We start from the raw sequence: 56237 nt of genomic DNA on the forward strand, positions 1-56237 counted from the left end.
CCTGTACATGGGCGCCCGGGCACGCTACGCCAAGATGTAGCGCGTTCGGGGCCTCTCGCGTGTCGGCCCTACTCCGTGGAGACCGGCGTCAGCACGTCCTTGACCAGCGGATCCTCCGTGGTGTGCAGGTACTCCTCCAGCCGCGGATCCGAGAAGATCTCGATCAGCTTCTTGCTCTCCGCGCTGTCCTTGAACTGGGTGCCGATCACCAGGCGGGAGGCGAATGTCTTCGGCGCCGCAGGGAACAGGATGCCCTTGTCGCGGCCGATCTTGCCGGCGTCGAACTGGGAGACATAGCCGATCGCGGCATCGACTGAGTCGAGCATCCGCGGCATCGCCAGCAGGTCGGCTTCCTTCAGCTCGAAACCGCGCGGGTTGCCGGTGACGTCGCGGATCTTTGCTGTTCGCGGCTCCACCGCGGGATCCAGCTCCAGCAGTCCCTCGCGCTGCAGCAGCCACAGCGCCTGGCCTTGGTTGGCGGCGTCGTTGGGCAGCAGCAGCACGGCTCCGCGCGGCAGGTCTTCCACCGAGCCGTAGCGGGTTGAGTAGAGGCCGAAACCCCACTGGTACAGCTCCACCGTGGGCGTCAGTTCCAACCCGTTGGCGTCGGCGGACTGCTGCATGTACCACTGGTGTTCGAAGATGGTGGCGTGGAACTGCCCATCGGCCACCGCGCGGTTGGACTGGACCGGATCCTGCAGGCCCACTGCCTCGATCTCCACGCCGTAGTCGGGGGCGATTTCCTCGGCGACGAACTTCAGGATCTTCTCCTCCCCCGCCATCGCCGGTTCGAAGTGGACTTTCAGCGGCGAGGTGACCTCGCTGCCGGATGCCGCGACGGCCGGCCCTGACTGCTGCTGCACCAGCAGCAGCCCCAGGACCAGTGCGACGACGGCGGCAAGGGCGGCAATGCTCCACGGCAGGGCGGTGGTCTGTTTGCGCAGGGTGAAGCCGTGGTCGTGGCCGGACCCGGCGAAAGGGGTGCTCATGATGTGATGCTCCTGTTGGTCGGTGGCTAGGGGCGCAGCAGCGCGCGGGAGATCCGGTCGCCGGCAAACTGCACCAGCTGCACCGTGATGATCAGGACAACGATGGTGGCCGCCATGACGTGGGTGTCGAACCGTTGGTAGCCGTAGGTGACGGCCAGGTAGCCGATGCCGCCGGCGCCGATGGTCCCGGCGATGGCCGAGTATTCGATCATCGAAATGGTGTTGAGCGTGACCGCTGACGTAAGACCTGGCAGGGCTTCGCGCAGCTGCGTCTGCCGGATGATCTGCCCGGTGGAACTGCCCGTGACCAGCCCGACGGCCATGTTCTCGCGCGGCAGGTCGTTGAGTGCGTTCTGCACCAGCCGGGCGAAGAACGGAATGCCGGCCAGTGTCATCGGGACCACGGCTGCCGCAATGCCGATGGTCGTTCCGGTGACCCACTTAGTCAGCGGGATGATGGCGGCCATCAGCACCAGGAACGGGAGCGAGCGGCCCATGTTGACGAGCCAGCTGAGCGTTCCGTGCAGGCGGGGCCGGGGGAACAGGCCGCGGCCGTCCGTGTTGTACAGCAGCACGCCGGTGGCGCCGCCGACCAGGATCACCATGACCATCACGATGCCGACCATCGCCCAGGTTTCGCCGTAGGCCGGCAGCAGCAGCGCGGGCAGGTCCGCCCAGGGCGTGTCCAGCCCGACGGCGGCGGTTTCTGCGGGCCTCATGCGTGCACCTCGATTTTCTCGTTCCTTGCATGATCCTTTGCGTCCGACGGCGGCGTTTCCGCCGCGTCCACGGCACGGTGGCGTGCCTCTGCGGTAAGGCCCAGGCCGGCCAAGTAGGCGCGGACCTCGGCCTCCGGGCGGCCGGCGACACCGATGTCGGCGCGGCCCAGCACCGCTTCACCATGGGCTTCCACCGTGCCGCCGAGCAGCGCCACGCGCACGCCCAAGCCGGTGGACAGGCGGGTCATCCACTCCGGGTCCACCGGCCCGTGCCGGTACGAGACTGACAGCGCGTAGTCGAAGCCGGCCGGCAGCGGGAGGGCGCGGATTGGCAGCAGTTGGCGGCCGGCGGCGGAGGCCGGATCGGCCACCAGGGCGCCGATCGGCCCGTATTCCGCGACGCGGCCGCCGGAGAGCACGGCCACCTGGTCGGCGACGTGGCGCACCACGTCCATCTCATGGGTGATCAGGATGACCGACAACCCCAGTTCGGTGCGCACGTCGTCCAGCAGGTCCAGGATCTGCTGGGTGGACTCCGGATCCAGGCCCGACGTCGATTCGTCGGAGAGCAAAATCCGGGGACGAAGTGCCAGCGCCCGGGCGATGCCGACCCGTTGCTTTTGGCCGCCGGACAGCTGGCCGGGGTAGGCGTTGGCCTTGTGCAGCAGGCCCACCCGGTCCAGCAGTTCGGCCACGCGGTCCTCCATCTGAGCGTGCACCACGCCGAGGTTTCGCAGCGGCAGCGCCACGTTCTCCGCCACCGTCATCCGGCGCAGCAGGGCCGAGTGTTGGAAGATCGTGCCGATGGCGCGGCGTTCGCCGCGCAATGCCTGTCCGGACAGTGCTGACAGGTCGCGGCCGTCCACCAGCACCTGGCCGGAGGTCGGTTTTTCCAACAGGGAGATGCAGTGGGAGAGGGTCGTCTTGCCGGCGCCGGAAGGGCCGACGACGGCGGTGATCGACCCCTGCTCGATGGTCAGGTCGATGCCCTTGAGCACCTCGACCGTCCCGTGGCGCGTGTCGTAGCTCTTGTGCAGATTGCGGATTTCTATCATTGCGGGCCGCCCGCGGCATACCTTTTCATGCTGCTCCTGAAGGTCAGGGAGCCCCGGGCGCAGCCGATCACGGCGCGCAGGCATGGCGCGGCCGGTTCCGGGCCGGCCCGGGTTCTCCATCGGTTCTGGCGTTAGCACCGTGCGGCAGTTGCCGGGGTTGCTGCGGCGTCATCGAGCCAGATCTCTCGGCCGCTCTGGATGGTTCTTGCCGACAGCGGTGCCCGCCCCCTGAAGGGGCGGCGCACCGGCGTCGTTGTTTAGCTGGTTCTGCTGCTGCCGACGCTTAGTCGACCAGCGCGTTCTGCAGGCGGAAGCCGGCGGCGCGGTGGTTCTCCGGCAGCTTGTCGCCGCGGCCGAAGAGCTTGTTGCGCAGGGTCCCCGGCGCGTATTCCGTGGGGTAGGCGCCCAGCTTCTGCAGTTCCGGCACGACGTATTCCACGATGTCCTCGAAGGTGCCCGGGGTGATGGCGTAGGCCAGGTTGAACCCGTCCACGTCGGTCTCGTCGACCCACTCCGCGAGCTTGGCGGCCACCTCCGCGCCGGAACCGACGGTGATCGGGCCGAAGCCGCCGACGCCCACCCATTCGGCCAGCTGGCGGATGGTCCACGGCTTGCCGCTGTCGCCGGACGCCTTCTGGAAGGTCTCCACCGAGGACTGGATGGCATTGGACTTCACGTTTTCGCCGATCACGTCGTCCGGGCCGTAGGTGGAGAGGTCAACGCCCATCCAGCCGGAGATCAGGGCCAGAGCGCCGTTGATGTCCGCGTAGGACTTGTAGTCCTCGAATTTGGCCTGCGCGGTGGCGGTGTCCGGTCCGGTTACCACGGTCTGCATCGCGTAGATGCGTACGTCGTAGCGGTCGCGGCCCGCCGCTTCCACGGCGTCGCGGATCTTCTTCACCGACGCCGCGAGCATCTCCTTGGTCGGGCAGGTCACGAACACCGCCTCGGCGTTCCCGGCGGCGAACTCGGTGCCGCGCTTGGAGGCCCCGGCCTGGAAGATGACCGGGGTGCGCTGCGGGCTCGGCTCCGTGATCGCGATGCCGGGGACCTTGAAGTAGTTGCCCTCGTGCCGGATCTCGTGGACCTTGGCCGGGTCTGTGAAGACGCCGGTCTCGACGTCCTTGACCACGGCGTCGTCCTCCCACGAGCCCTCGAGCAGCTTGTAGATGACCTCGAGGTATTCGTCCGCGTGGTTGTAGCGCTCGTCGTGCTCCAGTTGGTCTTCCTGGCCCATGTTGCGCGCCGCCGAGGGCAGGTAACCGGTGACCACGTTCCAGCCGACTCGTCCGTTGGTCAGGTGGTCCAGCGTGGCCAGACGGCGGGCGAACGGGTACGGGTGCTCGTAGGCGGTGCCGGCGGTGACGCCGAAGCCGAGGTTTTCGGTCACTGCGGCCATCGCCGAGACCAGCATGAACGGATCATTCACCGGAACCTGTGTGCCGGCGCGCAGCGTGGTCTCGTTGGAGGACCCGAAGACGTCGTAGGTGCCGAGCACGTCGGCAATGAACAGGCCGTCGAACAGGCCCTTTTCCAGCACCTTCGCCAGGTGGGTCCAGTAGCCGATGGTGTTGTAGTTGGCGGACTTGTCCTGCGGGTGGCGCCACAGTCCGGGCGACTGGTGGCCCACGCAGTTCATGTCGAAGGCGTTGAAACGAATCTGGCGCCGGGGGTTGGGGTTCGGGTTGTTCAGGGTCATGTCAGGCTCCTTTTCTGATGAGAAGAGCCCGCGCCGGCCCTCCGTTGGGCATGCGGCTGCCAACGGAAGACCAACGAGAGATCGAGCTTCTCCATCGGTCCTGGCGGTAGCACCTTCCTCAAAGGAGGGGGTTGCTGCGGCGTCAACAAGCCAGGTCTCTCGGCCGCTCTGGATGGGTACCCCTCCATTGGACACCCGGGGACGTCCCGGAGGGAAATGTGTGCCGTCACGCGAGGTAACTCAGGACACAGGCTGCCTCCGCTGGGCGCGGACCACGGCTCCGGCCGCAAAGCACAGCAGGATCAGGACGACGACGGCGACCGCCAGCGGGACGCTGTTGCCAACCAGGGTCGGGAGGTTCTGCAGGATCAGCGCCAGGATTCCGAGCAGCCCGATCAGTCCGAGTGCAGGGGCGACGGTGCGTTTCCAGTCCCGAAGGGGCGCACCGTTCCGGCGGAAAAAGACCAGGACGGCTGCGCTGGTCAGCGTCATCAGCACCACGATTCCCAGCGACGCGAAGCCGGCGAACCAGGTGTAGAACTGCATGATCGGATCCCAGCCGGCCACGACGGCGGCCAGCAGGAACAGGGCCACCACCGTGTTGGCCGCCGCGGAGGCCAGATGCGGGGAGTGGTGCCGGGCGTGGGTGCTGGCCAGCTTGGCCGGGAAGATGCCCTGCCCGGCGACTTGGAAAAAGTAGCGGGAACCGATGTTGTGCAAGGACAGGATGCAGGCGAAGAGGCTGGTCGCCAGCAGCAGTTGGATGATGTGGCTGCCGGCCGTGCCCAGATAGAGCGTTGTGGTCTCCGAGAGCATGGTGCCCGGCGCGTCCGTGGCCTTTTGGACGATTCCGTCGTCGCCCCAGACGCTGATCAGCAGCCAGCTGGAGAGGGCGTAGAAGGCGCCCACCACAATGAGGGCCACATAGGTGGCGCGCGGGATGGTCTTGTCCGGGTCGCGTGCTTCGTCGCGGAAGACTGCGGTGGCCTCGAAGCCGATGAAACTCAGGATGGCGAACAGCAACGCGATGCCGGGCGCTCCGGACAGGACGGTGGACGGGGTGGCGAACCCGGTGGACAGGCCGCCGGCACCCCCTCCGTCAAAGATGATGAAGGCGTCCAGGACCAGCACGATCAGCACCTCGGCCACGAGCAGCACGGCCAACACCTTGCCGGAGAGTTCGATGTTGCGGTGTCCCAGCCAGGCGACGGCCGCCAGCGCGGCCGCGGCCCACACCCACCAGGGCAGTTCGGGGCCGCCGTAGGCGCGGACCACCTCGTCGACCGCCGGGGCGAAGAGGCCGTAGACGCCCGCTTCCAGGGCGAGGTAGGAGAGCAGGGCCACGAAGGCCGCCCCCAGGCCCGCCCTGCGGCCGAGGCCTTTGTCGACGTAGCTGTAGAACGCGCCGGCGGTTGGCACATGCGGTGTCATGGTGGTGAAGCCGACGGCAAACAACAGCAGAATTGCCATGGCCAGCAGGTAGATGAAGGGGAGGCCGGCGCCGTTGCCGCTGACAATGGCCAGCGGGACGGTTCCGCCGATGACGCCCAGCGGCGACGCGGCGGCCAGCACGATGAGCACGATGCTGGCGACACCCAGCCGGCCGGAGAGCCGCGGAGCGCCGGCCGCGCCGGCCGCGGCTTCGGGTGCCGCGAGGGTTGGATTACTGGTGGATACGGACATGGTGTGCGTTCTTCCTAGACGGCCGCGGAACGGGCGGCGGGGCTGACTGGCGGGCGGTCGGCGTCGGCAATGGCCTCGCCGATGGTCCACACGAAGGGGGGTTCCGTGGCGTTGACTTCCCAGTCGCCGACGATTCGGGATTTGTAGATGAACGGGTTGTGCGTCGCCACGGTGCGGGCGTTGCGCCAGTGCCGGTCCAGCGCCTTGTCGGTGCTGGTCGAGGAAGCACCGAGCGCGTCGAAGAGGGCGCCCGCGGCGTCCGGGACCAGGGTGCTGAGCACTATCTGCGCCCGGCCCGATTCCAGTTCGACGGCGATGTTGGCCGACTTTTCGGCGTCGGCATCCAGGCGCCGAGCCTCGAAAGCCCTGTCCAGGCTGCGGGCCACACTCAGGGTCGTCGCCGTCGCGGCGTAGGATGTGGCGCTGATTTCGCCGACGACTTGCAGGACTTGCGCGTCGTGCCGGACCAGCGGGGCGTTTCCGTGGCCGAACACCCGCTTACGGTCCCGCACGTTGTCTGCGGCTTCGGCGGTGACGGCCCGGGCGATACCGGCCAGGGTGACCAACAGGATGTGCTGGTAGAGCGCCGTCTGGTACGGGAAGCGGTCGGCGAAGGCTGACACGTTGGCCGGATCCACAACCGCGTCGGTAAACACGGTGGTGCCGCTGCCCGTTAGCCGCTGGCCGAAACCGTCCCAGTCGTCGAAGGTTTCCACGCCCGGCGTCTTGGTGGAGATGATCACCGAGGCATCGGAGCCGTCCGGGCGCTTGGCGGTGACATCGATCCAGTCCGCGAAGATGGTGCCGGTGGTGTAGAACTTGCGGCCGTTCAGCAGCAGCGTGCTGCCGGACTCGGACAGCACGGTGGCGGTTCCCCCGACACCCGGTTCGGTCCAGGCGTTGCCGGCCAGCTCGCCGGAGGCGAAGCGCCGCAGCCAGGCGCTGCGGTCCGAGGTGCGGCCGTGGTGGTACAGGTTCTCCTCAACCAAGGCAATGTGCGAACGCAGCGCCTGCGGAATATTGCTGTCTGCGGCGCCCAGCTCGATCAAGAGTTGGGTGAACTCTTCCCAGTCCAGCCCGTCGCCTCCGAACTCGGCCGGAATCCGGGCGGCGCCGAAGCCGGCGTCCTTCAGCCAGCCGATCTGTTCAAACGGCAGCTCGCGGGTGAGCTCGCGGCTCAGCGCCCCGGCTGCGATGCGCGCGAAGATCGGACGGTACTTGGCGGCTGCGGCGTGGAAGGCCGTGGCGATGTCGTCAATGGTTTCAGTCATGCTGGTTCTCCTGGAGGTTCTGCCGCGAGGGCGGGGTGATGGGGCCCGCGGTCGGCGGGCAGTCGTGATGGGGCCCGCGGTCGGCGGGCAGTCGTGATGGGGCCCGCGGCCGGCGGGCAGCCGGATGGGGCCCGCGGGCGGCGGGCAGTCATGATGGGGCCCGCGGGCGGCGGGGAATATTGCCTGCGCTAGGCGCGGGTCAGGTGTAGAGCGAAATCGGCTGGACGTCCCCGAGCAGGTAGTTGGCGCCGACCTCTACCTTCTTGTAGTCGACCGGGTCGTGCAGCGTGTGAGTGCGGATGTTCCGCCAGAAAATGTCCAGCCCGACCTCGGTTTTCGCGGAGGACGAGCCGGTGGTCTCGAAGATACGGTTCGCCACGTCCACGCCCACCTCGGTGGACACGACCTTGAGCCGCGCGATCTCGATCGCGATGTCCGCCCGGGCTTCCGCGGTCAGCTGCGCGCCGGCGGCGATGACCGCGTCGAACCGTGCATTCGTCCGGTGGGCCAGGGCTTCCACCGCGGCAACCCGCGAAGCCAGCTCGCCGTAGACCCGCTGGGTGAGCGGATCCTGGGCGTAGGTCTCCTGCGTGCTGAGGAACCAGGAGTTCCGGCGCGCCAGCGTGATCCGGCGTCCGCGGTCCAGCGCCCCCTGCGCGATGCCCAGGTAGAGGTTGCCGAAGGCCAGCTGGATGTACGGGGTGACCAGTGTGGAGAAAGGCTCATCCCCTACCTCGCCGATGATGTCCGCGGCGGTGACCTGCACGCCGTCGTACTTCACCGAACCACTGGCCGAGAGGCGTTGGCCCAGCGCGTCCCAGTCCCCGAGGTAGTCGATGCCCGTTCTGTCATGCTCCAGCGCTAGGGCCAGGAACGTGCCCTGCGCCGGCCCGGCCGTGATCACGGCGTTGACCAGGATGGCGTCACCGACGGAAGCGCCGGTGGAGAAGTGCTTGATGCCATTCAGCCGGTAGCCGTCGCCGTCGGGAACCAGTTCCAGATTCGGGTCCACGGGGTTCACGGAGTCGCCCCAGGACCAGCGGCCGAGCGCGGAGCGGCGGAGCAGGCGTTCCTGGACCTGCGCATCGCCGTAGAAGACGACGGCGCCCAGGTTGGCGTAGTGGTAGCCGAGAATCTGCGCGATCGACGCGTCGGTGCGGGCCAGGATGCGCACGGCGTGCAGCGCGCTTTCCCAGTGCCCGCCCTCGCCGCCCCATTCGGCCGGGATGATCAGGTTGAGCAGCCCGGAGTTGCGCAGCAGCTCCACCTCGGCGTACGGGTCGGCGTTGCGGCGGTCGCGCTCCAGCACGTCCGGCGCCAGTGCGGCGGCAACGCCTTCGGCTATCTGCTGCCAGTGGGCCAGTTCTTCGGCGGTAGCCCGCCCGGCCCACGGGGATCGGCCGGTCTGGGGGTTGATTTCGGTCACGACGGCGGTCATGTTGGCTCCTCAAGGCGGGGCTCCCGCCTGCCTGCGGCGCAGCAACCATCACGGTTGGCGGCGCAGCCTGGCGGGGGCCGTACTTGCCGGGCACGGTGTTGTGCGCGGCCGGATCCTCATCTGGGGCACCCCGCTACGGGAGAGGGTTGCCGCCCAACCAGCCAGAGCTTGTCGTTGGGACTCTTGATCTCGGAGTTGAGTATGCAGGGGCCGATCCGGCGCCGGGAAGCACGTGACAGGCCGTGACGTCCCGGGGCGTAATGTTACGGGCGCCGGGGCTAGAGGCCGAAGTGCGGGGCCTCGATCGCCGGGCAGGTGTCCATGACTACGTCCAGGCCGGCCGCCTTGGCCCGGTCCGCGGCGGCTTCGTCGACGACGCCCAGCTGGAGCCACACCGCCTTGGCACCGACTTCGATCGCCTGGTCCACGACCGGTCCGACCTTCTGCGAATTCACGAAGCAATCCACCACGTCGATCTCGCCCTGGATGTCCGCGAGCTTTTGGTAACCGGTCAAGCCGAGGACGTCGTCGCCTTTCAGGTTGACGGGAACGACTTCCATGTCCAGTTGGTCCATCAGGTACCGGGAAATGCGCATGGCCACCCGGTACGGGTTCGTGGACAAGCCGACGACGGCCCAGCGGCCCGGGGTTTCCAGCAGCCGCCGGACGACTTTAGGGTCATTCTGGTGTGCCATGGCTCGACCCTACCCGCGACTCTTCTGCACCGGAACCGCCCGCGCACTGCCGCCTCACCGAGAGGCAGATACCCAATCTCGGGCGGCTCCAATGCCATGCGGCAGCTCTGGGGGCCCTCCGTGCGCTCAGTGACTAGCGAGCCAGCTGCCCGGGGGCAGAAGTTCCAGCCGCACCGGACGTTCCGGAGGCGGTGCCGGCCTGCTCGGAGATCCAACGCCCCACCAGTTCGAGCAGTTCAGCGTCCACGGGCTCGCGGATCTGGCGCTTGTAGTCGGAGAGGGTCGGAGCGTTCGGGTCCCGGCGCAGCAAATGCGACAGGTCGTCGATCTTCCGGGTCGTGGCCGGGCCGGGAACGGTGGCCGCGATGATGTCCAGGTCGGCCGGGTCCACCTGCACGTCCTTGGCGCCCGTGATGGCCAGCACCGGCATTTGTAGGCGCCCCAGGTACGGAACGGGGTCAAAGTCGAGGAACTCCCGATGCCAGAGGGCGTTGATTTTACGGCCCTGCATGCGCACCACGTCCTGGGTGGTGGTCCGAAGTTTTTCCACCGACTTCGCCTGCATCTTGACCAGATCCTGGCGGAAGAGCTTCAGCAGCAAGCGCGGAAATGCGGGCAGCGCGTCGCTGATCTGGGCTGTCTGCCATCTGCCTGTCTCAAAGCCTGTCTGTGCCGAGGCTGAAAGCAGCACCGCGCCATCCACCTGCGTGCCGGGATCTGCCGCCACGGCCGCTGCGTGGTAGCTGCCTTCGCTGTGGCCGACCAGGAACACCGGCAGGCCCCCTGCCTTTTGCGTGACCATCCATCGCAGGGCGGCAGCGGCGTCGTCGGTGTTCTGACGGAAACCGGCCGCCCAAAAGCTTCCCTTCGAGGCGCCCGTGCCGCGCTTGTCGTAGCGCAGTGAAGCGATCCCGTGGCCGGCCAGCGCGTTTGCCAGGTCACGGCTGATGCCCAACGGCATCCGTTTATGGTCGGCATTGCGGTCGATCGGTCCGGAACCGGGCAGGATCAGCGCCACGGCACGAATCTTGCCGGCCGGCTTGGCCCATGTTCCGGCCAGCTGCACGGTCCCGGAGGAGAAGCGGACCTCTTCTTCCGTGACCGATTGCCCGGCGGGCAGGCCGGCGGCGGCACGGATCCGGGCCGCAACATCCTCCGCATCGGGAAGCGACGCAACTACCCGGGCGTACTTTTGCCCGTTCAGGTCAAGCTGCACTGCCGGGGTACCGCGGCGGGCGACGGCGATGGTCCTGCCGCGGCCGCGCCATGTTCCCACCAGAGTCCGTCCCGGGATCGCAAGCCCGGGCGCCCGCAGGCCGTGGACGCCGTCGAAGGCGTCCGCGAGCACCCGGACGGAGGTCACCGCAGACAGCGGGAAACGTTGGTCGCCGAGCAGCCCCGCAACTTTCTCAAACCGGTCCAACTCCAGCAGGACGTCCTTGTTCCCCACCACTATCGCCGCCACTGCGCCTCCCTTCGGGTCGTTTATTGCTCGCGTCTTGGTCGTTCGAGCCCGGTTCCCGTGCCGGACAGTACGATTATTATCAGTTGTAAGAACAATGTCAACCGTGAGAATGTAGAGCCATGTCCTCCTCGCCGAGCGCCGACCTGATCCTGCACCCGGTGCGCCTGCGGATTGTCCAGACGCTGCTGGGCAACCGCGAGCTGACCACGGCGGAGATCTCCGCCGAACTCCCCGACATTCCCACGGCAACGCTTTACCGGCACATCGGCACGCTCTCCAAGGCCGGCGTGCTGGCGGTGGCCCAGGAAAGGCCGGTCCGCGGCACCACCGAACGCACCTTCCGGCTGGACGTTGCCAAGAGTTCGGTGGCCGAAGACGATTTGGCCTCCATGACAGCCGAGGACCACCGTCGCGGCTTCATGGCCTTCGCGGCCGGACTGCTGGCGGCCTTCGACCAGTACACCGCCAGGGAGAATCCGGATTTCCTGCGCGACGGCGCCGGCTACCGGCAGACCGCTCTCTGGATGACGGACGAAGAGTTCGAGGAATTCACCTCCGCCATCAGGGCGGCCGCGCAGAAGGTGGCGGCCAACGGCCCGGAAGAGGGGCGGCACCGCCGCTTGTTCTCCACGGTCCTCATCCCGGCGGATCCGCCCGCCTGACTGCCAGGCCCGCTTGTCCGCCACGCGGGCACCGGGAGCAGCGGCCGACATCGGCGGCTCATGGGCGGGAGGAGGAGGCGGCCGACGTCGGCGGCTCATGGGCGGGAGGAGGAGGCGGCGTCGTCGGCGGCTCATGGGCGGGAGGAGGCATTGCCGTCGTTATGACCCGGGAGGGCGCTGACGCGGGCCCGAAGGGGTATACCCCCGGTCGCCGGCATCGCAGTGGATACCCGTACGCTTCCATGAGCGGCATGTACGGGCGGGCCCGGGTGCGCCCGTACGCGGGGCTACCCCCAGCTGCATCAAGATAGATTCAGTCCATGTCCCGATGAATACAGGAGGAACAGTGCGCACATCCCTTTGGATTCTCGCCACAGTCGCCGGGGTCGTCCTTGTGTTGTCTCTAATCCTCGCAGTCCAGGGCAGCGTGGGGTCATGGTTTACAGCGGTTGGCATGATCTGTCTCTTGTTCGTGATTGGTCGTGGGGCTCGCAAGAAGGGGGAGTAAAGCCTTCAATCAGGGGGGCAGAAGAGGGGTGTACATGGGCCGCCGTTACGCGTCCCAGCAGAGGCAGAAGGGGTGTCCGGCGGGGTCGGCATACACCTGGAACCCCGAGGCGGCCGCCGGGTCGTTGGCCGGCTTGAGCAGCTTGGCGCCCAATGACGTCGCCTGTTCATGCGCGGCCGCGAGATCGTCGATGTAGAGGTCCAGGTGGATCTGCTGCGGCGTCCCGTCCGGCCAGTCAGGCGGAATGTGGTTGGGTGCAAGCTGGAATCCCAGCCGAGGCTCGCCGTTCACCATCACCGTGTGCCAGTCGTCTTCGGCCTCGACCGTCCCGTCCAGGAGGCTGGCCCAGAAGGTGCTCTCCGCCGCGAGGTCGGCGGCGTCGAACACGATGATCTGTCTGCTGATTTTCATGCGGTCATCCTGCCATTGCCCCGAAGGTGCGTCCATGGATAGCGGGGAAGTGGTTGTTTCCCGGTAGGTTCCCCCACGAGCGGCTCGCCGCGTTTGTTACGGCAGACTTTCGTCGCGTCTTTGTTACGGATCATTGTTACGGGCAGTTTGCCGGGAGTGCCGCAGGTGCCGTTTAGTTGGTGGTGACCATCCCGAGCGGCCGAGAGACCTGGATCGACGACGCCGCAGCAACCCTGGTCACCGGAAGCCCACCCAGACTGCCGGTGATAACGAGGTGACAAGCCACGGGTACGGCCGGCGGAAGCCGGGCCGCACGGCTTGATCCGTAGGGTGCTACTGCCAGGATCGATGGAGTGATCCCATGACTGCAGTACTGTCGTCGTCCCGCCACGCGGCTCCCGCTTCCGCTGCACCCGCGGCCCGTTCCGACTCCGCCCTGGCCGTTTCCTTCCGCGGCCTGAACCGGACGTTCGGCACGGGAGCCCAGGCCCACACCGTGCTGCGCGACGTAAACTTCGATGTCCGTCCCGGCGAGGTGCTGGCCATCCTGGGCCCGTCCGGCTGTGGCAAGTCCACCTTGCTGCGCGCCACCGCCGGCCTCGACTCGCCCAGCGCCGGCACCGTGGAGATCGACGGCACGCCGGTCCAGGGCATCGACTCCCGCTGCGCCGTCGCGTTCCAGGAACCGCGGCTGCTGCCGTGGCACACCCTGCAGGCCAACGTGGCCATCGGCCTGCCCAAGAGCTCCAGTGCCAAGCAGGGCAAGACCAAGGTCGCCCGGCTGCTGGAACTGGTCGGCCTGGCCACCTTCGCCAAGCACCGGCCGCGCGAGGTCTCCGGCGGCATGGCCCAGCGGGCATCCCTGGCCCGGGCGTTGGCCCGCAACCCCGGCGTGCTGCTGCTGGACGAACCGTTTGGCGCGCTGGACGCGCTGACCCGGATCAAGATGCAGGATTTGCTGCTCGATATCCACGCGGCGGAACCCACCACCGTGCTGCTGGTGACCCACGACGTGGATGAAGCCCTGCAACTGGCGGACAGAATCATCGTGCTCGGCAAGGAAGAAGGCTGCGAGGACGACGGCGCCACGATCGTGCGCACCGTCGATGTTCCCGGCGACCGTCCGCGGGACCGCGGTTCGGTCGAGCTGGCCCGAATGCGCCGCTCGCTGCTCGAAAGCCTCGGCGTCGACGGCCATTAGGGCCGCCGTCACCACTCATCAAGTCAAGCAATTCCCGGGCCGTTCGCGCCCAAAATCATCCGTCGCGGAATCTCTCCTGTTCCGCACACCGTTCAAAGGAACCACCATGTCGCTTGCCAGCCGTTTTTCCCGCCGCCCGCTCCTGGGCGCCGCCGCCGTTGCCGCCACCGCCTCGCTGGCCCTTACCGGCTGCGTTGCCGGTGAGGATTCCGAAGCCACCGCCGCCCAGGGCACCGGCGACGGCGTGCTCAACATCGACTTCGCCACCTACAACCCGCTGAGCCTGGTCATCAAGGAAAAGGGCTGGCTGGAGGCCACCTTGGCCGACGACGGTGTCGAGGTGAACTGGGTGCAGTCGGCCGGTTCCAACAAGGCCAACGAGGCGCTGCGCTCCGGGGCGGTCGACGTCGGATCCACCGCCGGTTCCGCGGCGCTGCTTGCCCGCGCCAACGGCTCGCCGATCAAGACCATCAGCCTCTTCTCGCAGCCGGAATGGGCGGCCCTCGTGGCGCTGCCCGACTCCGGCATCGAGTCCGTCCAGGACCTCAAGGGCAAGTCGGTGGCCGCCACCAAGGGCACCGACCCCTACTTCTTCCTGCTGCAGTCCCTGGAAGAGGCCGGCCTCTCCGCCGACGACGTGACCGTGCAGAACCTGCAGCACGCCGACGGCCTGACCGCCCTGCAGCAGGGCTCCGTCGACGCCTGGTCTGGCCTGGATCCGATCATGGCCGGAGCCGAGCAGGACGGCGCCGAACTGTTCTACCGGAACCTGGACTTCAATACGTACGGTTTCCTGAACGCCACGGAGTCCTTCCTGGAGGAGGAACCAGAGCTTGCGCAGGCCGTGGTGAACGCCTACGAGAAGGCCCGCGCCTGGGCCGCCGAGAACCCCGCGGAAACCGCGCAGATCCTGGCCGATGTTGCCGCCCTGGACCTCGAGGTCGCCACCAAGGTGATCAGCGAGCGCAGCAACCTGGACGTGGAGGCCGCCCCGGGCGAGAAGCAGCGCGCGGTGCTGGAGAAGGTCGGTCCGGCGTTCGTCGAGACCGGCGACGTGAAGAGCCAAGCCGACATCGACGAGGCCCTCGCCACCCTGCTCGACGACTCGCTGGTGAAGAAGGCCGACCCGTCGGCCATCAAGGAATCCTAATGACTCACCTCGGCAATCCCGGCGCATCCGGCAACAGCGTTTACGCCACCAATCAGGAAGGCCTCGCGGCCACCGGCGTCCTCAAAACGGCGGGTGCGCCCGGGCCGGATCAGAACGGCCCCTCACCCCAGTCCCCGGCCAACGGATGGTCCCCGACCGGGGTGCTCGGCAACGGCTGGGCCCGCCTGCTCCTTGGCCTGCTGCTGCCCGCCGCCCTGCTCGCAGCCTGGCAGTGGAGCACATCCGCCGGCCTGTTCAGCTCGGTCCAACTGCCGGCACCGGGTGCGGTCATCGACGCCGCGGTCGACCTGATCCAGCGCGGCGAACTGGCCCAGCACGTGGCCATCTCCACCCAGCGCGTGCTGCTCGGCTTCGCCTTCGGTGCCGCCCTCGGCCTGGTCTTCGGCGCGCTGATCGGGCTGTCCAAGGTGGCCGATGTGCTGCTCTCCCCCACCATCGGGGCGCTGCGTGCGGTGCCGTCGCTGGCGTGGGTGCCGCTGCTGATCCTGTGGATGAAGATCGGCGAGGACTCCAAGGTCACGCTGATCCTGATCGGCGCGTTCTTCCCGGTGTTCACGACGGTCTCGCTGGCGCTGCGCCACGTGGACAGGAACCTGGTGGAGGCCGGCCGCGCCTTTGGACTCAAGGGCGTGAAGCTGCTGACCACCGTGCAGCTGCCGGCCGTGGTGCCCGCCGTGTTCTCCGGACTGCGGCTGGCCCTGGCACAGGCGTGGCTGTTCCTGGTGGCGGCGGAACTGATCGCCTCCTCCATGGGCCTGGGCTTCCTGTTGACGGATTCGCAAAACAACGGCCGCACCGACCGGCTGCTGCTGGCCATCGTCCTGTTGGCCATCATCGGCAAGATCACCGACGCGCTCCTGGGAGTTGCGGAGAAATGGGCAGTCAAGAGATGGGCATAGAAGTAGCCGAAACCGCCGGCGGTCGCCGCACCGCCGGAAGCACCGCCGTCGTGCTTGAAGAGGACCTGGCGCCCTACCGCGACCAGGTGACTGACTGGCCGGAGCCGCAGACCGAGGCCGAGCGAATTGCGTTCTGGGAGCGCGCGGCGGCCCGGCTTCAGTGGGCGGAGCCGTGGCACACCGCGCACTCCGCCACGCCGGTGGACACCGCCGCGCGGCGGGGACCGGAGCTGCGCTGGTTCGACGGCGGCAGGCTGAACGCCGCGGTCAACTGCGCCGACCGGCACGTCGAAGCCGGCCGGGGCGACAAGGTGGCGCTGCACTTCGAAGGCGAGCCCGGCGACCGCCGGACGGTGACCTACCGCGAGCTGCAGGAGCTGGTCTCGCAGGCCGCCAATGCGCTGCTGGCGCTGGGCGTCGGCAAGGGCGACCGGGTGGTCATCTACCTGCCGGTGCTGGTGGAGACCGTCGTGATCACGCTGGCCTGCGCGCGGATCGGGGCGGTGCATTCGTTGGTTTTTGGCGGCTTCTCCGCGGAGGCCCTGAAGTTCCGGGTGGAGGATACCCGCGCCAAGCTGCTGGTCACCACCGACGGCCAGTACCGCCGCGGCACCGCCGTCCCGGTCAAGGCCAACGCGGACGCGGCCGTCACCGGCGAGAACGCGATCGAACACGTGCTGGTGATCAACCGCACCGGCCACGCGGACATCAACTGGGTGGAAGGCCGCGACGTGTGGTGGCACGACGTCGTCGAGACCCAGCCGCGCGTCCACGAGGCCGAGGCGTTCGACGCCGAGACGCCGCTGTTCATCATGTACACCTCGGGCACCACCGGCCAGCCCAAGGGCCTGGTCCACACCACCGGCGGCTACCTGACCCAGGCTTCGTTCAGCCACTCCTACCTGTTCAGCAACCCGGACCCGGACGCGCGCGCGGACGACGTGCACTGGTGCACCGCGGACCTGGCCTGGGTAACCGCGCACACCTACGAGATCTACGGGCCGCTGAGCAACGGCGTCACGCAGGTGATCTACGAGGGCGTGCCGAACGCCCCGCACCCCGGCCGGCACTTCGAGGTGATCGAGCGCTACGGCGTGACCAGCTACTACACCGCGCCCACGCTGGTCCGGTCGCTGATGGGCTGGTTCCCCGACGGCATCCCGGCCGGGTACGACCTCAGCTCCATCCGCCTGGCCGGCACGGTGGGCGAGGCCGTGAACCCGGAGGCCTGGCGCTGGCTGCGCACCCAGGTGGGGCGGGATTCGCTGGTCGCCGGGGACCCGGCGTCGGGAGTGCCGATGGTGGATACGTGGTGGCAGTCGGAGACCGGGGCCACCGTGCTCTCGCCGCGCCAGACCGATACGTCCTTCAAGCCCGGCTGCGCCACCCGCGCCTTGCCGGGGCTGGCCACGGACATCGTGGACGACGGCGGCGCCCGGGTGGGTGCCGGGGAGCAGGGCAACATTGTGGTCACCAGCACCGGGCCGGCGATGGCCCGGACGGTGTGGGGCAATCCGGAGCGCTACTTCACGTCCTACTGGGAGAAGTACGCGGCGCAGGGCTGGTTCCTGGCCGGCGACGGCGCCCGCTTCGACGCCGACGGCGACACCTGGATCCTGGGCCGCACCGACGACGTCATCAACATCTCGGGGCACCGGCTGTCCACCATCGAGATCGAGTCCGCGCTGGTCTCGCACCCGGCGGTGGTGGAGGCCGGCGTCTGCCCGACCTACGACGCCAAGACCGGACACGCCGCCACCGCCTTTGTGGTGCCGCGCGACAAGTCGCTGATCGGGGCGGCGGCCGGGGACGGGAAGTTGGAGCAGTCGGCGGAGGTTGCGGCCGGTGACTTGATTGCCGGGCAGGCCGAGGGACAGACGGCGGCGGCCGTGGAGGCCGCGGCAAAGCGGGCCGCCGCGGTTGCGGCCTTGCGGGAGCACGTGGCCACGCAGATCGGGCCGATCGCCAAGCCGCGCGATGTGGTGTTTGTGCCCGACGTGCCCAAGACCCGCAGTGGCAAGATCATGCGCCGGCTGCTGACCCAGTTGTTCGAGGGGACGGAGCTGGGCGACACGACCAGCCTGCAGAACGAGCCCTGCATCGCGCAGATCCAGGCAATCTGCGACGCACGGTAAAGTTTTCCGCCTTCACTGGTCAGGGCTGTCCATGTCTTGGCTGACCGCTGAGCGTTTTCCCTAGTCAGCGCCAGAGGCCGCTCCAAAAGGTGGACAGTTGCTGCAGAACTTGGACAGCCGGCCTGCCGCCTGCATGACTCCGGGGGTAACCTCTGGCGCTCAGGCAACACGCCGCAACATCGTCATGACCTCGGCGACAACGTTCTGGGGCGTAAAGACGAGATCCTCGTACACGTACCGCAAGGTTGGAAACCCGCTGAGCATGCCGGCGTTGTTCCTTTTGCGGTCCTTCTTGAAAGTCGCCCGGTTCCAGTGGAAGTCGAACCCATCGAGCTCAATGATGATTCGGCCTTCCACCACCATGTCCACTCGTCCAAGCCCCTGAATCGGCACCTGGGTTTCCACCCGAAGCCCGACCGTGCGGAACAGGTCGCGGGCGATAATCTCGAGCGGCGAATCGGCGTCGTCACCGATGCTCAAAACGACTGCCCGACGCATGCCGTTGCGTTTGCCAGGAAGCAGCTCCACCAGTTCGGCTTTGGTGACGACACCCCTGCGCACGGCCGATTCCGCTACGACCAACGCCTCCAGCCGCGGCCGGCATCGGATGGCGTGCAGGACGCAGTCCAGGATGCTCACGTAGCACCCAGGCCGCTGCCTCCCCAGCAATTCGCCTCGGTGCTTGACAGTGGACGGCGGCTGCCGGCTATGGAGCGTCCACAGGTGCAGTTGATCCGGGTCTTTAATCGTCCAAAGCCCTAGCTCTCGAGCCGCTGAAATGCAGGTAATTAGTCCGTTGGCCAGCACGGCTACGCGTACGTTCGCATCAGCCTTCTCCGTACCGACGATTCCTTGGCGGAGCACAGTGATCGCGCCGTTCTTCACGGCTGCCTGAATCTGGTCCCGGCTGAAACCGCAGCGGGCCAGTTCGCTGGCCGGGAGTGTTCCACCGCGCCGTTCAACGTAACCAGCTATCGCCTCGTCCATATCCACGAGCATGGAGGCTGCGGCCGCGGACAGCTAGATCGCCGCACTCCCTGTGGAAAACGTGCTGAGTGGCCCTGGGCAGACCTTGATCAAGTGAGGTGGGTGTGCCTTTACAGAAGGGGCGCACCAGGACGTGTCCGTCAGTAGCGGCCACCGAATTGGTAGATCTGCGTACGGACCTTGTCCCGGTGCTCCTCCATCAAGGCTTCCTTCGCGGCCCCGGCTTGCCAGGCTGAACGGAGCCAGCGGACCGCCGCGGCCAGGCCATGGAAAGTGGCGGTCGCGAAATTCCCGTTGGGGCTGAAGACGCCAGTCCGTGTAGCCGCGTGCACCGGCTGCGACAGGCTCAAGGGCGCGCCTGCATTGCTCGGGCGAGCGGTGGCAGTGGCCGGACGGCCCGTCGCAGTCGTGGGACGGACCAAGGCGGCCGCGGACTGGCTGGAGCGGTAGGTCCGGTCATCGACGTCGAGGATGTGGTGCGGGGTATGGGTTGAAGTAGTCATGGATTCAGATTCCGCGCATCGGCCATCGCCGGCCACGATTCGGTCCAGCCCGAATCCTCGACCGGCGTGACCGGCGACCTTACGCTGTTTCCATGCACATTACGCTCAGCAGCGAGGACCTCACCAAGGTCCGGTTCGAGGCGGCGCCGCTGGGCGAAACCGTCGCCAGTTTGCGCGCCCTGCAGGTGGGCACACCCATCCACCGCCCATGGATCGAGGCCACCAAGCGGCGCATCGCCGAGTCGGCCGATCCACAAGCCCGCGGGCACCTGCGCCTGCTGACTGCGCTGGTTCCACCGAAGGGCTTCCTGGCCGACTCCATCACGCCCACCCCCAAGCACCAGGCCACCTTCGCCGAAGGACTAGCCGCCGTCGCCGAGGTTGCGCCGGAGCTGTGGCAGCGCGACGTCACCCACCTGCTGGCCCAGGATCCGGCCGACTACGCGCGCGGGGAACTGCAGCGGCTGGCGGAGGATATCGACGCGGGCATCCCGCGCATCACCACAGCCCTCGAATGGTACTGGGGCACCGCCGTCGAGCCGGTATGGCCGCGCCTGCGGTCCGTGCTGCTGGCCGATATCGACAGCCGGCTCGCCCAGCTGGCGCGCGACGGCATCCTGGAAGTGTTCAAGAGCCTGCACCCCAGCGTCCGTCCCACTCCCACCGGCCTGGAAATCATGCGCGGCTGTGAGGCCGACGACGTGCCCGAACCCGGCGGCGGGCTGCTGCTGGTGCCCAACGCGTTCGTCTGGCCCAACACCCTGGTGCTCAACGTGCGGCCGTTCGTGCCCACGCTGACCTACGCGCCGCGCGGCGTCGGCCGGCTCTGGGAAGCCAGCCGCGAGGCGACGCACAGCCCGGTGGCACGGCTGCTCGGCAAGACCCGGGCGCAGATCCTCGCCCAACTCGATGTCCCGATGACGACGACGCAGCTCGCCCGCTGCCTGGACCTCGCCGCAGGGACGGTCAACGAGCACCTCAAGGTCATGTCCGAGAGCGGCTTGGCGGCCACCATGCGATCGGGCCGCGAAGTGTTCTATCGGCGGGCCGAAACAGGCGAAGCGCTGCTGGCCCGGCTGTAGAGACCCGGCCACGCCCCTAGGGCTGTCCACGTTTTGCGGGAAGCTTTTGCGTTTGTCCTAGTCAGCGCCAGACCCCGCTCCAAGACATGGACAGTTCCTGCTGAACGTGGACAACTGGTCACGTTCAGAAGCGTCCCGCTCCTTAGGCGGGGTGGGTCAGGGTTCCTTGGCGGGGCGGGTCAGGGTTCCTTGGCGGGTGGGGCCATTCGTCGCGGGCGACGGTGCGCTTCCGTCGAGGGGTAGCCCCGGCCGGCGCCGGTGCGGCGCGCCCCGCGTGGACCCGCCTACCGCTCCCGCAGGGCGCGGACCAGCGAGTCGAACCGCTCGTTGGCCGCCAGGTCCTCGATCAGGATGGCTTCCCCGTCCGGCCCCGCGAGCGGGATTCGCCAATTCGGGTACTCGTCCGCGGTGCCCGGCTGGTTCTGGGTCCGCCGCTCCCCCACGGCGTCGGTGAGGGCAACCCCCAGCAACACCGAAGGGGTCTGGGCGATAAACGCGTGAAGGGCCTCAACGGTGCGTTGTTCGGAGGTGGCGCCGGCGTCGTCGTCGTGCTCCGCAGCCGGCACCCGCGAGCGCACCAGGGAAAGCACCGCCTCCTGGGCCGCCTGGTCCAAAGCCCGTTCCTCCTCGACCGGACGGTTCAGCAGGCCCAGGGATTCGCGCAGGTCCACGTGCTCGCCGGCAAGGTAGCCGGCGGTGGGCGGCAGGTCGTGCGTGGTGACGCTCGTGAGGCAGGAGCGGCGGTACCCCTCCGGCGGGCGGGGGCTGGCGCCGTCGTACTCGAACCACAGGATGGAGGTGCCCAGAATGCCGCGCTCTGCCAGGTAGTCCTGCACCCCCGGCTCGAAGACCCCGAGGTCCTCGCCGATGACGACGACGCCGGCCCGTTCCGCTTCCAAGGCGAGGATGCCGATCAAGGCCTCGTGGTCGTAATACACGTAGGCGCCTTCGCCGGGAGGGCTGCCGACGGGGATCCACCACAGCCGGAACAGGCCGAGGATGTGGTCCACCCGGATGCCGCCGGCGTGCCGCAGGATGGTGCGCAGCATGTCCCGGTAGGCGGCATAGCCGGATTCGGCCAAGCGGCGGGGATGCCACGGCGGCTGGGACCAGTTCTGGCCCTGCTGGTTGAACATGTCCGGCGGCGCGCCCACCGAGATGCCGGGGGCCAGGACGTCGTGCAACATCCACGCGTCGGCGCCGGTCGGATGGACGCCGACCGCTAGGTCATGCATGATCCCGATGCTCATTCCGGCTTCGATGGCGCGCCGCTGCGCCGCCTCGAGTTGCTCGTCGCACAGCCACTGCAGCCACTGGTGGAACTCGATGCGGTCCTTCAGCTCGCTGCGCTGCGACTCGATGAACGCAGGGTCCGACCACTCGGGACCGCCTGGCGGAAGGGTTTCTGCGAGCGCGCACCACAGGGCAAACCGCTCCAGCCCCTCCCCCTCGTGGTTCCGGAATTCCTCGAATCGCTGCTGTCGTTCGGCGGATCGGGGCACCGCAAAGACCGCTTCCAGCGCCTGCAGTTTGGCCGCAAAAACAGGGTCACGGTCCAGAATGCCGGTGTCCAGGTTCGCCTCGTGGAAGTTGTTGGTCAGCGGGATGTCCTTGGATTCCGGCACGTCCTCAATCCGCAGGTACAGCGGATTGACGAACCGGCGCGTTGCGGGCAGGTAGGGCGAGGGCTCCACCGGCGGCACGGGTTGTGCCGCGTGCAGCGGGTTGATCAGGACGAAGCCGGCGCCCTTGGCCGCAGCGGTTTCAGAGAGGCGGGCAAGGTCCGCGAGATCACCGATGCCCCACGACGACCGCGAGCGCACCGAGTACAGCTGTGCCATCAGGCCCCAGGTCCGGGGAAGCTTGTCGGCGGTGGTGAGCCGCCGCGGGGTGACCACCAGCGCGCACTGTGCCAAGCTGCCGGATGGTTCCGCGGCCGCGCCGGTTCGGGTCGCCGTCGCTTCCGACAGTTCCGCGACCTCCAGCGTGTGCCAGCCCAGCGGGAGGTCGGCCGGCACAACCGCCGCGAAACGTCCGCCCGGATCACCTTCGGCGCCAGACCTGCCGGACACCACCTCGACGTCGCGCGAAGACCCGTCCTCCAACAGGACCTTGGCCCGCGGGCGGAGGCCCGCGCCGACATTGACTGGAACCTCGGTGGCGGTGCCTTGGCGAAGGACGACGGCGGGCGGCAGCGTGCGCTGCAACGGCTCGAGCTCGGCGGCACGGAGGGATGCGGCGACATCGTCGTCGGTCGCGCAGGGGACGTCCAGCGCGGTGAGGACGGCAACCAGGGTTGCCGGTCCGACTTCTTTCTCGCCGCCGTCCCAACCGCGGAAGGTAATGCCGACACCGTGTTCCTGTGCGAGGCGCTGCAACGCCGAGAGCTCAGCCATAGACCCAATCTACGGGAACTACGCGGACCTTTGCCGGGAGGTCGGCGCAACCGGCAGGCTCGCAGCAGGCGCGGTTCCCGTCCCACTCGCGGCCGGGCACCGCCGTCGTGCTGGGCATTCGCAAGCCGGGGCAACCGCGAGGCGGTGCATCCGCAAGGCGGGGCGCCCAAGGCCGGACGCAACGCGGCTCCACATTTTTTGGTCCCGCGGCAGTTGGTTGCGAGAATGGACGCGACCATCCCGAGCGGTTGAGAGATCTGGCTCTTTGACACCGCAGCAACCATCCGGCCTACCGGAAAGGTGCTACCGCCAGAAGCGATGGAGAGAGCGCAAGCAATCTTTGATCCGGACGGCGCCCCCGCCGCCAAGGACCGTCATTGCCCGGGAATCCTAGTTTTGAAGGAGCAACCGCCTGATGGCTGAACGCACATTCGGTTTCCGCACCCGCGCCCTGCACGCCGGCGGCACGCCCGATGCCGAGCACGGCGCCCGGGCCGTCCCGATCTACCAGAGCACCTCGTTCGTGTTCAAGGACACGGACGACGCCGCCAACCTCTTCGCGCTGCAGAAGTACGGCAACATCTACTCCCGCATCGGCAATCCCACGGTCGCCGCGTTCGAGGAGCGCATCGCCTCGCTCGAGGGCGGCATCGGCGCGGTCGCCACGTCCTCGGGCATGGCCGCCGAGTTCATCACCTTCGCGGCCCTCGCCGGGGCGGGCGACCACATCGTGGCCTCGTCCAAGCTGTACGGCGGCACCATCACCCAGCTGGATGTGACGCTGCGCCGGTTCGGCGTGGAGACCACGTTCGTCGACTCCAACGACCCGGCCGACTTCGCCGCGGCCATCGGGGAGAACACCAAGGCCGTCTACACCGAGATCGTGGCCAACCCCTCCGGCGACATCGCCGACCTGGCGGGACTGGCCGCCGTGGCGCACGACGCCGGGATCCCCCTGGTCGTGGACGCCACCTTGAGCACGCCCTACCTGATCCGCCCGATCGAGCACGGCGCGGACATCGTGATCCACTCCGCCACCAAGTTCCTCGGCGGCCACGGCACCACCCTGGGCGGCGTCGTCGTCGAATCCGGCCGTTTCAACTGGGGCAACGGCAAGTTCCCGCAGATGACCGAACCGGTGCCCAGCTACGGCAACGTGTCCTGGTGGGGCAACTTCGGCGAGTACGGCTTCCTCACCAAGCTCCGGTCCGAGCAGCTGCGCGACATCGGCCCGTCGCTGTCTGCGCAGTCCGCGTTCCAGCTGCTGCAGGGCGTGGAGACGCTGGCCCAGCGGATGGACGAGCACCTGGCCAACGCCCGCACGGTGGCCGAGTGGCTGGACGCCGACGAGCGCGTCTCCTGGGTCAGCTACGCCGGCCTGCCCGCGCACCCGCATTACGAGCGGGGCCGGAAGTACCTGCCGAAGGGCGTGGGCTCCGTGTTCAGCTTCGGCGTCAAGGGCGGCCGCACCGCAGGCCAGAAGTTCATCGAGTCGCTGCAGCTGGCCAGCCACCTCGCCAACATCGGTGACGCCCGCACCCTGGTGCTGCACCCGGGATCGACCACCCACCAGCAGCTCACCGCCGACCAACTGGTGGCTGCCGGCGTGCCCGAGGACCTGATCCGCATCTCCGTAGGCCTGGAAGACGTGGACGATATCCTCTGGGACTTGGACCAGGCGCTGGCCGCCTCGCAGCAAGCAGGCGCCGAGCACGGCCCCAGCCGTGACCATGAGGACGAGGCGTTCAACACCTCCGAGTTCGCCTCGCCCAGCTATGCCGGCGAGTCCTGCGCGATCCCGGCAGCGCGTGCCGCCCGGACAGAGCCCGGAACGCGCGTGGTCGAGTCCGTGGAAGAACTGATCGAAGCCGAAGAAGGAGCCGCCAAGTGACCGCGACACCAGAACGCACCTGGATCGGCCCGTCCGCCGCGGAGCGGCTGAACATCCTGCGCAACACCAAGTCCATCGCCATCGTCGGCGCTTCCGACAAGCCGAGCCGGGCCAGCTACTTCGTTTCGACATATCTGCTCTCCAGCTCGCCGTACAAGGTCTACTTCGTGAATCCGGTGGCCAAGGAAATCCTCGGCCAGCCGGTCTACAAGTCGCTGGCGGACCTGCCCGAAGTACCGGACCTGGTGGACGTGTTCCGCAAACACGACGACCTGCCCACGGTGCTGGAGGAAACGCTGGCCGTCGGCGCCAAGACCATTTGGCTCCAGCTGGGTTCCTGGCACGAGGAGGTCGCGGCCAAGGCCGAGGCCGCCGGCTTGAACGTGGTGATGGACCGCTGCGTGAAGATCGAGCACGCCCGCTTCCACGGCGGCCTGCACCTGGCTGGCTTCGACACCGGCGTGATCTCCTCCAAGCGGCAGCTGACCGCCTAGGCGGGCCACCCTGAGCGGCTTCGCCGAACGACTAAGCTACGGTGCACTAACGACGGCGGAGGGCCGGGATTGCCGCCCGCGCCGCCCGCGCCTGACCCGCCGGCTGCGACCGACCCGCCGCCCGCGCCTGACCCGCCGACCGCGAAAAGCCCGCCCCTTGTCCCCGGGCCTCCCACGTGGAGGGCCGGGGCACGCGGCGGGTTTTTTCCTGCCCGCAAGTAGCTAGAAGAAGCCTTCAAGGATTTCCCCAAGGTCCTCATCGGATGCTGTGGCCAGCCACACATTACTCGACCAGGGGGAGTCACCGTGTTTACTGCACCAACCGATCCACAACCAAGGAGGGGCACCGAACGTGCCCAAAGGGGGAAGCCATCCTTCCCCCAAAAAGTTACGGCCGGGCTCGCCGCGCTCGTGTTGGGCGCGGGCGTATTGCCCTCCGCCCTCGCCCCCGCGGCGTTGGCAGCGCCGGTAGGCCAGGGCCTGACCCTCAATGCCGGGGACATGAGGTTCATCCTGAAGCAGATCAAGATCGCGGAGAACCACGCCACCAAGGAAGACGCCGACGGCAATCCCGTGCCGGGCCAGCCGCTCCTCGGCCCCGGCCCCAACCAGATAGCGAATCCACTGCTGCCCTACGGGCTGCGGACCGTGGACGGGTCCGACAACAACCTGGTGCCCAACCAGGGGCACTTCGGCGCCGCCAGCCTGCCCTTCCCGCGCTTGTCAGAACCGGAATGGCGGACCACCGCCGGGGGCCAGTCGTACAAGTCGGTCAACGTTCCGATGCTCCGGGACGCGGACCCGCGCTTCGTCAGCAACGTGATCGTGGACCAGACCTCCACCAATCCGGCCGCGATCGCTGCGGCCGGCAAGGCGCACCGGACGGTGAACGACGGCCCGACGGCGGTTCCCTGCGACGCCGAGGGCCGGCCCCTGAACTGCATGCCCGAAGGCGAGACACTCGACATCCCGAATGTCACCACCGACTTTGGGCTCTCGCCGCCATACAACGGCTTCTTTGCCCTGTTCGGGCAGTTTTTCGACCACGGCATCGACTTCACCAAGAAGACCAGCAACGTCGTCATGATGCCCCTTGCAAAGGACGATCCGCTGTATGTCGAGGGCTCGCCCACGAACTTCATGCTGCTCAACCGGGCGGAGAACCAGCCCGGCCCCGACGGCAAGCTCGGCACCGACGACGATATCCAGGACGCCACGAACACGGACTCTCCGTGGGTTGACCAGAGCCAGACCTACGGTTCGAACCCGTCACATCACGTCTTCCTCCGGGAGTATGAGCTCAACGAGGAGGGCGACCCCGTCTCGACCGGCGAACTGGCCGAAGGCGCCCCCGGCGGCATGGCCACCTGGGCGGACATCAAGGCCCAGGCCGAGTCGATGCTCGGCCTGAAGCTCTCCGACGCCGACGTCGTTAATATCCCGATGCTGGCCACCGACCAGTACGGGCGCTTCCTGCGCGGTCCCAACGGGCTGCCGCAGTACATCACGCAGGACAAGCAGTTCGTGGAAGGGAACCTGGAAAGCCTTGTTGCGCCGCCGGAGAATGTCCAGCGGATCGGCATCGCGTTCCTGGACGATATCTCCCACTTCGCGGCACCGTTCGACTCGCGCGGCACGGCCCTGGCACCCGACGGGGACGACGGCATCACCCCCACCAGCGGCCGGCAGGACCCGGGCACCTACGACGACGAAATGCTCAACGCGCACTTCGTTGCCGGCGACGGCCGCGTGAACGAGAACATCGGACTCACCGCCGTCCACCAGGTCTTCCACTCGGAGCACAACCGGCTGGTCACCTACATGGAAGAACTGCTGACGTCCCTGAACCTGGACCTGAACGAGTGGAAGCTCCCCAACGGCGAATGGAACGGGGAGCGCCTCTTCCAGGCCGCACGGTTCGTCACGGAGATGGAATACCAGCACATCGTCTTCGAGGACTTCGCGCGCAAGATCCAACCGGGCATCAATCCGTTCAACGTCTTCACCCAGGCGGACACGGCAATTGACCCGGCGATTGAGGCGGAGTTCGCCCACGCGACCTACCGGTTCGGGCACTCCATGCTGACGGACGCGGTGGACCGGAAGACCAACAGCGGCGCCGACATCGGCCTGCCGCTGCTGGACGCGTTCCTGAATCCACCGGCCTACTACGCCAACGGGGACAGCACGATGACTCCCGAGCAGGCCGCAGGCGCGATCGCGATGGGCATGACCGACCAGGTGGGTGCAGAACTCGACGAGTTCGTCACCGACACGCTGCGCAACAGCGTGCTGGGCCTGCCCCTGGACCTGGCCGCGCTGAACATCGCCCGCGGCCGGGAGACCGGCGTTCCGTCGCTGAACAATTTCCGCAAGGACCTCTACGCGAAGACGAGCGAGTCGTCCCTGAAGCCTTACAGCAGCTGGGTGGACTTCGGGCAGGCGCTGAAGCATCCGGATTCGGTGGTCAACTTCATGGCCGCTTACGGCACGCACCCCAGCATCACCGAGGCGACGACCATCGAAGCCAAGCGCGCGGCGGCGCAGAAGCTCTTCGACATGAGCCCCGATCCGGCGGCGGAAACTCCGGCCGATGCCTACGACTTCGTCAACAGCAGCGGCGAGTGGGCGAACGACGGCGCCGCCTCCAAGACCGGCCTCGACACGGTCGACCTGTGGGTGGGGGGCCTGGCTGAAGCCCAGAATCTCTTCGGCGGGCTGCTCGGCTCCACCTTTAACTACATCTTCGAACGCCAGATGACGGACCTGCAGGACGGGGACCGGCTCTACTACCTGTCCCGCACCTCAGGACTGAACCTGCGGGCCCAGCTCGAAGGCAACTCGATGGCCGAGCTGGTGATGCGCAATACCGACGCCGCTTCACTCAAGGCGGATGTCTTCGGCGTCGCCGACTGCGAGTTCGAGATGGGCAACATCGTCGGCACCACGGGCAACAATGTGGCCGATGATCTCACCTCCGCCTGTGACGAGTCGGCACTGCTGCTCCGGATGGCGGACGGCACCATCCGCTACCGCGTCTCCAACAGCGTGGACCGTCCTGGCCTGAACGCCCAGGCGACCTACAACGGCAAGGACGACGCCGGCGGCGCCGACGGGACGGACCGGATCTGGGGCGGCGTCGACAACGACACCGTCTGGGGCAACGGCGGCGATGACATCATCGAAGGCAACGACGGCGCGGACACCCTCCTGGGCGGCGCCGGCAACGACCGGATCACCGACTCCCACGGGGACGACGTGCTCAAGGGCGGGCCGGGCAACGACGCGATCGACGCCGGCCCCGGACTGGACATCATCATGTCGGGCGACGGGGACGACTTCTCCAACGGCGGGCTCAACGGCAACCAGACCTTCGCCGGCGAGGGCAATGACCTGGTGATAGCCGGCGACGGACCGGACACCGTGTTCGGCGGCGGCGGCGATGACTGGCAGGAAGGCGGCAACGCCAACGACCTGCTCCAAGGCGACAGCGGCGCACCGTTCTTCGACGACATCAACAACCCCGGCCACGACGTCCTCATCGGCGACAGCGGCGAGGACGACTACGACGCCGAGGGCGGTGACGACATCATGGTCGCCGGCCCCGGGATCGAGCGCAATCACGGGGTCTACGGCTTCGACTGGGTGACCCACGCACGGTCCGTGGAAGCGGCCGATTCCGATATGCGCATGGTCATCGTGGAGGGCCCCAAAGCCCTCAAAGACCGGTTCCTGCTGGTCGAGGCCCTCTCCGGTTGGGACAAGGACGACGTCTTGCGCGGCGATGACGTCGTCCCGTCAGAGCCGGACGATGAGGTCGCCGTGCCAGGCCTCAGCAATGCACTCGACGCCGAGGGCATTAGGCGGATCGCCGGCCTGGCCGATCTGCTGCCCGACGGTGCTACCGATTTCGGCGCCGGCAACATCATCATCGGCGGCTCCGGCAGCGACCAGATCTGGGGCAACGGCGCGGATGACATCATCGATGGGGACAAGTGGCTGAACGTGCGGCTGAGCGTTCGCGACGCGCAGGGCGCTGAACTGCGGTCTGTCACCACCCTGAAGAGCATTCAGGCCGACATCATGGCCGGCCGGATCGACCCGGGCGACGTTGTCATCGTGCGGGAAATCCTCAACAGTGCGGCTCCCGCCGACATCGACACCGCCAACTTCTCCGGCGCACTCGATGAATATGACATCACCACCGTCGACGGAGTCACAACTGTGGCCCATGTCCGCGGCACCGGGGACGACGGCACCGACACCATCACCAATGTCGAGCGCCTCCGGTTCACCGACCAGACCATTGAGCTGACGGATACCGAAGCCCCCACCGTGACGGACCGCGCTCCCGCTGCCGGGGCAACCGACGTGGCAGTCGGGGTCGACATCACGGCGACCTTTAGCGAGGACGTCCAGGGGATCTCCGGGACAACGGCCACGTTGACGGCCGCGGAAGCAACGGCACCGACCGCCGCCACCGTGACCTACGATCCGGTGACCCGAACGGCGACGCTCGACCCGGTGGCGGACCTGGCGATCGACACGGTCTATACCGTTGCGCTCACCAACGGCATCCGGGACGCGGCGGGCAACCCCCTCGCTGCCACCAGCTGGACGTTCACCACTGCCGGAGCGGCTCCATCGGTGACCGGGCGCAGCCCGGAGGCGAACGCCACGAACGTGGCCACCAACAGCAACATCACTGCCACCTTCAGCGAACCGGTCACCGGAGTCGACGGCACCACCTTCCGGGTCACCAACGCGGCCGGCACGGCAGTGACGGCAACCATCAGCTACGACGATGCGACCCGGACGGTTACCCTCGACCCCGCCAACCTGCTGGCCAACCGCACCTACACCGTGCAGCTGACCAGCGGCATCCGGGATCTGCAGGGCAATGCCCTGCCGGCCACTACGTGGAACTTCACCACCGAGGCCGCACCGGTCATCACCGAACGGACGCCGGCGGTGAACGCCACCGACGTGGCCACCAACGGCAACATCACCGCTACGTTCAGCAAACCGGTCACCGGAGTCGACGGCACCACCTTCCGGGTCACCAACGCGGCCGGCACGGCAGTGACCGCAACCGTCAGCTACGACGCTGCAACCCGGACGGTTACCCTCGACCCCGCCAACCTGCTGACCAGCCGCACCTACACCGTGCAGCTGACCAGCGGCATCCGGGACCTTTCGGGTAACCCGATCACGGCCACCACGTGGAATTTCACCACCGAGGCCGGGCCGTCCATCACCGGACGGACCCCGGCCGTGGACGCCACCGACGTGGCCACCAACGGCAACATCACCGCTACGTTCAGCAAACCGGTCACCGGAGTCACCGGCACCACCTTCCGGGTCACCAATGCGGCCGGCACGGCAGTGACCGCAACCGTCAGCTACGACGCTGCAACCCGGACGGCCACCGTCAACCCGAACGCCAACCTGCTGACCAGCCGCACCTACACCGTGCGGCTGACCAACGGCATCACGGACTCAACGGGTAACCCGATCACGGCCACCACCTGGAACTTCACCACCGAAGCCGCGCCGGCCGTCGCCGGACGGACCCCGGCGGTGAACGCCGCCAGTACGGCCACCAACCGTAATCTGGCAGTGACGTTCAGCGAACCGGTCCGGGGCGTCAGCGCCAGCACGGTGACGTTGAGGACTGCCGCGGGCACGCTCGTACCGGCGACGGTCAGCTACGACGCTGCGAAGCGCACGGCCACGCTGAAGCCCAAGGCGATCCTGCCCAGCAGCACCCGGTTCACGGTGAGCCTCAGCAACGGCATCACGGATGTCAACGGCAACCGCCTGGCGGCCTCCAGCTGGAGCTTCACGACGGAAGGCCGGCCCACGGTGTCCAAGCGGACACCCGCAGCCGGTGCCAAGTCGATCAGCCGGAGCGGCAACGTCTCCGTGACGTTCAGCAAGGCAGTCTCCGGCGTCAGCGGCTCCAGCTTCAAGCTGGTCGACAGCAAGGGCAAAACGGTCTCAGCCAAGGTCAGCTACAACTCGCGGACCCGGACGGCAACGCTGAATCCGTCGAGCAACCTGAAGGCTAATGCCAGCTACACAATTCGGCTGAGCAGCAGCATCAAGGATGCCTCGGGCAACCGGCTGTCGGCCACCAGCTGGTCCTTCCGGACCGGACGGTAAATAACCGCCTGCATCAGGAAGAGTCCAGGCTTCGGAGAAATCCGGGGCCTGGACTCTTGCGTGCCGGGAGCCGGGGGCTCACGCTAGCCACCGCGTGACCGTCCGGCGGGATGGCAGAAGCCGCGCCACAGCTTGTTGGGGGGATAAGCTGTGGCGCGGCTTCCTCATCTACGTAATCGCGGCCGGGTACGGAAAAGTTACGGGTTCGGCCAAACTTTCTGAAAAAGTTTTCGGCCGCCGCCGGCCGCGGGCACCATCAGTGCGCCGAGACGATCTCCACGGTGCTGGAGAGCCTCCGGTTTTTCAGCACCGGCAGGAACTCTCGCACCTCGTCGATCCGGCGCCTGGTCACGTCAACGGTGACCACGCCGCGGAGTTCGTCGTCCAGGAAGCCCTTCGGAATGCCCATCGGGTCCAGGATGGCCGAATGCCCCACGGTGTTGGTGCTCGACGTCCCGGCCGCGGCCACCCAGCAGGTGTTCTCGATGGCACGGGCGCGCAGCAGCGTTTCCCAGTGTTCGATCTTGTGGTCTCCCTTGAACCAGGCGGCCGGCACGCACAGCAAATCGGCGCCCTCCGATGCCAGAGCGCGGGCGAGCTCGGGGAAGCGCAGGTCATAGCAGGTGAGCACCCCGATGTTCAGGTCGCCCAGCTGCACGATCTTCAGGCCGCCGTCGCCGGGCTTGATCCGCTTGGACTCCTGGTAGGAGAACGCGTCGTAGAGGTGGAGCTTGCGGTAGGTGTCGACGATCCGGCCCGTGGCATCGACGATCACCAGCGTGTTGTACGGCCGTTCCTCGCCGCTGGATTCGTAGCCGCCGGCGATGATGGCGATGCCGACTTCAGCGGCGATGAAGGACAGCTGCTGCACGAACTTGGTCCAGTTGGCGTCGACGGCCGCGGCCAGGTCGCCCTCGACGTGGCGGACGGTGAACATCGATTCCTCGGGAAACACGACCAGCTCGGCGCCGTCGGCCTTGGCCTCTTCCGCGAGTGAGCGCACCGTCTGGAGGTTCTCCGTCACGTCCCCGCTGGGGTTGAGCTGTCCGACGCTGATCTTCATAATGCGCTCCCGTCTTGATGGCGGTGTGTGTCCTTCCAGCCTACCTAAGACCAACTTGCCCGGCGCTTCCGCGGGCGCAGTGGATTCACCGCCCGACGGCGGCGGGGCGGCTCAGTGATTAACCGGGTCGATCCCGGGGGCGGCTTTAGTGGTTACCGCCGCCAATCCTTGGGCCGACTTGCGGAGTGCCCCGGCAATCCCGGCCGGCTTCAGCGGCTACCGGCGCAGCGCCGGATGGCTTCCACGGAGCGGTCGGCGTCTTCTTCGGTAGTGGACCAGTTGCTGACGCTGATCCGCATGGCGGCCTGGCCGTGCCATGTGGTCCCCGAGAGCCAGAGTGTTCCGTCCTCCTGCACCCGGCGCACCACCTCGCGGGTGAAGTCGTCCGGGTCCGAGCCGCCCTGCGGCGTGAACCGGACCAGCACCTGGTTGAGCACCACGTCATTGAGGATCTGCACGCCGTCCGCCTCGGCCAGCCGCCCGGCCATCCGGGATGCCAGCGAACAGCAGCGCCCCACGAGGTCCGCCACCCCCTCGCGGCCGAGCGTCCGCAGCGCGGCGTAGGCCGGGAAGCCGCGGGCACGCCGGGAGAACTCCGGCACCCACGCGACCTCGTCCCGTTCGGCCCCGTACTCCAGATAGGCGGCATGCGGCGGGGACATCGTGCGCTGGTGCACCTCGGCGTCGCGGACAAAGGCCAGGCCGGAGTCGTACGGGACGTTGAGCCACTTGTGCGCGTCGGTGGCCCAGGAGTCGGCCAGCTCCACGCCGTCCACCAGGTGCCGGTGATCCGGGCTGGCAGCGGCCCACAGCCCGAACGCGCCGTCGACATGAATCCAGGCGCCATCCCGCCGTCGTACTCGTTCCACCGCCGGACGGATGGGATCGAAGGAACCGGTGTTCACGTTGCCGGCCTGCAGGTTGACGATCAGCGGCATGTCGACGGGAATCCGGTCCAGCACGGCGTCGAGCGAGTCCAGCGTGATGCGGCCCTGCGCGTCGGTGTCCACCGAGTAGATCCGCCGGCGCCCCAGGCCCAGGTACTGCAGCGCGGTCAGCACGGTGCTGTGGGCTTCTTCCCCCACAACGACGGCGATCTCCGGCGCGCCGAACAGGCCGTCGCTGACCACGTCCCAGCCCGCGCGTTCCAGCACTGCCGTCCGTGCCGCGGCCAGGCAGGTGAAGTGTGCCATCTGGCAGCCGGTGACCAGCCCAAAGCCGGAGTCTTCGGGCAGGCTGAACAAGTCCAGCAGCCAGGCGCCCACGGCCTCTTCCACCACGGAGGCGGCCGGACCGGCCACATACAGTCCGGCGTTCTGGTCCCAGGTGGAGGTGAGCCAGTCGGCGGCGAGCGCGGCCGGCTGGGCCCCGCCGATCACGAAGCCGAAGTAACGCGGACCTGCCATGGCCACGGCAGCCCGCCCACCGACGTGGGCCAGGTGCTCAATGACCGCCTGCGGGTCTTCGCCCTGCCGCGGTAGTTCTCCCGCCAGCTCGCGGCGCAGGGCCGCCACGTCCAGCCCGGATTTTACCGGGCGCCCGGGCAGGGATTGCAGGTATTTTGTGGCCAGCTCGGCCGTCCGGCGGAGAAGTTCGTCGTCCCCCATGACGAGCATGTTACGCCGGGACCCTGCCCTGCGACAGGTGGAGGGGCCGGCACGCTCTTGCTGCTGCCAGGTCCGGCAGCGCCGCGGGGCGGTTCGGGGTCCCGGGGATGGCCGCCGACAAGAGTTTTCAGCTGCCGAGCGCTTCAAAACCCGCCAGGTAACCCAGGGTGTGGCTGGTGAGCAGGACGGCTGCGAGGACCCCCAGGACGCCGGCCACCATCAGCCAGTCCGCGCCGGTCAATGGGACCCTCCGCCAGATAGTCCGCGGGCTCAGGCCCAGGCCCCGCGATTCCAGCGCCTGGGCCATCCGTTCGCCCTTGCGCACGGAGACGACCAGCAGGGCAAACGCCGCATTCCCGTGGGCGTGGAGGCCGCGCGGCAAGGAACCGTCCGGACGGAGCCGGGCCCGGACGGCGTGGGCCTGCCGAATGGTCAGCCATTCCCGCGGCATTTCCTGCAGCATGCGGTACCCGGCCAGGATGGCGTAGGTGATCCGGGGCCCGAGCCGGGCGTGCTGGTGCAGGCTGCCCATCAGCGCGACGCCGTCGGTCGAGGCAATAAAACCGATGGCCAGGATCCCGATGACCAGGGTGCGCAGGGCCAGGGAACCGCCGACGGCGAGGCCCTCGACCGTAATCCGCAGCGGCCCGGACTCCCATAACACCTCGCCGGGCCGGCTCAGCGCGTTGACCATGAAGATCCCCAGCCCGAAGGCGACGAAGGGTACGTGCGCCAGCGCCAGGGTCCTGGGCCTGAGGCGTGTGGAGGCGGCGACCGCGGCCAGGGCGACCAGGTACAGGACGGCGGGCGTCACCGGATCGAAGATGAAGACCAGGGTCAGCGACACCACAAACAGGAGCGCGAGCTTGATGGTTGGATTGCGCCGCGCCAGGACGCCGCCGGCGACGGCGGAAACCGGGCCGGGGGCGAAGGCGGCGCTCATGCCCGGCTGCCGATCTGCGGATTTACCGTACCGGCGCGGGATACGGCGGCGTCGAGCCGGTCGAGGACCCGCCGGATCTCGTGGGCCGAGGCGAACTCGGCCAGCAGCCATTCGATCAGCGGCGGCAGCCGCAGGCCGGCGCGCTGCAGCACCGCAGGGTCGCGCAGGATGTCGAAGACCGGGCCGTCGGCAATCACCGTGCGGTCCGCGATCACGACTGCCCGGTCGGCCAGCGTCGCGACGGTCCGCAGGTCGTGGCTAGAGAAGAGGATGCCGCGGCCAGCGGCGGCGGCCTCCTTGAAGGCTGCCATCGTGGTGATCGTGTCCCGCCGGTCGAGGCCGAACGTGGGTTCATCCGCCAGGAGCGCAGGCCGCTCATGGGCCAGCATGGCCGCCACGCTCAGGCGGCGCTTTTCGCCGCCCGACAGCCGGAAGGGGCTCTGGTCGGCCACATGGGTGAGCCGGTGCTGCGCCAGGAGGCGGCCGAAGCGTTCGGCGGGAGCGTCGGGAAGGCCGTGCCGGACTTCGTCCCGGACGGTATGCGCCACGAACTGGTGCTCGGGATTCTGGAACACCATCCCCGGGCGTTCCCCGCGGACGGTTCCCTCCGCCGGCGGCAGTAGCCGGGCGAGGGTGAGCAGCAACGAGGTTTTGCCGGCCCCGTTGGCTCCCAGCAGGGCTGCGATTTCGCCGCGCTTCAGCCGGAGGGTCACATCATGGAGAATGGCCGCTTCCGGCCGGACGTCCCCCGCGTTCCGGCGCCTCTTCCGTAGGGGCGCCGTCCGCGAGACGGAGAGGTTCTCCGCGGCCAGCGCCGTCTCGCCGGCCTCGGGCGCCGCGGCATCCCCGTTGTGGTCAGGCGCCGACAGCTGCCGCAAGTCCGAGCAGACGTCTGGCGCGCCGAGACCGCCGGTCCGGCCGGTGACGGCCAGCAGTTCCGTCTCAAGCGGAAGCCAGCATCCGGCCGCGTTCAGCCGGACTGCATGGGCCCCCAGCACTTCGGCCGTCACGCCGTCGGCCAGGACCTGGCCGGCATCGCCCAGGACGACCGCCCGGCGCGGCAGGCCGGCTATGCCTGCTACCCCGGCGTAGTCGTCCAGCCGGTGTTCGACCAGCACCACTGCCGGTCCGTAGGCGGCCGTGGCAGCGGAGACGGCGTCCCGCACGGCGGCCAGGCCTGCCGGATCGAGCATGGAGGTGGGTTCGTCGAGCAGCAGCAGGTCAGGTTCGGCGATGAGACTCGCGGCCAGCGCCACCCGCTGGCCTTCTCCGCCGGACAGCTGGGCCGTTGGGCGGCCGCGGAGACCGGTGGCGCCGACCGAGGCCAGCGCGGTGTCGATCCGTGCCGATATCTCCTCCGGAGGCACCGCACGGTTCTCCAGCGGCAGCGCCAATTCCTGTTCGACGTCCGGAAGACAGACCCCGGAGGAGGGATCCTGGGCCAGCACGCCGACGTGTCGGGAAAGCTCGGCGACCGAGGAATCGGTCGTGGCCACGCCGTTCACCGACACCGTGCCGGTGAGGGTGGCGACCACCGAGTGGGGAACCACCCCAGTGACCGCTTGCAGCAGGGTGGACTTGCCCGACCCGGAGGCCCCAAACACAATCAGGTGTTCGCCGGGCTTGAGCCGCAGCATGACGTTGCGCAGCACGGCTGCGTCCCGCCGGGGGAAGCCTACGGATACGTCATTGAGCTCCAGGACCGGGTCAGCGGTGCGCATCGGTTGTGCCCAGCCGGGCGCGGCCGATCGCGAAGTTGTCCACCACGCCGGTCTTCGCCAGCCCGTCGACGATGATCTTGCCCAGCAGCCCGCCCAAGATCACACCGGAGATCAGGTGGATGACCAGGCGGGTCCAGAACAGGTCCTGTCCGTACCAGCCGGACCGGAAGGCCGAATAGAAGAAGACGAGGCCGGCGCCGAGCAGCCCGGACAGGGCGTAGGTAAGCCAGCCGTAGGAACGGTAGCGGGTGACAGCGAACGGGATCTCGCTGCCAATGCCCTGGATGGCGGCCGCGATAAAGAGCAGCGGACCGACGGCGGAGCCCAGGAACACCACCTCTATCACCGAGGCCAAGACTTCGGCCAGCACGCCGGCGAAGGGACGTTGGACGATGGCGATGGCGATCGGAGCCACCAGCAGCCAGCTTCCGGCCAGGAAGTGCTGCGACAGGTCTCCGGCCGGCCCCATCAGCAGGGACAGGGCGGTCCAGGCCTGGACGAAGACCCAGTAGAGGAAACCGAAGACGACGCCCAGGACAACCAGGAGGACGAGGTCCTTCAGGGTCCAGGCACCGCGCGGGAGGGCATGCTGCTGCGAAGACGATGATGACATGGCTGGTCCTTCCGCTTCAGGAGGCGCTGGGGCTGTTGATGGACAGCGTCGCGTGCGTGGTGACGTGCTGGACGGAACGGCCCACCAGGATCCAGCCCGCGGCAATGGCCTGCAGCACCTGGGCAACATCGCCGTCCATCCGGGTGACAAAATGCTCCGCCTGCACCGCAACACCGGTGGATTTTGCGTAGTCGATGGCGGCGTAGATATCGCGCATGTGGTCGGCTGAGGCACCGCCGGTACCGCCGTCTGCCAGGGGATACAGCGCCCAGTCGGCGGCGGCCTCGATTCCGGTGGGCTCCAGCTCCGGGATCTCCGAGTACAGGGCGGCGCCTCCCTCGGGTATTTTGCAGCTGACGCCGCCGGGGCAGCCCCGGGACAGGAGCACGGAGGCCGAGACGTGCGCCCCGGTGCGTCCAGCCGCGGCAATCACCTGGCTCAGGTAGCGCAGGACATCCTGCTCGGCGCCGGTCAGGTAGGTGCTCACCTTGCCGGTGTGCACCTCAAGGCCGGTGGAGTCGGCCTGGTCCAGTGCCGTCAGGATGACGTCGGCGTAGTTGTCGGCCATGACCGCCAGGGTCAATCTCGCGCCCACGCCGAACTCGCGGGGAGTGGCGGTGAACTTATTGCTGCGGACGGCAGCAGTGGGGGTGTTCGTCGCGGTGACGATCGAATCTGATGTTCGCATTTTCGCGCCCTTCGGTTGTTAAACGGGGCACGGGTAGTAAAGAGTCAACGTCCCTGCGCTGGCATGATCCAGATCAGGTTCGACGGTCGAAACTTGAGAAGTTTCCTCTCAGCCCGGCTCACCGGACTCCCGTGTTGCCCACGAGTCTAACCCATGGCGCGCACCGCCCGCGAAAGGTTTAAGCAGGGGGTGGTAACGCAGCGGGGCGCGGACTCGCTGCCCGCGCCCCGCCGTCGTCAGTCCTGCTATTCGCTGATCAGGTCCCGGACCACGATGGTCTGGTCGCGGTCGGGGCCCACGCCGATGGCGGAGAACCTGGTGCCGGAGAGCTTTTCGAGCGCCAGCACGTAGTTGCGGGCGTTCTCCGGCAGGTCTTCCAGCGTCCTGGCGCCGGTGATGTCCTCGGTCCAGCCCTCGAAGTACTCGAAGATCGGCTTGGCGTGGTGGAACTCGGTCTGCGTCATCGGCATTTCGTCGTGCCGGACGCCGTCCACGTCGTAAGCCACGCAGACCGGGATCTGCTCGATGCCGGTGAGCACATCGAGCTTGGTCACGAAGTAGTCCGTGAAGCCGTTGACCCGGGCGGCGTGGCGGGCCAGCACGGCGTCGTACCAGCCGCAGCGCCGCGGCCGGCCGGTGTTCACGCCGAACTCCCCGCCCTTCTTCTGCAGGTACTCGCCCATGTCGTCGAACAGTTCGGTGGGGAACGGCCCGGCGCCCACCCGGGTGGTGTACGCCTTGATGATGCCCACGGCACGGTTGATCCGGGTGGGGCCGATGCCCGAGCCCACGGACGCGCCGCCGGCCGTCGGGTTGGAGGAGGTCACGAACGGGTAGGTGCCGTGGTCCACGTCCAGGAAGGTGGCCTGGCCGCCCTCCATCAGCACGACCTTGCCCTCATCCAGCGCCTTGTTCAGCACGTAGGTGGAGTCGATGACCATCGGGCGCAGCCGCTCGGCGAAGGACAGGAAGTACTCCACGACCTCCTCCACGTGCACGTCCCGGCGGTTGTACACCTTGACCAGCAGTTCGTTCTTCTGCCGCAGCGAGCCTTCGACCTTCTGCCGCAGGATCGATTCGTCGAACACGTCCTGCACGCGGATGCCCAGCCGTGCCACCTTGTCCATGTAGGCGGGGCCGATGCCGCGGCCGGTGGTGCCGATCGCGCGCTTGCCCAGGAAGCGTTCGGTCACCTTGTCCATGGTCTGATGGAACGGGGCCACCAGGTGGGCGTTGGCGGAGACGCGCAGCCGCGAAGTGTCCGCGCCGCGGGCCTCGAGCCCGTCGATCTCCTCGAAGAGGGCCTCAAGGTTGACCACGCAGCCGTTGCCGATGATCGGAGTGGCGTTGGGGGACAGGATGCCGGCCGGCAACAACTTCAGCTCGTACTTCTCCCCGCCGACGACGACGGTGTGCCCGGCGTTGTTGCCGCCGTTCGGCTTGACCACGTAATCCACGCGGCCGCCGAGCAGGTCGGTAGCCTTGCCTTTTCCTTCGTCGCCCCACTGGGCTCCGACGATCACAATTGCTGGCATGGGATCCTCCCCCATTCGATGCGGCGGAAGCCCCGGACAGACTGCACATCAAGGAGCCGCTGCCGCGCATGAGAACGCCCCTCACTCCGGGTGGAGTATTTGGGGCTCTTACCCGCCAAGTTTAGCCGATGGGCCTCAATCGACCGGAATCCGGCCGTCTAATCGTCGAGTGGAGAGAAGATGCAGCGAAACCGGGCGTAAGCGTGCATCTTCTCTCCACTCGAAAAAGCGAGGGCTCTCGTGCCCGGACGCGGCAGCGGTTCAAAGGATGCGCAACGCCCCACAGCACGACGACGGAGCGCGGCTTGCTCTGGCTTGCACCGCCTGGGCCGGGTAGCCTGCGGGACATGGCCCCCTCTCAACCGATGGCCCGGATCGGCATTTCCGGCTGGCGATACCCGCGCTGGCGCGGCACGTTCTACCCGAAGGGCCTGCCCCAGCGCCGCGAGCTGGAGTATGCCTCCGGCCACCTGAATTCAGTCGAGATCAACGGCACGTTTTATTCGCTGCAGCGCCCCTCCAGCTTCCGGCAGTGGCACGCCGAGACGCCTCCGGACTTCGTGTTCGCGGTCAAGGGCGGGCGGTACGTCACCCACATGAAGGGCCTGAAGGACGTCCGCGACGCTTTGGCGAATTTCTACGCTTCGGGGGTCCTGGGCCTGGGCGAAAAGCTCGGACCGTTCTTGTGGCAGTTGCCCGAGCGGGCCAACTACGACGCCGAGGTGATGGAAAAGTTTCTGGTCCAGCTGCCGCGCAGCACGCACGCCGCCGCCGCCTTGGCCGCCGGGCGCACTGACCTGATGAAGGACAGGACCTGGATCCCCGACGACGGCGCCGACCGGCCGCTGCGCCACGCCCTCGAGATCCGCAGCACCACGTTTATCAACGAGGAGTTCTACGACCAGTTGCGCCGGCACAACACTGCCCTGGTGCTGGCCGACAGCGCCGGAAAGTGGCCGATGCTGGACGAGATTACGGCCGACTTCGCCTACGTCCGGCTGCACGGTAAGGACGAACTCTACGTCAGTGGCTACCGGGACGAAGACCTGGACCGGCTGGCATCGACGGTCGCCGGATGGCTGGACGGCTCGGGCTGCCCCGACGGCGCGGGCCGGGATGCTTACGTGTACTTCGACAACGACGTCAAGGTCCACGCACCGTTCAACGCGATCGGGCTGGCGCAGAGGCTAGACCTGCCCACGGCCGGCCCGTGACCCGGGGGAAGGCCAACGCGTGCCCACCCGCGGCAGATGGGACGCTGCCGGGTTCCGCCCATGAACCCGCGGCCCACCGCCGCCAAACCTGGAGCGTGCCGCCCTATGAGCTACAGCGCGCCGCCGGAGGCCTCGAGGTAGCAGGTGCCGCAAAGCGATTCGTACCAGACGTCTTCGCCGTCGATGGCGACCTGTTCGCCGTCGAACACAATCTCCCCGCCCACGCGGCGCGTGTTGAAGACCGCCTTGCGGCCGCAGCGGCAAATGGTCTTCAGCTCCTCGAGGGAGTGCGAGATTTCCAGCAGCCGGCGGGCACCCGGGAAGGCCTGGGTGCGGAAGTCGGTGCGGATGCCGTACGCCAGCACCGGCACGTTGTCCATCACCGCGATGCGGAACAGGTCGTCGATCTGTTCGGGCTCCAGGAACTGCGCCTCGTCCACCAGCAGGCACGCCACCGGCTGCACGTCCACGTGCTCCAGCAGGGCTTCGGGATCCTCGCCGGCGGCCACTCGGCCGAAGTGTTCGCGCACGGATTCACCCGGGCGGATTAAGAAGTCCACGTCCCGGGCCATGCCCAGCCGGGAGACGATCTTGCTGTCCCCCTTGGTGTCCATCTGCGGCTTGGCCAGCAACACGCGCTGCCCGCGCTCCTCATAGTTGAAGGCTACTTGGAGCAGTCCGGTCGATTTGCCGGAGTTCATCGCCCCGTAGCGGAAGTAGAGCTTGGCCAACGCAGTCCTTTCAAGCGGTCCCAGCAGTCGATTCTACTGAGCCGGAAGCCGGGTGGACGGGAGCAGGGTCGGCGCGCGGCTCCCGCGCGGCGCAAGATCGGGATCAGGGCGGCTCCCGCGCAGCGCACGAACGGGATCAGGGCGGCCTCTTCGCAGCGCACGACCGCGATCAGCATGGCGTCCGCGCAGCGCCTTGGCGGCAATCACGGCGCGGATTCCGCAAACTGCTTGAAGCTGGCCAGCTGGCCGGAATCGGCCTCCGCGATCGCCCGCCGGATCTGTTCCGCCATGCCGGCCAGCTCCTCGCTGACGACGACGTCGGCAGTCAGCGTCAGCCGGGTCGCGCCGCCGTCGCCGTCGAGTACGTAGCGGTAGTCAGCCCGCACATCCCCCTGCGACGAGGTAATGGTGATGCTGCGGCCGACGTCGAGCTCGGTCACCGTGCTGCTGCGGTCGTGGCCCTGGGAACGGAAGCTGATGGCCTGGCCGACCGCCAGCGGCCCCTCGGCGTGCATCTCGTTCACGCCGGGCATCCATGCGGGCGTCGCGGCCCAATCCGTCAACAGCGCCCACGCCCGCGCCGGCGGCACATAGACCTGCTCGGTGGCCGTGAATGCCGTGTTCGCACCCATACCTGCATCATGCCTGCCCGGATGCCGCGGCGAAAGACCGCGCGGCCGATCGAAGGCAAGGTCGCGCGCTTGATAGGCAACCTAGAGGTTGCCTATCATGGAAGGGTGGACACTGTTTTCCAGGCCCTAAGTCATCCGACTCGGCGGATCTTGCTGGACGAACTGGCCGCGCACAACGACCAGACGCTGTTCGAGCTGACCGTGCGCCTGATCAACAACCACCATCTCGCCATCACCCGTCAGGCTGTCACCAAGCACCTCGCGATTCTGCGTGAGGCCGGCTTGGTGACCGCCAGCAACCGTGGACGCACCACCATCCACCATCTGGATACTGCCCCGCTCAGCACTGCGAGAGAATGGCTCGCCAATCTCCCGCCCTCTTCGAAGGAAACACCATGATCATCACCACCGCCAGCATTTTTGTGGACGACCAGCAGAAGGCCCTCGAGTTCTACACCGAAAAGCTGGGGTTCCAGCTCAAGAACGATGTTCCCGTCGGCGATGACCGCTGGCTGACCGTTGTCTCGCCATCGGCCCCGGACGGCGTGGAACTGCTCCTGGAACCGTCCGGCCATCCGGCGGTGAAGCCGTTCAAAGAAGCCCTGGTCGCCGACGGCATCCCCTTCAACAGCTTCGGGGTCGACGACGTGCAGGCCGAGTACGAGCGCCTGACCGCGCTGGGAGTGCAGTTCGTTCAGGAGCCGGCCGACATGGGGCCGGTTGTCACGGCCGTGTTTGACGACACCTGCGGCAACCTCATCCAAATTGCCAGCACGAAGCAGGCGTAGCCTGGGCCTCGCTCCATCGAGCGCGCGGCCTCGCTCCGTTACTCGCGCCCCGTCAGTCCAGGACGCGGCGCCGGACGGACGCTGACAGCTCTTCGGCTCGTCGCACCATGTCGTCGGCCTTCTGCGTGTGTTCTTTCAGCGACTCCTGGATGGAATCCTCCCGGATGGAGGCCAGGTTGGCCTCGACCGTGATCCGTGCCGTGGCGGCGGCGGCCCGCGCCGCTTCCGCGGCCACGGCAATGTCGCTCAGGACGTTGGGATTGCACACCCCCACCAACTCTGTGCCCAGACGCACGACGGCGGAGGCCAGGTCCAGCTGGGCCCTCGCCGGGAGCGTCGCCTCCACGAGCGCCTCCCGGATGGCCGCGCTGCGGCGGCTGTGTTCGTCGTCTGTTGTGGCCGGGAGTTTGTAGCAGTCGACGACCCTGCGGAACTTCTCCTCGTCGGAGACCGCCGCGTGCACTGCCGCCCGGGTCAGATCGCCCGCCTCGGCCAGTATGGCGTCCAGGTCCGGTTCCGGGCCGGAGCCGGCGGAGGCACCGGCGTCGTCGTGCCCCGAGCCCGCGGAAGTACCGCCGTCGTTATGCCCCGAGCCCGCGGAGGCACCGCCGTCGTTGTCCTTCGCCGCGCTCCGCTCGGTAAACCGTGTCACCATGCCGATCAGCGCCGCTGCCTGCGCCGCATGGATCGCGCCGACCGCGCCGGCGCCCGGCGTGGGCTGGTTGGAACCGAGCCGTCCCAGATACTCGTCGATGGTCTCGGATCCGCTCACGATCCTGACCCCGCCGTTGCTGCTGCAGTTATTCCGAAAGCTTTCATTCCCATTCACGCATCATGTCGAAGGTTCGTCCGCCTGGGAAGGGCCAAGCGCTTTAGCGTCAGGCGCCCGGCGCCCCGAGCCCGGTCTTGGCAGGCGCCCGGCCGCGGGGCGATAGAGTCAGCGCATGAACCCGGCCGAGGCGAGAAGTGTCCCGGTAGTCCGCCTGTTCCCGGACTACTCCGATACCGTGCTCTGGCTCGGCGGTCCGGTGGACTACGCGGGCTCCGGGCTGAGTCCTCGCCTGATCCATGACCTTCGGCGCTGGGAGCAGGGTTACTATGACGCCCTCGTCGACTTGGAGTGGAGAACGCCGGAACTGGCCGCGCAGTTCACCAGGGACGGGATTCGGTTGGCGCAACATGTGGCCCGGGAACTGGGCGAAGCCTTTGAAGTGGAGTTCGAGTCCTACGAGGAAGGTTCGAGGGTACGCCGGTTCCGTGGCAGCGGGCCCGGCTCTCCTGCCGCGGCCGCTGCCTTTCGCCAGCGGGTCGCTGCCCTGCGCGAAAACCGGGAACGGCTGGCGCGCCTACGGGCCGAGGACGACGCCAACGGCGCGGCGGGCGGCTGGTCCGCCTACGCCCCGAAATCCGGAGCGGTCTTCCGCCCGAGTAAGACCGGCAAAAGCGACGGCCGCCCGGACGAATAGTCCAAGCGGCCGTGCGGTTCAGGCGCCTTCGATGGCCGCCCTGGCGTTCGGGTCCGAGTCGGCCAGGAACTTGCCGATCCGGTCCACTTCTTCCGCCTCGCCGATGGCACCGGCGGCGCGGCCCAGGGCGTAGAGCGCGCGCAGAAATCCGCGGTTGGGTTCATGCTCCCAGGGGATGGGGCCGGCTCCACGCCAGCCCGCCCGGCGCAGGGCGTCCAAGCCGCGGTGGTAGCCGACGCGCGCGTAGGCGTACGAGTCGATGGTCCGGCCTTCGGAGTAGGCCTCGTCGGCAAGGATCGCCCAGATGAGCGAGGAGGTGGGGAACTTCGCGGCCAGGTCCAAGGCTTCGTCGCCGGCGTCGAGCCGGGCGAGGACGTCGGTCTCCTCCGGCAGGTAGGTCGGCTCCGGGCCCAGCAGGTTGGTGCGGAAGGGCTCGGTCATTACCCCACCGACTTTCCGGCCGAGCCCAGGCGCTCGGCGGCCTCAACGACCCGGGCGGCCATCGACTTCTCGGCCGCGGCACCCCAGACGCGCGGGTCGTAGGCCTTCTTGTTGCCGACGTCGCCGTCCACCTTCAGCACGCCGTCGTAGTTGCTGAACATGTGGCCGGCGACCGGACGGGTGAAGGCGTACTGGGTATCGGTATCCACGTTCATCTTGATGACGCCGTAAGCCACGGCGTCGGCGATTTCCTGCTCGGAGGATCCGGAGCCGCCGTGGAAAACCAGGTCGAACGGATTGGTCTTGCCGATCTTGGCACCGACCTCGGCCTGGATCTGCTTGAGCAGCTCGGGGCGCAACTTCACTCCGCCGGGCTTGTACACGCCGTGCACGTTGCCGAAGGTCAGCGCGGTGATGTAGCGGCCCTTCTCCCCGGCGCCAAGCGCCTCGATGGTCTTCAGGCCGTCGTCGACCGTGGTGTAGAGATTTTCGTTGATCTCATTTTCGACGCCGTCTTCCTCGCCGCCGACGGTGCCGATTTCCACTTCCAAGATGATCTTCGCCGCGGCAGTGCGGGCCAGCAGGTCCTCGGCGATGCGCAGGTTCTCCTCCAGCGTCTCGGCCGACCCGTCCCACATATGCGACTGGAAGATGGGGTCCTCGCCGCGCTTCACGGCAGCCTCGGACTCGGCCAGCAGCGGCAGCACAAAGCCTTCCAGCTTGTCCTTCGGGCAGTGGTCGGTGTGCAGCGCCACGTTGACCGGGTACTTCTTGGCCACCTCGCGGGCGAACGCGGCGAAGCCCAGCGAACCGGCGACCATGTCCTTGACCCCGGCGCCGGACCAGTAGGCGGCGCCGCCGGTGGAGACCTGGATGATGCCGTCGGAACCGGCGTCGGCAAAGCCCTGCAAGGCGGCGTTGAGGGTCTGCGAGGAGGTCACGTTGATGGCCGGGTAGGCGAAGCCGCCCGCCTTGGCGCGGTCAATCATGTCGGCATAGATCTCAGGGGTTGCAACGGGCATGCTGACTCCTTGGCTAGCGATACGGATTCGAAGGCGTTGCCTCTGAGCCCATCCTATCGACTCGTGTCCGGGCAGCGGCTGCGGCGGCGACTGTGAAGCGGGGTTACACCCGTTGCCTGGTTGAGCCGCCGGGCCGCTCCGGGCCCTCCACGTGGCGCCGCCGACCGTGGCAAGCTGGAATCATGACTGAGACCCCGCCGCCATTCCACGGTCCGCGCGATCCCGGCGACGCCTGGGTGGAGGGGCCGGACGGCACGCGGATGTGGGGCCGGTTTGGCTCCGCCGGGCTGCTGGCGGTGGACCGCGAGCGCGGCATCCTGCTCCAGCACCGCGCGCAGTGGAGCCACTTCGGCGGCACCTGGGGAATTCCCGGCGGGGCGAGGCATCAGGACGAACCTGCCGTCGATGCCGCCCTGCGCGAGGCCAACGAAGAAGCCGACGTCCCTGTCGACGCGCTGGCGCCGCTGTTCACCTCGGTGCTGGACCTTGGCTTCTGGTCCTACACAACCGCCGCCGCCAGGACCGTTCGCCCGTTCGAACCGGAAATCACCGACGCCGAGAGCCTGGCCCTGGCCTGGGTCCCGCTGGATGAGGTGGACCAGCTGCCGTTGCATCCGCACTTCGGCGAGGCGTGGCCGCGGCTCCGCACGCTGCTGGAGCACCCGCCGGTGCTTGTGGTCGACGCGGCCAACGTGGTCGGCTCCCGGCCGGACGGCTGGTGGAAGGACCGCCCCGGCGCCGCGCGCCGGCTGCTCGCCTCGCTGCACACCGCCCTGGAGCTGGGGCTTCCCGCGGACCTGCTGGAGGTGCCCGCCGGCACCGTGTGGCCGCGCACCGTCGTCGTGCTGGAAGGCGCCGCGAAAGATGCCGCCCCCGCGGGGCCGGCAGGTGCGGCGGGTGCGGCCGCCCCGGCGGGGCTCGCGGGTCCGGCAGGTGCGGTGAACCCGGATGGGCAGGCACGTCCGGCAGAATTTGCGAGCCAGGACGGGCACGACGGCGGGGCGAACCGGGCACGGGCCGGCGTCGCCGCGGACTCCCCGGCGACGGCGCAGGACGGCGAGGCAGCAGCCCAGGCCTCGGCCGCGCGCCGCCGAGGTGTGGAAATGGAAGTGGTGCACGCGGCCGGGTCGGGCGACGACGAGATTGTGGCTCAGGTGGAGAAGGCGTTCGGCACCGACCCCGAGGCGCCGGTGACAGTGGCAACGTCGGACCGCGGGCTGCGCGAACGGGCCGAAAGCCTCGGGGCTCGCACCGTCGGCGCCGGAGCGTTGCTTGACCTGCTCGGCTGACTGCTGGCTCCAGCTCCGCGCCACTCCAAAACCGTCAGATTCCGCCGAACCGCAGCCTCGGACCGGGCCCATCGATACAGTGGTCACCTTTTCCGGGCCCTGCCGGTGCCCCAACTGTCCACGTTTCGGCGGCTCCCGAAGCATCGCCGCAGGTCAGGGGCCTGTGGGAAACCAAAACGTGGACAGTTATTGCTAAAGCTGGGAAGTTGGCCGCGACTGGCGAAGCAGCGACCGCAAACGCCGTGCGTGGCGCTAGACCGGCTGCGCGAAAACGTGGCGCCGGATCCACGCGTGCATCGCGATGGCCGCGGCGGCGGAAGCGTTGATCGACCGGGTCGAGCCGAACTGCGCGATGGACAGCGTGGCATCGGCCGCGGCGTGGACCTCCGGCGTCAGCCCGGGCCCCTCCTGCCCGAACACCAGCACGGCGTTCTCCGGCAGGTCGTAGGTCTCCAGCGGCACCGAGTCGGGAAAGTTGTCGATCCCGATAATCCGCAGGCCCTCGCCCTGCGCCCACGCCACGAAGTCCTCCACGGTGGGATGGTGCCGGACGTGCTGGTAGCGGTCGGTGACCATCGCCCCGCGCCGGTTCCACCGCCGTCGTCCAATGATGTGCACTTCCTTGGCCAGGAAGGCGTTGGCGCACCGCACCACCGAGCCGATGTTGAGGTCATGCTGCCAGTTCTCAATGGCCACGTGGAAGTTGTGCCGGCGGGTGTCCAGGTCCGCGACGATCGCCTCGTGCTTCCAGTAGCGGTACTGGTCGGTCACGTTGCGTCGGTCGCCTTCGGCCAGCAGCTGTGGGTCCCAATGGTCCCCTTCGGGCAACGGTCCGTCCCACGGTCCGACGCCGATGGCCGGCTCCGGCCTGCCAGTCTCGGAACCGTTCGGGGCGGCCTCGCGCGCGCCGGTCTCGGAGCCGCTCGGGGCGGCCTCCGCTCCGTCGGGTTCGGGGCCATTGGGGGCCGCCTCCGGGGGTTCCGGCCGTTCGCCGGACCCGCCGGTCAACCTCGGTCCACCCCCGGTTTCACCTGCTTTTTCTTCCACCCCACAAGCCTAGGGGACAGACGGCAGCCTCCACGCACCGTGGCGCGTGAGGATCCGTGGCAGGAGCCGCCCGACGGGCCTGCGGCAGGTTGTGCACGATCAATCGAGGATGATAAGCATGCTGAGTAACGATTCATCGGAAAAGGAGTTTCAATGGCTGAACTGACCACCCCCGAGGAACTTTTCGCTTTCAAGCTGGGCGTTGCCCTGCGGTCGGAACATGACGTGCTCAAGATGCTCGAAGAGAACCAGAAGGTTGCACGGAGCCAAGAGCTGAAGGAAATGCTCAGCCACCATCAGGACGAGACCCGCGAACAGATCACGTATATCGAAAAGTGCTTCAAGGTCTTGGGCCTGGAGGCCAAGGAGCAGCGCTCCCCGGTGAGCAAGGGCCTGGCCGAGGAAGCGCAGGCCGCCTTGGACAAGGTGGACCCCAGCTTGGTGGACATGGTCATCGTGGCCGGGGCGCTGGACACGGAACACCACGAGGTCGCCTGCTACACCACGCTGATTACCTCCGCGGAGGCCCAGGGCCAGACCGAGGTCGTGGAGCTGCTTCAGCAGATCCTGGGCCAGGAGGAAAGCACTCGGGACAAGCTGACCGAGTTCGGCCGGAAGCTGGCCCAGGAAGCCGTCGCCAAGTAGCGCGGTTGGACCACGCGTGGGCCGGGTCGGCTTACGCGGATAGCGCAGCCGGCACGTGAATACCCGGCCGGCGCACGAAGTTGAAGGGGAGCGGAGAGCCGTGCAGCGGCACCGCTCCCCTTCGCATGCCTGCCGCTCCGCTCCACCGCGGCGGCCGCTCACGTCTCCCGTGGCACCGCTCAGCTCCGCGTTCTCAGCCAAGCTCCCCGTGACGCTCAGCGGGTGGAACCTCGCCGTCGCCGCTGCTCTTGTCAGTAGTAGCGCTTGCGGGCGCCGACCACCGGCAGCGGGAAGAATTCGTCCGCCACCTGCTGGATGATCGGCACGTAGATTGCTGAATTCCACTGCGGACTCGCATGCGCCGGCCGGGCGCCTTCGGTGACCAGGTTGTTGGTGAGGAAGTTCGCCTCATAGTTCACCTGCCAGCTGCGCCGGGCGGTCGAATAGTTGACCGTCTGGTCTCCCGGGTTGCCCATCCAGGCGATGCGGGTGTCGCCGATACTGTGGCGGAAGCGATGCGCGTCGAAGTGATAGATGTACGAGGACTGGGACTGGATCAGCGTGCTGGACACGGCCAGCGGCGACAGCTGCTCCATGGTCTGCTCCACGATTTGCCGCCAGGTGCGCTCGTCCTTGTGCACGATCCGCTCGCCCAGCTCATATCCACCCCGCAGGTAGCTGGGCACCCGGTAGCCGGCCTCGTACAGGAACACCACGCCTTCGAACATGGTCTTATCCAGCACATCAAAGCGGCTGTACGGGGACGAATCCATCAGGATCAGCTCCACCGGGAAGCCCTTGGCGCGCAGCCGCGCGGTCATCTCCACGGCCACCATCCCGCCGAAGCTGTGCCCGTAGAAGTAGAGCCGTTGCAGGTCGTTGTCCTGGATGTGCCTCTGCAGCACCTCGGTCAATTCGGCCAGGTCAAGGCCGCGGTTCGAATACCCCGCCACCGCCAGCCGGCCGCGGTCCACCAGGCCGCCACGCAAGGAGTTCAAGATCCACAGGCCCTCTTCCCAGCTGGTCTTGTACCCCGGGAAGAGCACCCAGCTGGTGCGGGGGAAGCGCCGGTCCGCGCGTTCGTCGTCCAGCGTGAGGATCTGCGCTTCGTTGCGCATCTCCTGGATGACCCGGGTGGCCGCCAGGTCCGCGGCGGTGCCCAGGCCGAAGGCGGCACCGATCAGGAACGAGCGGCGCGAAACCCGGTGCAGGCTGCTGGCCAGGCGCAGCTGGCGGAAGGCGTAGTTCCTGCGAACATCCATCATGTGAGCCGGCCGGCCACCGGCGGCTAGTCCAGCTCCAGTTCGTCCTTGCCGAAAGCAAAGAGATACGGCACGCCGGCTTCGGCCTCGATGCGTTCCTTCGCGCCGGTGTCGCGGTCCACAATGACGGCCACCGCCTTGACCTGCCCGCCGGCCTGGCGTACGCCTTCCACCGCGGTCAGCGCGGAGCCGCCGGTAGTGGAGGTGTCTTCCAGCACGACGACGGGGCGATCCTTCACCTCCGGGCCTTCCACCTGGCGGCCCATGCCGTAGGACTTCTGCGCCTTGCGCACGACGAAGGCGTCAACGGCCCGCCCGCCGTCTCCGGCCGCGTGCATCAGCGCCGTCCCCACCGGATCGGCCCCCATGGTCAGGCCGCCGGCGGCCTCGAATTCGATGCCGGCCTCGTCGAGCATCGCCAGCATAACCCTGCCGACCAGGCGCGCCGCCTCATGGTGCAGGGTGACCCGGCGCAGGTCGATGTAGTAGTCGGCTTCGGCGCCGCTGGAGAGAGTGACCTTGCCGCGCACCACGGCCAGTTCCTTAATCAGTTCGAGCAGGCGGGCGCGGTCGGCCGCTGGATCGGCCGCAGGAGTCTGGGTCATGGCTCTTAGTCTATGGGGTTGCCCCCGCCGCACCGGGAATCCATGACAGGTCGTGCGGCCCCCGGGCGGGGCCAGACCCGACGTCGCCGGACGCCGACCGGACGCAGGAGGACGGTGCCCGAGCCGGTCAGAGCCCGCGGACCAGCAGGTTCGGGTGCAGTTGTTCCCAGCCCTCGTCGCCCTCTTCCGCCAACGCCCGGACGCTGCCCGGCGCCACGCGCAGGACCTCAACCCCGCCCGCCAGCTTGTCATCCGGGCCGGCGGGGGCTTCCAGCGCGCCGATTCCGGACTTCGAAGCCCCGCAGCCGGCGAGTGCCAGCAGGACGGCGGCGCCGGCCGCCAGCCTGGTCAGTGTTCGCATGGCGCCCCAGCCCCTCGATAGACGTGTTGTCTCACGCTAGCCGCGGAGGCACGCGGCCGGGAGGCCAACCCCGTTACGAAACGATAACTTCGCAGTCAGGCGGACGCGGCCGCTTCGATCGCTTCGGGCGAGAGCACGTGCCCGATCGCCAGCGCCACCGCCCCCAGCACGCCGGCGCGCTGCCCGGCCACGGACGGGGCGATCCGCAAATGCTCGGTCGCCAGCGGCAGCGAGCGCCGGTAGACCACTTCCCGGATCCCGGCCAACAGGTGCTCGCCCGCCTGCGCCAGCCGCCCGCCGATCACGATGACCGACGGGTTGACCAGATTCACGCAGGTGGCCAGCACGTCGCCAATGTCCCGGCCGGCCTGGCGCACCGCCTGAATCGCCTGCGGGTCGCCGGCGCGCACCAGATCGATCACGTCCTGGCTGCTTTCGGCCTTCTTTCCCTGGGCCGAGAGCACGGCCGCCAGGGCCGGCCCGCCGGCGAGCGCCTCGAGGCAGCCGGTGTTCCCGCACCGGCACACCACGTCGTCGCCCCGGGGCACGCGCACATGCCCCAGGTCCCCGGCGGTTCCCTGGGCGCCGCGCTGCAGCTGCCCGGAGGAAATGATGCCCGCCCCGATCCCCGTGGCCACCTTGATCAGCATCAGGTCGGCGGTGTCGGGCCAGGCCATGGCCTGCTCACCCAGCGCCATGATGTTGACGTCGTTGTCCACCAAGACCGGCACGGCGAAATGCTGCTGCACGAGTGCCGGGACGTTCACCCGGTCCCAGCCGGGCATGATCGGCGGATTGATGGGCCGTCCCGTGTCATGTTCGACCGGTCCCGGCAGCCCGATGCCGAACGCGCCCAGATCCGCCGCACTCCGCCCGGCGTCCTTCAGCAGCCGCGCTACGGCGTCGGTCAACCAACCCAGCACAATGTCCGGGCCGCTGGCGATGCTCAGCTCGGCGCGCTCCTCGGCCAGCACGTCGCCGGAGAGGTCGGCCACGACGACCCGGGCGTGCGTGGCGCCGAGGTCGGCGCCGATCACCAGGCGGGCGGCCGGGTTGAGCGCGAACAACGATGGCGGCCTTCCGCCGGTGGAGGTCGCTCCCCCAATGGGGGCAATAAGCCCCAGCCGCATCAACGAGTCCACGCGGGCGGTCACCGTGGACCTCGCCAGGCCGGTCAACTGCGCCAGCTCTGCCCGGGTGCGCGGCTGGCCGTCGCGCAGCAGTTGGAATACCTCGCTTGCTCCGGCGGCCGGCTGGGTGGCCAGGCGCTGCGGCGGGGCGACATCGGACTTCAACACGCTTTCAGTACAGCACGCACCACTTCTGTTTGTCTCTAGCGAAACTAACTATTCGTGCTCAGACAACTTTTGCCTGACTCTCGACAAAACTATGTGACCCGTGCCACAGTGAGTGGGTGGAGCAGATGAGCAACACTGTGCCCGACAGCGGCGCCGGACGGGGGAAACCCGTTCTTGAGGTCCGCGGCCTGACCAAGAGCTTTTTCGGCAATCCCGTTCTGCAGGACGCGTCACTGACGCTGCATGCCGGCGAGGTCCACGGCGTCGTCGGGGAAAACGGGGCAGGTAAGTCGACCCTGATGAAGATCCTGGCGGGCGTGTACCAGCGCGACTCTGGAACGGTGCTGCTGGACGGCCAAAGCGTCCAGTTCAGCCATCCCACCCAGGCGCACGAAGCCGGCCTGTCCTCTGTCTTCCAGGAATTCAACCTGCTGCCGGACCGCACGGTGGCGGAGAACATCTTCCTGGGCCGCGAGCCCCGCAAGGGCCTGCTGGTCAACCGCGCCAAGATGAACGCCGCCACCGCGGAACTGCTGGAGTCGCTGGGCATCGGCTCCATCCGTCCCACGGCGCTGGTCCGGTCGCTCTCCGTGGCCGAGCAGCAGATCGTCGAGATCGCCAAGGCCGTCAGCTACGACGCCCGGATCATTTCCATGGACGAGCCGACCGCCGCGTTGTCCGGGCCGGAAGTGTCCCTGTTGTACGGGATCGTGCGGAGGCTGGCCGAACGCGGCACCGGCATCCTCTACGTCTCGCACCGGCTGCGCGAGGTTTTTGACCTCTGTCAGACCATCACCGTGCTCAAGGACGGGCGGATCGTGGGAACCAAACCGGCCGCCGAACTCGACGATGCCTCGCTGGTGCGAATGATGGTCGGCCGCCCCATCTCCGCCTATTTCCCGGACAAGCTCCCGGCCGCGCCCGCGGCGGCAGGCCCCGATACCAATGCCCCGTTGCTCGAACTCGCCGACGCCGGCAACGACCAGCTGGACGGCATCAGCCTGCGCCTCATGCCCGGCGAGATCGTCGGCATCGCCGGCCTGCAAGGCTCCGGCCGCACCGAACTGCTGCAGGCGATCTTCGGCGCCGCCCCGTTCAACCGCGGCAGCATGCAGCTGGACGGACGTCCGATCCGTCCGCATTCTCCCCGCCAAGCGGTGCGGCACGGCGTCGCGCTTATCACCGAGGACCGCAAGGCGCAGGGCCTGAGCCTCAACCAGTCCCTGCTGGACAACGCGCTGGGAGTGGTCCGCGCCGTGTTCCCCAAGCGAACCGCCACGGTGCGCCGCGCCGTCGCCGGGTCGTTCAGCGCGCTGGAGGTCGTCGCCCGGGACCTGGATCAGGAGGTGCAGTACCTCTCCGGCGGCAACCAGCAGAAGATCGTTTTGGCCAAGTGGCTGGCGGTGTCCCCGGGCGTGGTGCTGCTGGACGAACCGACCCGGGGCATCGACGTCGGGGCCAAGGTGGCGGTGTACCGGCTGATGCGCCAACTGGCGGCCGAGGGGAAGGGCGTCCTGATGGTTTCCAGCGAGCTGCCCGAGGTGATCGGGATGTCCGACCGGATCCTGGTGATGCGCGACGGACAAATTGCCGGCGAGCTGCCGGCCGGCGCCACCGAGGAGGAAATCCTGCGGCTGGCCACCGGCGCGCGGGTCCCGGGCGCCGTCTCGGACGGCTCGCCGCCGGCTCCGGATAACGACGACGGTGCCCCGCTTCCGGACACAGGGAGCGACGGCGGGGACCGTCGCGCGGATGCGGGGCACGACGGCGGTGCCCGCCTTGGAGACGCAGGGCGCGGCGGCGGCTCGCACCTCGCGGAGGACCGCGGCACCACGGGAGGGACACCATGACGACCACGCAAACCCCAACCCGAACCAGGCGGGCACGGGCGGGCGGCGGCTTCTTCGCGCGGCTGACCTCCACCCAGATCGTGTACCTGGTGGCCCTGCTGACCCTGATCGCCGGCAGCATTTTGGTGGCCACGGCCGGCCGGAACTTCTTCAGCCCGGGCAACATCTCCGCCATTCTGACCGGCACCAGCGTGCTGGGCTTCATCGCCATCGGCCAGACCCTGGTGATCCTGGTCGGCAGCCTGGATCTCTCGGTGCCCTACGTGACCAGCCTGGCCAGCCTGATAGCGGCCGGGGTGATGGCCAACCGGAGCGAAAACGTGCCGGCAGCCGTGCTGCTGGCACTGGGTGTCTCCGCCGTCATCGGCCTGGCCAACGGACTGATTGTCGCCGGCCTCAAGGTGCACGGCTTCATTGCCACGCTCGGCATGGGCCTGCTGATCAGCGGCTATCTGGGCACCAACTACAAGGGCAGTTTCGGCCAGACCCCGTTCTCCTTCCGGCTGATCGGCGCCACCGGCATAGGGCCGGTGCCGATCTCCACGCTCATCATGCTCGCCTGCGCCGCCCTCGTGCTGCTGATGCTGCACCGCACCCGCATGGGCCACCACATCTACGCCGTCGGCGGCGACAGCAACGTGGCCCGGATGTCCGGCATCCGCGTGCCGGGTGCGGTGATCACCGCGCACGTCATCTGCTCCACTCTCTCCGGCATGGCCGGACTGCTGCTGGCCAGCCGGCTGGGCGTCGGCAGCCCAACCGTGGGCTCGCAAGGCGGCTATGACCTGCTTTCGATTGCCGCCGTCGTCCTGGGCGGGACCCTGCTGGCCGGCGGCAAGGGCTCCGTGACAGGGACCCTGGGCGGCGTGCTGATCTTCGCGATGCTGGACAACATCATGTCCGTGCTCCAGATCAACCCGTTCCTGAAGGACGTGGTCCGCGGCGTGGTGATCGTGGTCGCCGTCGCCGTCTATGCCCGCCGCACCATCGTCGCCCGGCCGCCGCGCTACGGGCACGGCGGCCAACAGCAGGAGGCGCAGGCATGAGCACAGTTCTGGACTCGGAGGCCGGCGGCAGGGTCCTGCAGCAGAACCGGGCCGGCCTCGGCCAACGCTTCCTGCGCGGCCTGCGGACTCCCGGCGGCGGCATCTTCGTGCTCCTGGCCGCACTGCTGGTCGCCATCATCATCCTGAACCCGTCGTTCGGCGAGCCCGGGTCCTTCATCCGCTTCATCGGCCGGACCGCGCCGATTGCGATCGCCGCCATCGGGCAGTACTTCGTGATCGTTTCCGGCGAGTTCGATCTGTCCATGGGATCGGTAGTGACCATGCAGGTGATCGTGGCCGGCAACCTGATCGGCCAGGACGACGCCAAGGTCATGCCGGTGCTCGCGCTGATGTTCGTCCTCGGGGCGCTCATCGGGCTCATCAATGGCCTGGTCACCACCTTGCTCAAGGTCCCCAGCTTCATTGTCACCCTGGGCATGATGCTGGCGCTGCTGGGCCTGGTGCTCAACTGGACCGGCGGCGCCGCCCAGGGCAACCCGGCGGACAGCTTCCGGCAAATCGGCCGCGGCGGCATCGAAAACGTGCCGGTGCTGGAGGTCATCCCCTATCCGGTCATCATCCTGGCGGCCGTCGCCGTGCTCGCCGTCTGGATGATGCGCCGGCCCTACGGGAGCACCCTGGTCGCCGTCGGCGACAACGACGTGGCCGCAGCCCTGACCGGCGCCCGGGTCTGGTGGGTGCGCACGCGGGCCTTCATGCTTTCGTCGCTCGCCGCCACCGTCTCGGGAATCCTGCTCGTCGGCTATGCCGGGGTCCATCCGTCGGTGGGCCAAGGCTACGAGTTCACGGCGATCACCGCCGTCGTCCTGGGAGGGGTCGTGCTGGGCGGC

The 56237-nt window shown here is 68.1% G+C and carries 49 protein-coding genes and 5 riboswitches (2 of these 54 running past the window's edge); of the genes, 19 read left to right on the forward strand and 30 right to left on the reverse strand.

Annotated elements, in window-relative coordinates; all coding sequences use genetic code 11:
- Positions 1-40: the final stretch of a DUF1206 domain-containing protein gene (locus AC5RV3_RS11420; RefSeq protein ID WP_494122229.1), read on the forward strand. The gene continues 800 nt to the left of window position 1, outside the view; only the last 40 of its 840 coding nucleotides appear in the window; the start codon falls outside the window, past its left edge; the stop codon is at positions 38-40.
- A 28-nt stretch (positions 41-68) separates the two neighbouring features.
- Here AC5RV3_RS11420 and AC5RV3_RS11425 read toward each other — a convergent pair whose 3' ends face one another.
- From AC5RV3_RS11425 to AC5RV3_RS11465, 9 genes are all read right to left on the reverse strand, one after another.
- Positions 69-989 (reverse strand): MetQ/NlpA family ABC transporter substrate-binding protein, encoded by a 921-nt coding sequence (locus AC5RV3_RS11425; protein ID WP_494122230.1) that lies wholly within the window; start codon positions 987-989, stop codon positions 69-71.
- A 26-nt stretch (positions 990-1015) separates the two neighbouring features.
- The gene (locus tag AC5RV3_RS11430; protein WP_494082989.1) at positions 1016-1708 is read right to left on the reverse strand and encodes a methionine ABC transporter permease; all 693 of its coding nucleotides are present in this window, start codon (positions 1706-1708) and stop codon (positions 1016-1018) included.
- Positions 1705-2763, reverse strand: a complete 1059-nt coding sequence (locus AC5RV3_RS11435; protein ID WP_494122231.1) for a methionine ABC transporter ATP-binding protein — start codon at positions 2761-2763, stop codon at positions 1705-1707. The genes AC5RV3_RS11430 and AC5RV3_RS11435 overlap by 4 nt, the downstream gene beginning before the upstream one ends.
- A 113-nt stretch (positions 2764-2876) precedes the next feature.
- A riboswitch (SAM riboswitch) is annotated at positions 2877-2968 on the reverse strand.
- A gap of 78 nt (positions 2969-3046) precedes the next feature.
- Positions 3047-4462, reverse strand: a complete 1416-nt coding sequence (locus AC5RV3_RS11440) for an LLM class flavin-dependent oxidoreductase (protein ID WP_494122232.1) — start codon at positions 4460-4462, stop codon at positions 3047-3049.
- A gap of 88 nt (positions 4463-4550) precedes the next feature.
- Positions 4551-4641, reverse strand: a riboswitch (SAM riboswitch).
- A gap of 61 nt (positions 4642-4702) precedes the next feature.
- Positions 4703-6145: an APC family permease gene (locus AC5RV3_RS11445; protein ID WP_494122233.1), complete on the reverse strand. Its 1443-nt coding sequence runs from the start codon at positions 6143-6145 to the stop codon at positions 4703-4705.
- A 14-nt stretch (positions 6146-6159) separates the two neighbouring features.
- Positions 6160-7416 carry an acyl-CoA dehydrogenase family protein gene (locus AC5RV3_RS11450; protein ID WP_494122234.1) on the reverse strand — a complete coding sequence of 419 codons (1257 nt, stop codon included), beginning with the start codon at positions 7414-7416 and terminating at the stop codon, positions 6160-6162.
- A gap of 199 nt (positions 7417-7615) precedes the next feature.
- Complete coding sequence (locus tag AC5RV3_RS11455) at positions 7616-8854, reverse strand: acyl-CoA dehydrogenase family protein (RefSeq protein WP_494122235.1); 1239 nt, start codon at positions 8852-8854, stop codon at positions 7616-7618.
- Between the two features lie 74 nt (positions 8855-8928).
- A riboswitch (SAM riboswitch) is annotated at positions 8929-9043 on the reverse strand.
- Between the two features lie 89 nt (positions 9044-9132).
- Positions 9133-9549, reverse strand: a complete 417-nt coding sequence (locus AC5RV3_RS11460; protein ID WP_494122236.1) for a CoA-binding protein — start codon at positions 9547-9549, stop codon at positions 9133-9135.
- A gap of 133 nt (positions 9550-9682) precedes the next feature.
- Positions 9683-11014 (reverse strand): alpha/beta hydrolase, encoded by a 1332-nt coding sequence (locus AC5RV3_RS11465; RefSeq protein WP_494122237.1) that lies wholly within the window; start codon positions 11012-11014, stop codon positions 9683-9685.
- A gap of 119 nt (positions 11015-11133) precedes the next feature.
- On the opposite strand from AC5RV3_RS11465, the gene AC5RV3_RS11470 reads away from it, so the two are divergent.
- Positions 11134-11676 (forward strand): helix-turn-helix domain-containing protein, encoded by a 543-nt coding sequence (locus AC5RV3_RS11470; RefSeq protein WP_494111094.1) that lies wholly within the window; start codon positions 11134-11136, stop codon positions 11674-11676.
- Between the two features lie 553 nt (positions 11677-12229).
- On the opposite strand, the gene AC5RV3_RS11475 is transcribed toward AC5RV3_RS11470, so the two are convergent.
- Positions 12230-12595 carry a VOC family protein gene (locus AC5RV3_RS11475; RefSeq protein ID WP_494122238.1) on the reverse strand — a complete coding sequence of 122 codons (366 nt, stop codon included), beginning with the start codon at positions 12593-12595 and terminating at the stop codon, positions 12230-12232.
- Between the two features lie 361 nt (positions 12596-12956).
- Between AC5RV3_RS11475 and AC5RV3_RS11480 the strand changes: the two genes are divergently transcribed.
- The 4 genes from AC5RV3_RS11480 to AC5RV3_RS11495 all read left to right on the forward strand — a co-directional run bounded on the left by AC5RV3_RS11480 (position 12957) and on the right by AC5RV3_RS11495 (position 18001).
- On the forward strand, positions 12957-13796 hold the full coding sequence (locus AC5RV3_RS11480; protein WP_494111093.1) for an ABC transporter ATP-binding protein: 840 nt from the start codon (positions 12957-12959) through the stop codon (positions 13794-13796).
- 106 nt (positions 13797-13902) lie between these two features.
- Positions 13903-14946, forward strand: coding sequence for an aliphatic sulfonate ABC transporter substrate-binding protein (locus AC5RV3_RS11485; protein WP_494122239.1), 1044 nt, complete (start codon positions 13903-13905; stop codon positions 14944-14946).
- Positions 14946-15866, forward strand: coding sequence for an ABC transporter permease (locus AC5RV3_RS11490; RefSeq protein WP_494122240.1), 921 nt, complete (start codon positions 14946-14948; stop codon positions 15864-15866). Before AC5RV3_RS11485 ends, AC5RV3_RS11490 begins: the two co-directional genes overlap by 1 nt.
- Entirely contained in the window at positions 15842-18001 is a 2160-nt protein-coding gene (locus tag AC5RV3_RS11495) for an acetate--CoA ligase (protein WP_494122241.1), read from the forward strand. Before AC5RV3_RS11490 ends, AC5RV3_RS11495 begins: the two co-directional genes overlap by 25 nt.
- Positions 18002-18160: 159 nt before the next feature.
- Here AC5RV3_RS11495 and AC5RV3_RS11500 read toward each other — a convergent pair whose 3' ends face one another.
- Both AC5RV3_RS11500 and AC5RV3_RS11505 read right to left on the reverse strand, forming a co-directional pair.
- Positions 18161-18988: an endonuclease domain-containing protein gene (locus AC5RV3_RS11500; RefSeq protein ID WP_494122242.1), complete on the reverse strand. Its 828-nt coding sequence runs from the start codon at positions 18986-18988 to the stop codon at positions 18161-18163.
- 140 nt (positions 18989-19128) lie between these two features.
- Entirely contained in the window at positions 19129-19491 is a 363-nt protein-coding gene (locus AC5RV3_RS11505; RefSeq protein ID WP_494122243.1) for a hypothetical protein, read from the reverse strand.
- 92 nt (positions 19492-19583) lie between these two features.
- On the opposite strand from AC5RV3_RS11505, the gene AC5RV3_RS11510 reads away from it, so the two are divergent.
- On the forward strand, positions 19584-20573 hold the full coding sequence (locus AC5RV3_RS11510; protein ID WP_494122244.1) for an ArsR/SmtB family transcription factor: 990 nt from the start codon (positions 19584-19586) through the stop codon (positions 20571-20573).
- 284 nt (positions 20574-20857) lie between these two features.
- On the opposite strand, the gene malQ is transcribed toward AC5RV3_RS11510, so the two are convergent.
- Positions 20858-22969 (reverse strand): 4-alpha-glucanotransferase, encoded by a 2112-nt coding sequence (gene malQ, locus AC5RV3_RS11515; RefSeq protein ID WP_494122245.1) that lies wholly within the window; start codon positions 22967-22969, stop codon positions 20858-20860.
- Positions 22970-23201: 232 nt separating this feature from the next.
- Positions 23202-23294: riboswitch (SAM riboswitch) on the forward strand.
- 90 nt (positions 23295-23384) lie between these two features.
- Here malQ and AC5RV3_RS11520 point away from each other — a divergent pair.
- From AC5RV3_RS11520 to AC5RV3_RS11530, 3 genes are all read left to right on the forward strand, one after another.
- On the forward strand, positions 23385-24860 hold the full coding sequence (locus AC5RV3_RS11520; protein WP_494122246.1) for an O-acetylhomoserine aminocarboxypropyltransferase/cysteine synthase family protein: 1476 nt from the start codon (positions 23385-23387) through the stop codon (positions 24858-24860).
- Positions 24857-25354: a CoA-binding protein gene (locus tag AC5RV3_RS11525; protein ID WP_494122247.1), complete on the forward strand. Its 498-nt coding sequence runs from the start codon at positions 24857-24859 to the stop codon at positions 25352-25354. The genes AC5RV3_RS11520 and AC5RV3_RS11525 overlap by 4 nt, the downstream gene beginning before the upstream one ends.
- A gap of 501 nt (positions 25355-25855) precedes the next feature.
- Positions 25856-31519: an Ig-like domain-containing protein gene (locus AC5RV3_RS11530; protein ID WP_494122248.1), complete on the forward strand. Its 5664-nt coding sequence runs from the start codon at positions 25856-25858 to the stop codon at positions 31517-31519.
- Between the two features lie 256 nt (positions 31520-31775).
- Here AC5RV3_RS11530 and AC5RV3_RS11535 read toward each other — a convergent pair whose 3' ends face one another.
- The 7 genes from AC5RV3_RS11535 to AC5RV3_RS11565 all read right to left on the reverse strand — a co-directional run bounded on the left by AC5RV3_RS11535 (position 31776) and on the right by AC5RV3_RS11565 (position 39689).
- Positions 31776-32582, reverse strand: a complete 807-nt coding sequence (locus tag AC5RV3_RS11535) for a carbon-nitrogen hydrolase family protein (RefSeq protein WP_494122249.1) — start codon at positions 32580-32582, stop codon at positions 31776-31778.
- Between the two features lie 209 nt (positions 32583-32791).
- Positions 32792-34189, reverse strand: a complete 1398-nt coding sequence (locus AC5RV3_RS11540) for a pyridoxal phosphate-dependent decarboxylase family protein (RefSeq protein ID WP_494122250.1) — start codon at positions 34187-34189, stop codon at positions 32792-32794.
- 127 nt (positions 34190-34316) lie between these two features.
- Positions 34317-35132, reverse strand: a complete 816-nt coding sequence (locus AC5RV3_RS11545; RefSeq protein ID WP_494122251.1) for an energy-coupling factor transporter transmembrane component T family protein — start codon at positions 35130-35132, stop codon at positions 34317-34319.
- The gene (locus AC5RV3_RS11550; protein WP_494122252.1) at positions 35129-36853 is read right to left on the reverse strand and encodes an ABC transporter ATP-binding protein; all 1725 of its coding nucleotides are present in this window, start codon (positions 36851-36853) and stop codon (positions 35129-35131) included. Before AC5RV3_RS11550 ends, AC5RV3_RS11545 begins: the two co-directional genes overlap by 4 nt.
- On the reverse strand, positions 36840-37466 hold the full coding sequence (locus tag AC5RV3_RS11555) for an ECF transporter S component (protein ID WP_494122253.1): 627 nt from the start codon (positions 37464-37466) through the stop codon (positions 36840-36842). The genes AC5RV3_RS11550 and AC5RV3_RS11555 overlap by 14 nt, the downstream gene beginning before the upstream one ends.
- A 16-nt stretch (positions 37467-37482) precedes the next feature.
- A complete protein-coding gene (locus AC5RV3_RS11560) occupies positions 37483-38154 on the reverse strand; it encodes a YkoF family thiamine/hydroxymethylpyrimidine-binding protein (protein WP_494122254.1) in 672 nt (223 codons plus the stop codon).
- Positions 38155-38186: 32 nt separating this feature from the next.
- A riboswitch (TPP riboswitch) is annotated at positions 38187-38297 on the reverse strand.
- A gap of 102 nt (positions 38298-38399) precedes the next feature.
- Complete coding sequence (locus AC5RV3_RS11565; RefSeq protein WP_493988550.1) at positions 38400-39689, reverse strand: adenylosuccinate synthase; 1290 nt, start codon at positions 39687-39689, stop codon at positions 38400-38402.
- A 347-nt stretch (positions 39690-40036) separates the two neighbouring features.
- On the opposite strand from AC5RV3_RS11565, the gene AC5RV3_RS11570 reads away from it, so the two are divergent.
- Positions 40037-40903 (forward strand): DUF72 domain-containing protein, encoded by an 867-nt coding sequence (locus AC5RV3_RS11570; RefSeq protein WP_494122255.1) that lies wholly within the window; start codon positions 40037-40039, stop codon positions 40901-40903.
- Positions 40904-41013: 110 nt separating this feature from the next.
- Here the strand turns inward: AC5RV3_RS11570 and AC5RV3_RS11575 are convergent, their stop codons facing one another.
- Complete coding sequence (locus AC5RV3_RS11575; RefSeq protein WP_494074387.1) at positions 41014-41634, reverse strand: thymidine kinase; 621 nt, start codon at positions 41632-41634, stop codon at positions 41014-41016.
- A gap of 203 nt (positions 41635-41837) precedes the next feature.
- Positions 41838-42266, reverse strand: a complete 429-nt coding sequence (locus AC5RV3_RS11580; protein WP_494122256.1) for an SRPBCC family protein — start codon at positions 42264-42266, stop codon at positions 41838-41840.
- A gap of 105 nt (positions 42267-42371) precedes the next feature.
- On the opposite strand from AC5RV3_RS11580, the gene AC5RV3_RS11585 reads away from it, so the two are divergent.
- Positions 42372-42665 carry an ArsR/SmtB family transcription factor gene (locus tag AC5RV3_RS11585; protein ID WP_494122257.1) on the forward strand — a complete coding sequence of 98 codons (294 nt, stop codon included), beginning with the start codon at positions 42372-42374 and terminating at the stop codon, positions 42663-42665.
- A complete protein-coding gene (locus AC5RV3_RS11590) occupies positions 42662-43054 on the forward strand; it encodes a VOC family protein (RefSeq protein WP_494122258.1) in 393 nt (130 codons plus the stop codon). The genes AC5RV3_RS11585 and AC5RV3_RS11590 overlap by 4 nt, the downstream gene beginning before the upstream one ends.
- Before the next feature lie 52 nt (positions 43055-43106).
- Here AC5RV3_RS11590 and AC5RV3_RS11595 read toward each other — a convergent pair whose 3' ends face one another.
- Entirely contained in the window at positions 43107-43826 is a 720-nt protein-coding gene (locus AC5RV3_RS11595) for a cyclodeaminase/cyclohydrolase family protein (protein WP_494122259.1), read from the reverse strand.
- Positions 43827-43998: 172 nt separating this feature from the next.
- Between AC5RV3_RS11595 and AC5RV3_RS11600 the strand changes: the two genes are divergently transcribed.
- The gene (locus AC5RV3_RS11600) at positions 43999-44520 is read left to right on the forward strand and encodes an immunity protein CdiI family protein (protein ID WP_494122260.1); all 522 of its coding nucleotides are present in this window, start codon (positions 43999-44001) and stop codon (positions 44518-44520) included.
- Between the two features lie 18 nt (positions 44521-44538).
- Here AC5RV3_RS11600 and AC5RV3_RS11605 read toward each other — a convergent pair whose 3' ends face one another.
- Both AC5RV3_RS11605 and fbaA read right to left on the reverse strand, forming a co-directional pair.
- A complete protein-coding gene (locus AC5RV3_RS11605) occupies positions 44539-44961 on the reverse strand; it encodes a DUF3151 domain-containing protein (protein ID WP_494122261.1) in 423 nt (140 codons plus the stop codon).
- Positions 44961-45983, reverse strand: a complete 1023-nt coding sequence (fbaA, locus tag AC5RV3_RS11610; RefSeq protein WP_494122262.1) for a class II fructose-bisphosphate aldolase — start codon at positions 45981-45983, stop codon at positions 44961-44963. Before fbaA ends, AC5RV3_RS11605 begins: the two co-directional genes overlap by 1 nt.
- 182 nt (positions 45984-46165) lie before the next feature.
- Between fbaA and AC5RV3_RS11615 the strand changes: the two genes are divergently transcribed.
- The gene (locus AC5RV3_RS11615; protein WP_494122263.1) at positions 46166-47272 is read left to right on the forward strand and encodes an NUDIX domain-containing protein; all 1107 of its coding nucleotides are present in this window, start codon (positions 46166-46168) and stop codon (positions 47270-47272) included.
- 252 nt (positions 47273-47524) lie between these two features.
- Here AC5RV3_RS11615 and AC5RV3_RS11620 read toward each other — a convergent pair whose 3' ends face one another.
- On the reverse strand, positions 47525-48127 hold the full coding sequence (locus AC5RV3_RS11620) for a TrmH family RNA methyltransferase (RefSeq protein ID WP_494111140.1): 603 nt from the start codon (positions 48125-48127) through the stop codon (positions 47525-47527).
- A gap of 345 nt (positions 48128-48472) precedes the next feature.
- Between AC5RV3_RS11620 and AC5RV3_RS11625 the strand changes: the two genes are divergently transcribed.
- Positions 48473-48964, forward strand: coding sequence for a YciE/YciF ferroxidase family protein (locus AC5RV3_RS11625; protein ID WP_494106917.1), 492 nt, complete (start codon positions 48473-48475; stop codon positions 48962-48964).
- Positions 48965-49215: 251 nt separating this feature from the next.
- Here the strand turns inward: AC5RV3_RS11625 and AC5RV3_RS11630 are convergent, their stop codons facing one another.
- From AC5RV3_RS11630 to AC5RV3_RS11645, 4 genes are all read right to left on the reverse strand, one after another.
- Complete coding sequence (locus tag AC5RV3_RS11630; RefSeq protein WP_494122264.1) at positions 49216-50226, reverse strand: thioesterase domain-containing protein; 1011 nt, start codon at positions 50224-50226, stop codon at positions 49216-49218.
- Between the two features lie 26 nt (positions 50227-50252).
- Positions 50253-50831, reverse strand: coding sequence for an orotate phosphoribosyltransferase (gene pyrE, locus AC5RV3_RS11635; protein WP_494122265.1), 579 nt, complete (start codon positions 50829-50831; stop codon positions 50253-50255).
- A gap of 127 nt (positions 50832-50958) precedes the next feature.
- On the reverse strand, positions 50959-51192 hold the full coding sequence (locus AC5RV3_RS11640) for a hypothetical protein (RefSeq protein WP_494122266.1): 234 nt from the start codon (positions 51190-51192) through the stop codon (positions 50959-50961).
- Positions 51193-51287: 95 nt separating this feature from the next.
- Entirely contained in the window at positions 51288-52490 is a 1203-nt protein-coding gene (locus AC5RV3_RS11645) for an ROK family transcriptional regulator (protein WP_494122267.1), read from the reverse strand.
- Between the two features lie 125 nt (positions 52491-52615).
- On the opposite strand from AC5RV3_RS11645, the gene AC5RV3_RS11650 reads away from it, so the two are divergent.
- The 3 genes in view from AC5RV3_RS11650 to AC5RV3_RS11660 are tightly spaced (each overlapping or abutting the next) and all read left to right on the forward strand, a layout consistent with a single transcriptional unit that may run on beyond the window.
- Positions 52616-54340, forward strand: a complete 1725-nt coding sequence (locus AC5RV3_RS11650; RefSeq protein WP_494122268.1) for a sugar ABC transporter ATP-binding protein — start codon at positions 52616-52618, stop codon at positions 54338-54340.
- Complete coding sequence (locus AC5RV3_RS11655; protein ID WP_494122269.1) at positions 54337-55386, forward strand: ABC transporter permease; 1050 nt, start codon at positions 54337-54339, stop codon at positions 55384-55386. The genes AC5RV3_RS11650 and AC5RV3_RS11655 overlap by 4 nt, the downstream gene beginning before the upstream one ends.
- Positions 55383-56237, forward strand: the 5' portion of a protein-coding gene (locus AC5RV3_RS11660; RefSeq protein WP_494122270.1) for an ABC transporter permease. 252 nt of this gene lie beyond the right edge of the window; only the first 855 of its 1107 coding nucleotides appear in the window; it begins with the start codon at positions 55383-55385; the stop codon falls past the right edge of the window. Before AC5RV3_RS11655 ends, AC5RV3_RS11660 begins: the two co-directional genes overlap by 4 nt.

The sequence above is a fragment of the Arthrobacter sp. Y3221114 genome (assembly GCF_059092625.1).

Excerpts from the sequence above, each read along its gene's own strand:
- AC5RV3_RS11600 (WP_494122260.1), top strand. The coding sequence starts at position 43,999 with ATGAACCCGGCCGAGGCGAGAAGTGTCCCGGTAGTCCGCCTGTTCCCG.
- AC5RV3_RS11570 (WP_494122255.1), top strand. The coding sequence starts at position 40,037 with ATGGCCCCCTCTCAACCGATGGCCCGGATCGGCATTTCCGGCTGGCGA.
- AC5RV3_RS11655 (WP_494122269.1), top strand. The coding sequence starts at position 54,337 with ATGACGACCACGCAAACCCCAACCCGAACCAGGCGGGCACGGGCGGGC.
- pyrE (WP_494122265.1), bottom strand. The coding sequence starts at position 50,831 with ATGACCCAGACTCCTGCGGCCGATCCAGCGGCCGACCGCGCCCGCCTG.
- AC5RV3_RS11495 (WP_494122241.1), top strand. The coding sequence starts at position 15,842 with ATGGGCAGTCAAGAGATGGGCATAGAAGTAGCCGAAACCGCCGGCGGT.
- AC5RV3_RS11565 (WP_493988550.1), bottom strand. The coding sequence starts at position 39,689 with ATGCCAGCAATTGTGATCGTCGGAGCCCAGTGGGGCGACGAAGGAAAA.
- AC5RV3_RS11545 (WP_494122251.1), bottom strand. The coding sequence starts at position 35,132 with ATGAGCGCCGCCTTCGCCCCCGGCCCGGTTTCCGCCGTCGCCGGCGGC.
- AC5RV3_RS11500 (WP_494122242.1), bottom strand. The coding sequence starts at position 18,988 with ATGGACGAGGCGATAGCTGGTTACGTTGAACGGCGCGGTGGAACACTC.
- AC5RV3_RS11455 (WP_494122235.1), bottom strand. The coding sequence starts at position 8,854 with ATGACCGCCGTCGTGACCGAAATCAACCCCCAGACCGGCCGATCCCCG.
- AC5RV3_RS11530 (WP_494122248.1), top strand. The coding sequence starts at position 25,856 with ATGAGGTTCATCCTGAAGCAGATCAAGATCGCGGAGAACCACGCCACC.
- AC5RV3_RS11440 (WP_494122232.1), bottom strand. The coding sequence starts at position 4,462 with ATGACCCTGAACAACCCGAACCCCAACCCCCGGCGCCAGATTCGTTTC.
- AC5RV3_RS11590 (WP_494122258.1), top strand. The coding sequence starts at position 42,662 with ATGATCATCACCACCGCCAGCATTTTTGTGGACGACCAGCAGAAGGCC.
- AC5RV3_RS11640 (WP_494122266.1), bottom strand. The coding sequence starts at position 51,192 with ATGCGAACACTGACCAGGCTGGCGGCCGGCGCCGCCGTCCTGCTGGCA.
- AC5RV3_RS11435 (WP_494122231.1), bottom strand. The coding sequence starts at position 2,763 with ATGATAGAAATCCGCAATCTGCACAAGAGCTACGACACGCGCCACGGG.
- fbaA (WP_494122262.1), bottom strand. The coding sequence starts at position 45,983 with ATGCCCGTTGCAACCCCTGAGATCTATGCCGACATGATTGACCGCGCC.
- malQ (WP_494122245.1), bottom strand. The coding sequence starts at position 22,969 with ATGGCTGAGCTCTCGGCGTTGCAGCGCCTCGCACAGGAACACGGTGTC.
- AC5RV3_RS11470 (WP_494111094.1), top strand. The coding sequence starts at position 11,134 with ATGTCCTCCTCGCCGAGCGCCGACCTGATCCTGCACCCGGTGCGCCTG.
- AC5RV3_RS11485 (WP_494122239.1), top strand. The coding sequence starts at position 13,903 with ATGTCGCTTGCCAGCCGTTTTTCCCGCCGCCCGCTCCTGGGCGCCGCC.
- AC5RV3_RS11460 (WP_494122236.1), bottom strand. The coding sequence starts at position 9,549 with ATGGCACACCAGAATGACCCTAAAGTCGTCCGGCGGCTGCTGGAAACC.
- AC5RV3_RS11625 (WP_494106917.1), top strand. The coding sequence starts at position 48,473 with ATGGCTGAACTGACCACCCCCGAGGAACTTTTCGCTTTCAAGCTGGGC.
- AC5RV3_RS11630 (WP_494122264.1), bottom strand. The coding sequence starts at position 50,226 with ATGGATGTTCGCAGGAACTACGCCTTCCGCCAGCTGCGCCTGGCCAGC.
- AC5RV3_RS11605 (WP_494122261.1), bottom strand. The coding sequence starts at position 44,961 with ATGACCGAGCCCTTCCGCACCAACCTGCTGGGCCCGGAGCCGACCTAC.
- AC5RV3_RS11520 (WP_494122246.1), top strand. The coding sequence starts at position 23,385 with ATGGCTGAACGCACATTCGGTTTCCGCACCCGCGCCCTGCACGCCGGC.
- AC5RV3_RS11540 (WP_494122250.1), bottom strand. The coding sequence starts at position 34,189 with ATGGGGGACGACGAACTTCTCCGCCGGACGGCCGAGCTGGCCACAAAA.
- AC5RV3_RS11430 (WP_494082989.1), bottom strand. The coding sequence starts at position 1,708 with ATGAGGCCCGCAGAAACCGCCGCCGTCGGGCTGGACACGCCCTGGGCG.
- AC5RV3_RS11490 (WP_494122240.1), top strand. The coding sequence starts at position 14,946 with ATGACTCACCTCGGCAATCCCGGCGCATCCGGCAACAGCGTTTACGCC.
- AC5RV3_RS11475 (WP_494122238.1), bottom strand. The coding sequence starts at position 12,595 with ATGAAAATCAGCAGACAGATCATCGTGTTCGACGCCGCCGACCTCGCG.
- AC5RV3_RS11505 (WP_494122243.1), bottom strand. The coding sequence starts at position 19,491 with ATGACTACTTCAACCCATACCCCGCACCACATCCTCGACGTCGATGAC.
- AC5RV3_RS11615 (WP_494122263.1), top strand. The coding sequence starts at position 46,166 with ATGACTGAGACCCCGCCGCCATTCCACGGTCCGCGCGATCCCGGCGAC.
- AC5RV3_RS11510 (WP_494122244.1), top strand. The coding sequence starts at position 19,584 with ATGCACATTACGCTCAGCAGCGAGGACCTCACCAAGGTCCGGTTCGAG.
- AC5RV3_RS11450 (WP_494122234.1), bottom strand. The coding sequence starts at position 7,416 with ATGACTGAAACCATTGACGACATCGCCACGGCCTTCCACGCCGCAGCC.
- AC5RV3_RS11550 (WP_494122252.1), bottom strand. The coding sequence starts at position 36,853 with ATGCGCACCGCTGACCCGGTCCTGGAGCTCAATGACGTATCCGTAGGC.
- AC5RV3_RS11580 (WP_494122256.1), bottom strand. The coding sequence starts at position 42,266 with ATGGGTGCGAACACGGCATTCACGGCCACCGAGCAGGTCTATGTGCCG.
- AC5RV3_RS11535 (WP_494122249.1), bottom strand. The coding sequence starts at position 32,582 with ATGAAGATCAGCGTCGGACAGCTCAACCCCAGCGGGGACGTGACGGAG.
- AC5RV3_RS11480 (WP_494111093.1), top strand. The coding sequence starts at position 12,957 with ATGACTGCAGTACTGTCGTCGTCCCGCCACGCGGCTCCCGCTTCCGCT.
- AC5RV3_RS11445 (WP_494122233.1), bottom strand. The coding sequence starts at position 6,145 with ATGTCCGTATCCACCAGTAATCCAACCCTCGCGGCACCCGAAGCCGCG.
- AC5RV3_RS11425 (WP_494122230.1), bottom strand. The coding sequence starts at position 989 with ATGAGCACCCCTTTCGCCGGGTCCGGCCACGACCACGGCTTCACCCTG.
- AC5RV3_RS11650 (WP_494122268.1), top strand. The coding sequence starts at position 52,616 with ATGAGCAACACTGTGCCCGACAGCGGCGCCGGACGGGGGAAACCCGTT.
- AC5RV3_RS11560 (WP_494122254.1), bottom strand. The coding sequence starts at position 38,154 with ATGCGAACATCAGATTCGATCGTCACCGCGACGAACACCCCCACTGCT.
- AC5RV3_RS11555 (WP_494122253.1), bottom strand. The coding sequence starts at position 37,466 with ATGTCATCATCGTCTTCGCAGCAGCATGCCCTCCCGCGCGGTGCCTGG.